Source organism: Bacillus sp. B2-WWTP-C-10-Post-4 (assembly GCF_009183805.1).
In the GTDB taxonomy this organism is placed as follows: domain Bacteria; phylum Bacillota; class Bacilli; order Bacillales; family Bacillaceae_G; genus Bacillus_A; species Bacillus_A cereus.
Genome location: NZ_WEII01000001.1, coordinates 229,285 through 286,955, shown reverse-complemented (window position 1 = coordinate 286,955; position 57,671 = coordinate 229,285). Strand labels below are relative to the sequence as shown.

Here is a 57,671-nt window from a genome sequence, read left to right as displayed (position 1 = left end):
GGGGAATATACAGGAGTAGTTCAGCAAGGGAACGTGGTGATGCCGAGTGAATATGTAGATTCTCTTGTAGGGCGCCTTTCACATATGGAAAAGGGGCTTATTATTTGTGGAGATGATAGTCATTCAGAAATCGCAACGTTTGCAACGCAACTAGCTGAAAAAACGGGATACCCAATATTAGCAGACCCACTTTCTAATATTCGTAGCGGGCACCACGATAAAACGATGGTAATCGACTGTTATGATACATTTTTACGAAATGAATTGTTAAAAGAGACGTGGAAGCCGGACGTTTTAATTCGTTTTGGTGGTATGCCTGTTTCGAAAGCATTAACGCAGTTCATTAAAAAACAAACGAAAGCTGTTCATATCGTTGTTGACGAATCTGGACAATGGAGAGATCCAGCTCTTGTTGCGACAGAAGTTGTACAGGCAAGTGATATTGCATTTTGCAGTACATTAATAGAAAAAATGCCAGTTATGAAAAAAAATGATTGGTCCCAAATGTGGCAACATATAAACGAAAAAACGAAGGAAACGCTTCGTGAAATGGAAACATATGAAACTGCATTTGAAGGAAAAGTCATTACAGATATTGTACGCGTATTACCAGAAGGAGCAACGTTATTTGCGAGTAATAGTATGCCAATTCGTGATACAGATTCATTCTTCTTCACATCAGATAAAAATATTCAAGTGATGGCAAACCGCGGTGTAAATGGGATTGATGGCATCATTTCGACAGCTTTAGGAGCGAGCATGATTTGCGATCCGCTCGTATTAGTCATCGGTGACTTATCATTCTATCACGATTTAAATGGACTATTAGCTGCAAAATTACATGAATTAAATATAACGATTGTCGTTGTAAATAATGATGGTGGGGGTATTTTCTCATTCTTACCACAATATGAGAAAAAGGAACACTTCGAATCGTTATTTGGAACGCCGATTGGGCTTGACTATGAGCATGTTGTTAAAATGTACGGCGGTTCATTTAGCCGTGTAAATGGTTGGGAGCAATTCCGGGAGGAAGTACAAAAGGGAGCAACGACAGAAGGTTTACACGTTGTAGAAATTTGTACGAACCGTGATGAAAACTTAACGTTGCACCGTACGTTATGGGCAAAAACACAGGACGTAATTACTACATCATTGCAAGGTGAATCAAAATGAAAGTAACGCTGCAAGGTGTATCGTATGAATATGAAGTAGTCGGAAGCGGGGAACCACTTCTACTTCTTCATGGTTTTACGGGAAGCATGGAAACGTGGCGTTCTTTTATCTCTTCATGGAGTGGGCAGTTTCAAGTTATTGTAGTGGATCTTGTTGGACACGGAAAGACCGAGAGTCCTGAAGATGTTGCGCATTATGACATTCGAAATGTGGCATTGCAAATGAAAGAACTATTAGATTACCTTCATATTGAAAAAGCACATATACTTGGCTATTCAATGGGCGGTAGACTGGCGATTACGATGGCGTGTCTATATCCAGAATATGTACGTTCTCTTTTATTAGAAAATTGTACAGCTGGACTCAAAAGTGAAGATGAGCGAAAAGAACGCTGTGAAAAAGATGAGCGACTTGCCGATAAAATTGAGCGAGAAGGCATAGAAAGTTTTGTATCGATGTGGGAAAATATTCCGCTGTTTGAAACGCAAAAACGTTTAGCAAAAAACGTACAAGAAGCGGTGCGAAAAGAACGACTTGCTAACAACCCAAAAGGGCTCGCAAATAGCTTGCGCGGCATGGGAACTGGGGCTCAGCCTTCATGGTGGGATGAGCTAAAAAACTTAAAAATACCTGTTCTTTTAATGAACGGAGAGCATGATGAAAAGTTCTTTCGCATATTAAAAAACATCGAAAAATGCGTCTCTGATGCGAAAATTGTCAAAATTGATGGTGCTGGCCATGCAATTCATGTGGAACAACCGGAAAAGTTTGATACAATAGTAAAGGGATTTCTAAAAACTATGCAGTGATGCTTTTTTCAGTTAAGAATGAAGTTACACTTATAGAGGAGATCAGAAATATACAAGGAGGTAGTTGTAATGGCTATTGAATGGGTAAAAGAAGGCAATTACGAAGATATTATTTATTCAACATACAATGGTATCGCAAAAATTTCGATTAACCGTCCTGAAGTACATAACGCATTCCGTCCAAAAACGGTAATGGAGTTAATCGACGCTTTTGCACAAGCTCGTGATGATGCAAATGTTGGCGTTATCATTTTAACAGGTGAAGGTGGACGTGCATTCTGTTCTGGCGGCGACCAAAAAGTTCGTGGTCATGGTGGATATGTAGGTGACGACCAAATCCCTCGTTTAAACGTATTAGACTTACAACGTCTAATTCGCGCAATTCCTAAACCAGTTATCGCAATGGTAGCAGGTTATGCAATCGGTGGAGGACACGTGCTTCATATCGTATGTGACTTAACAATCGCTGCAGACAACGCTGTATTCGGACAAACAGGTCCTAAAGTAGGAAGCTTTGACGGTGGATACGGAGCTGGTTACTTAGCTCGTATGGTAGGCCACAAGAAAGCTCGCGAAATTTGGTACCTATGCCGCCAATACAGTGCTGGGGAAGCGCTTGATATGGGCTTAGTAAATACAGTAGTACCATTAGAACAACTGGAAGCAGAAACAGTACAATGGGCACAAGAGATCTTAGCAAACAGCCCAATGGCACTTCGTTTCCTAAAAGCTGCATTCAACGCAGACACAGACGGTCTAGCTGGTATTCAACAACTAGCTGGAGATGCAACGTTATTGTACTACACAACTGACGAAGCAAAAGAAGGTCGCGACGCATTCAAAGAAAAACGCAGTCCGGACTTCGGTCAATTCCCTCGTTTCCCGTGATGAAAGCGGAGCCGACTGTTTAGCCCCGTTGGCTAAGGTTCTTTCTTGTGCGGAAGGTTCTTAGACGGAAGGGGCTAGGAGGCGCAGCTGGATAAAATCAAAAGCGGAAGCGGCTCGCTTAGAATGTGAGGGGGATGGAGCTTCTGACATAGAGGCGTTTTTTGCCTCGTAGGAAGAAGTGAAGCCACCGAACATTCTAGCCGCTGTAGCTGGATGAAATTAAAAGCGGAAGCGGCTCGCTTAGAACAAGAGGGCGTTGGAACTCCTGACGTAGAGGCGCTTTTTGCCTCGTAGGAAGGCGTGAAACGACCGACTGTTCTAGCCGCTGTAGCTGGATGTGACAAACCGGAAACAAAACAACTAAGAGACTTGATGTCACATCAAGTCTCTTTCTTTCATGAAAGGAGAATGTATGATGGAGACGATGCCAAATTGGTTAAAGCAACGTGCATTTTTAACACCAGATCGTACTGCAATTGAAATAGAGGAAGAGAAAGTTACTTTTATGCAGCTGCATGAAAAGGTAGTATCTGTTTGTGAACACCTCACGCATGTAGGAGTGAAGCGAGGACAAAAGGTGGCTGTTCTGATGAAAAATGGTATGGAGATGATTACAGTTATTCACGCCCTATCGTACGTAGGGGCAGTAGCTGTGCTTTTAAATACGCGTCTTTCAAGAGAAGAGCTACTTTGGCAAATGGATGATGCTGAAGTTATTTGTTTAGTGACCGATCAAGAATTTGATGCTAAAGATGTTCCTGTCTATTCATTCGCCGAAGTGATGAATGGACCAAAAGAGGAAGCCTCTATACAAGAAGAATTCTCTTTAGAAGAAGCGATGACGATTATTTATACGTCAGGGACGACAGGGAAACCGAAAGGTGTTATTTTAACATATGGAAATCACTGGGCCAGCGCGGTTGGCTCTTCGCTTAATTTAGGACTTCGTGATGATGATTGCTGGTTAGCGTGTATGCCGATGTTCCATGTTGGCGGGTTATCTCTTCTAATGAAAAATATTATGTACGGCATGCGCATTTTACTCGTTCCGAAATATGATGCTGATTTTATTCATACAGCACTTCAAACGAGAGGCGTAACGATTATTTCAGTCGTATCAAAAATGTTAACTGATTTATTAGAGAGACTTGGAGAAGAAACATATCCTTCTTCTTTACGATGTATGTTACTTGGCGGAGGACCAGCGCCAAAACCGTTACTCGAAACATGTGTAGATAAAGGAATTCCTGTGTATCAAACGTACGGTATGACAGAAACGTCTTCGCAAATTTGTACGTTGTCCGCAGATTACATGTTAACGAAAGTAGGATCAGCTGGAAAGCCACTATTTCAGTGCCAACTTCGTATTGAAAAAGACGGCGTAGTAGTGCCGCCACATGCGGAAGGTGAAATCGTAGTAAAAGGACCGAACGTAACAGGCGGTTATTTTAACCGTGAAGATGCGACGCGTGAGACTATTCAAAACGGATGGCTTCATACTGGCGACCTCGGTTATTTAGATGAAGAAGGATTTTTATACGTATTAGATCGCCGCAGTGATTTAATTATTTCTGGCGGAGAGAATATATATCCGGCTCAAATTGAAGAAGTGTTGCTGTCCCATCCAGCGATAGCGGAAGCTGGTGTTGTAGGTATGACTGATGATAAATGGGGACAAGTACCCGCTGCTTTTGTTGTGAAAAGCGGGGCGGTAACAGAAGAAGAAATTCTTCACTTTTGCGAGGAGAAATTAGCGAAATATAAAGTGCCGAAGAAAGCATGTTTCTTAGAGGAATTACCACGTAACGCTTCGAAAAAATTGTTAAGACGAGAGTTAAGACAATTAGTGGAGGAGATGTAGGTGGAAATAAAAAAAGCGACACTGTATATAACGGAAATGCCACTCGTAATCCCGTTTGCTGCAAGCTACGGGACTTACGAAAAGCGTGAGAGTATCGTTATTGAATTAGAAGATGAAGACGGGTACATTGGATTTGGCGAAGTCGTTGCGTTCTCTGAACCGTGGTATACGGAAGAAACGGTGAAGACGGCGCTGCATGTACTGCAAGACTTTTTAATACCTGATTTATTAAAGGCTGAAATTTCTCATCCGAATGAGGTACCGGGTCTATTTCAACATATAAAAAGAAACCGAATGGCAAAGGCTGGAATTGAAGGGGCTGTTTGGGATTTATATGCGAAGTGTCAAAAGAAATCGTTAGCGACAGTGCTTGGCGGAACGAAGTCTGAAATTGAAGTCGGCGTTGTAATTGGGATCAATACGATTCCGGTTATGTTAAAACAAATCGAGAAGTACGCAGAAGAAGGATACGAGCGTTTTAAAGTGAAAATAAAGCCAGAGCATGATTACGAATTATTGAAAGAGATTCGAAAAGAGTTTCCGCATATCCCGCTAATGGCAGATGCAAATTCAGCATATACATTAGGGGATACGGAGAGGCTGAAACGACTAGATGAATTCCAATTAATGATGATTGAACAACCGTTAGCCGATTATGATTTTCTTGATCACGCGGAGTTGCAAAAGAAAATTGAAACGCCGATTTGTTTAGATGAAAGTATTCATAGTTTAGAAGATGCACGCGTTGCGATTACCCTTGGTAGCTGCCAAATTGTGAACATTAAACCAGGGCGAGTGGGCGGATTAACAGAATCGGTTCAAATCCATAATTATTGCATGGAGCACAACATACCCGTTTGGTGCGGCGGTATGGTGGAGATGGGGATTTCAAGAGCACAAAATGTTGCGCTTGCCTCATTGCCGAACTTTACGATTCCAGGCGATATATCTGCTTCTAGCAGACATTGGGAGCAGGATATTATTTCGCCGGAAGTGACGCTTAAGGGCGGAAAAGTTATGGTGCCGCAAAGTGTTGAAGCTGAGTATGAAGTAGACCGCGGAAGGTTGGCGGAGATCACGAAACAGCGAATTGTTTTGGAGCGGTAACTTGAGTCTTTAAAGTAGCGGGCGAATTTCGTTGTTAATTGTCGGTAAGTCGATATATTTCAATAATCGCTGATATAATGCGAGTTACGGTCGATATAATTGAGAAATCGCCGATATAATTCAAGTTATGGTCGATATATTTGGAAAATCGCTGATATAATTTTATTTACAAAGGTTACTCTAATGGGTAACCTTTTCGTATTGTACAAATTGGATAGACTAGTTTACAATCGAGCGTATAAAAGGGGGAGTAAAATGAAGCGCATTTCAATTTTAATAGTGGATGATGAGGCAGAAATTGCTGATTTAATTGAGATACATTTAGAAAAAGAAGGGTACCACGTCGTGAAGGCAGCAGACGGGGAAGAGGCTGTTCATATTATTGAAACGCAGCCAATCGACTTAGTGGTTTTAGATATTATGATGCCGAAAATGGATGGGTATGAGGTGACGCGCCAAATTCGCGCGAAGCATCATATGCCAATCATTTTCTTAAGTGCGAAAACATCTGATTTTGATAAGGTGACAGGTTTAGTATTAGGTGCAGATGATTATATGACGAAACCTTTTACACCGATTGAATTAGTTGCGCGTGTAAATGCACAATTACGTAGGTTTCTTACATTAAATCAGCCGAAAGTAGCGGAGAATAAATCTGCTTTAGAGATAGGCGGAGTTATTATTGATCCTGAGCGAAGAACAGTGAACGTCTATGGAGAGCAAATTGAGTTAACACCGAAAGAGTTTGATATTTTATATTTATTAGCGAGCCATCCGAAGAAAGTGTATAATGTGGAAAATATTTTTCAGCAAGTATGGGCAGATGATTATTATGAAGGCGGAAATACAGTTATGGTACATATTCGTACGTTGCGGAAAAAGCTTGGGGAAGATAAAAGAAAGGATAAATTAATAAAAACAGTGTGGGGAGTAGGTTATACTTTCAATGGCTAATATGATGAAAAGTTTTCGATTTAAAATGATTGCCTTATTTGCGTTAAGTATGGTGCTTGCAGCAACTGTAACTTATATAATTTATAAAGGATTGCAGCTGTATTATAAAACGATGGTTCGCTACGAAGAGCCTTTAGCGCAATTTAGGTCAGTGGTAAGGGAAGTTGGAGACATTAACTTCTTTTTAATTTTCTTTATTCCGTTATCTATTATCTTTTTCTTCTTTTTGACAAAACCGTATTTAAAGTATTTTAGTGAGATTTCTAACGGGATTCATCATCTTGCGAACGGTAACTTTACGAATAAAGTTCAAGTTTCATCAAACGATGAGTTTGGAGATATCGCACGTGAAATAAATGTTGCGAGTGAAAAGTTAAAAGAAGCGGTGGAAAGAGGAGACTTTGCTGAAAGTAGTAAAGATCAGCTCGTTGTAAACTTAGCTCATGATTTAAGGACACCATTAACATCCGTGTTAGGGTATTTAGATTTAATTCTTAAAGATGAGAATTTAACAAAAGAACAAATTAAACATTTTTCCACGATTGCATATACGAAATCGCAAAGGCTCGAAAGTTTAATTGATGAGTTATTTGAAATTACACGTATGAATTATGGCATGCTAAAGCTGGATAAAAAGCCGATTGATATAAGTGAACTACTTATACAGTTAGATGAGGAATTGTATCCTTTATTAGAGAAACATCATTTACAAGCTAGGTTGAATATTGATCCTCATTTGCCAATTAACGGTGATGGAAAATTGTTAGCTAGAGTATTTGAAAACTTGTTAACAAATGCCGTTCGATACGGATATGATGGGCAATTTGTTGATCTGAATGGGTATATCGATAATGGAGAAGTTGTCGTACAAGTTATGAATTATGGAGACAGCATTCCAGAAGAAGATTTACCGTATCTTTTTGATATGTTTTATACAGGTGATAAATCGAGAACTGAGAACCGTGGCGGGACAGGCCTTGGACTGTTTATTGCGAAAAATATTGTTGAGCAGCATAACGGTACAATTTCTGCTGAAAGTAATGTAGTTAGAACAATGTTTGAAGTGCGATTGCCAAAAGACGAGAACTTAACAATTTAATAAAAATTTAAACTTTATCCCACTTTTTATTTTAATAGTTTTTTCTATTCTATACGTAAGTTACGTTAAGGAGGAACTAGAAATGAAAAAGTGGGTATTTATTTCTTTTTTTATAGCATGCACAGTAGGTGTAGGCTTTTATATATCACCGTTATTTCAAAAGGAAATCGATGTTAAAATTGTCGGAAAAGATGAGCTAGTAAAGGCGGCAAATACCGAGAGGAAAGAGATTACGAAGGAACAAATTTATAAGGGTGATTTATTATTAGTTAATAGGGATTATCCAGTAAAAAAAGATAGTATTAGGTCTGATATTATAAATGTAAATCATAATAGTGAATTAGTAAGAGGCTACGTAATATTTGATAGAAATCTTCGTTTATCAAAGTATGTTGTAAAAAAGTTTTTGAACGTTGTCGATGCGGCTGGAAAAGATGGCGTACAGCATTTCTTAATGAGTAGTGGGTATCGAGATTTTAAAGAACAAAGTAAATTATATAAAGAAATGGGATCTGATTACGCGCTTCCAGCAGGATATAGTGAACATAATTTAGGATTATCACTAGACGTTGGATCAACGCAAAAGAAGATGGAGAAAGCGCCTGAAGGAAAATGGATCGAAGAGAACGTATGGAAGCATGGCTTTGTATTACGTTATCCGAAAAATAAAAGTAACATTACTGGAATTCAATATGAGCCATGGCATATCCGTTATGTTGGCCTACCTCATAGCGCAATTATGCAAAAAAAGAATTTCACACTAGAGGAATATTTAGAGTTTTTAAAAGAGGAAAAAGAGGTTTCAACTGAAGTAGAAGGTAAGAAATATACTGTTTCTTATTATAAAGTTTCTGAGAATACGAAAGTGAACGTTCCAGCAAACAAGCAGTATGAAATTTCCGGGAATAATATGGATGGGGTTATTGTGACGGTTCAGGAATAGAGAAGAAGGCTGTGCCATTTGGGACAGCCTTTTCTTATATAAGAAAGGAATTGACGTTTCTTGTCGGTAAATCGATATTCCTTGTCGAATCGTTGATATATTATAAGTTATGATAGATATAATTGAAAAATCGTTGATATATTGTAAGTTATGATAGATATATTCAAAAAATCGTTGATATAATTTCCTATACTATTACCATTTTGGAGGAGCATCTTTTTATTCACTTTCAAACATTATAACGTTATATTTACTTCTCCCTTTTTTTGTGTTACGCTAAACGTGTGAAAGACATATAAAATGAAACTTTAATGTAAGCGTATTCTTATGGCTTCTTATAGAAAAGGGTGGAAGTACAATGACAGAACGATTCGTACTACGTAATGTAAAACGTGTGAACGGGGAAGAGATTGACATTGTAATTGAAAATAATAAAATCGCACAGGTGACGAAAGCTGGTGCTGGCGAAGGTGGAAAGGTTCTTGATTACTCAGGTACTTACGTATCGAGTGGCTGGATTGATTTGCACGTTCATGCTTTTCCGGAGTTTGATCCGTATGGCGATGAGGTGGATGAAATTGGCGTTAAGCAAGGGGTAACGACAATTGTTGATGCGGGTAGCTGCGGAGCTGATCGTATTGCAGATTTAGTAAAAAGTAGAGAGCAGGCAAAAACGAATTTATTTGCCTTTTTAAATATTTCTCGCATCGGTTTGAAACGAATTGATGAACTATCCAATATGGAATGGATCGATAAAGAGAAAGTGATAGAAGCAGTAGAAACGTATAAAGATGTAATCGTTGGGTTAAAGGCGAGAATGAGTAAAAGTGTCGTTTGTGATAGCGGAATTGAACCGCTTCATGTTGCACGCTCTTTATCCCGTGAAACATCATTACCAATTATGGTACATATCGGTTCAGCGCCTCCTCACATTGAGGAAGTTGTACCTCTTTTAGAAAAAGATGATGTCATTACACATTACTTAAACGGGAAAGAAAATAATTTATTCGATGAAGAAGGCAAACCGCTACCTGTATTACTAGATGCAGTGAATCGTGGTGTTCATTTAGATGTTGGTCACGGTAATGCTAGTTTTTCTTTTAAAGTAGCAGAGGCGGCGAAGCATCACGGTATTGCTTTTAATACAATTAGTACAGATATTTACCGGAAGAATCGTATACACGGTCCCGTGTATAGTATGGCTCACGTTCTTTCGAAATTCCTTTACTTAGGTTATCCGCTAGAAGAAGTAATTGACGCGGTTACGAAAAATGCAGCAGAGTGGCTGAAAAAACCAGAGCTTGGCCGTATTCAAGAAGGAGATATTGCAAACTTAACTTTATTTACAGTGAAAGATGAGAAGGTTACGTTAATTGATTCAGAAGGGGATCAGCGCATTGCTGAAAGAAGGATTGATACGAAAGGGGTTGTAATCAATGGGTCATTCATTGAATGCTAAGTACGGATTAAAAAGAGTAATTAATGCGAGCGGTAGAATGAGTATTTTAGGTGTATCCGCTCCTACAGATACAGTTATGGATGCGATGAAACATGGTGGACAAAATTATGTGGAAATTGCTGATTTAGTAGATAAAGCGGGAGACCATATTGCGAGAATTCTAGATTCAGAGGCAGCGGTCGTTGTGAACTCAGCATCGAGCGGAATTGCGCTTTCTATCGCTGGTATCGTGACGGAAGGAAATCGCCGTAAAAGTGAAAGACTTCATCAAGAAGTAATCGCGAAAAACGAAGTAATTATGTTAAAAGGTCATAACGTTCAATACGGTGCTCCAGTTGAAACGATGATTTATTTAGGCGGCGGTAAGCTTGTTGAAGTGGGTTACGCAAATGAAGGGAAAGCAGAGCATATTGAAGATGCAATTGGTGAAAATACAGCAGCGATTCTGTATGTGAAATCACATCATGCAGTGCAAAAAAATATGATTTCTGTTGAAGAAGCATGGGAAGTAGCGCAGCGAAATAACGTACCACTTATCGTTGATGCGGCAGCTGAAGAAGACATTCAAAAATATGTGAAGTATTCAGACCTTGCCATTTATAGTGGTTCAAAGGCAATTGAAGGACCTACTTCTGGTATTGTTGGCGGTAAACGAAAATATATCGAATGGCTGAAAGTGCAATTACATTGCATCGGAAGAAGTATGAAAGTCGGGAAAGAAACAACTTTCGGCTTACTTCAAGCGCTTGATGAGTACGGCGTAAAAGAAGATAAAAGTGAGCAAGAAAAAGAATTGCTACAAGTACTTATGCCGCTAAAAGAATTAAAAGGTGTAAATGTAACGATCGTTCAAGATGAAGCTGGAAGAGCAATCTTTAGAGCACGTATTCATATTAGCGAAAAAGAGTTAAATAAATCGGCAAAAGACGTTGTGACAGCATTACGCGAAGGGGAAATCGCAATCTATACACGTGATTACGGAGTAAGACAAGGATTCTTTGATATTGATCCACGTCCACTTCAAGGTGATGACATACATGTAATTGAAGAAAAATTGAGAGAAATTGTAGGGGGAAACTAAAATGACAAATATTCAAAAACGTTTTTATAAAGGCCGCGTAGCATTAAATGTATTAGCGAACAATACCCGAAATGCGAAAGATATTTTTGAAGCAGCAGAAGGGTATGTAGTAGTGGGGGTATTATCAAAAGACTACCCAACAGTAGAAGAAGCCGTTACAGCGATGAAAGCATACGGAAAAGAAATTGATGACGCTGTATCAATCGGACTAGGAGCAGGAGATAATCGCCAAGCGGCAGTTGTAGCTGAGATTGCGAAGCATTATCCTGGCAGCCATATTAACCAAGTGTTCCCTTCAGTTGGAGCTACACGTGCAAATCTTGGCGAAAAAGATAGCTGGATTAATAGTTTAGTATCCCCAACAGGAAAAGTGGGTTACGTAAATATTTCTACTGGTCCAATTAGCGCAGCTGGAGAAGAAAAAGCAATCGTTCCAATTAAAACAGCAATTGCACTTGTACGTGATATGGGCGGAAACTCATTGAAATACTTCCCAATGAAAGGTTTAGCTCATGAGGAAGAATATCGCGCAGTTGCGAAGGCTTGTGCAGAAGAAGGATTTGCATTAGAGCCAACAGGCGGAATTGATAAAGAAAACTTCGAAACAATTGTACGTATTGCGCTTGAAGCAAACGTAGAGCAAGTTATCCCGCACGTGTACTCTTCTATTATTGATAAAGAAACTGGTAACACGAAAGTAGAAGATGTGCGTGAATTATTAGCAGTCGTGAAGAAGTTAGTTGATCAATATGCGTAAGAAAATTGCAGCATTTGGTGAAGTAATGATGCGCCTGCAAGTACCAGGATATGAGTTATTGTCGCAAGCTAACACATTAAATTACTCCTTTTCTGGTACAGGTGTGAACGTGGCAGCGGCACTTTCTCATCTCGGGCATGAAGGCTTTCTTATTTCAACTTTACCAGAAAATTCGGTTGGAGATGCTGCATTATCTTACATTCAAAAATTAGGTGTGCAAACCTCACTTGTTTCAAGAGATGGCAAATATGTCGGCATGTACTTTTTAGAAAATGGATTTGGTGCACGTGCAAGCCGCGTTACATATTCAAATCGATTAGAAAGTAGCTTCAATACGGCATGTGAAGAAATGTATCAATTTGAAGAAATCGCAAAGGAAATTGATATCGTTCATTTTTGCGGGATTACACTTGCGATGAATGATACTGTACGCCATCATATGAAATCTTTAGCGAAAGCAGTGAAAGACAACGGAGGCACTGTCGTTTTTGATTGCAACTATCGTCCATCTCTTTGGGGAGAAGACGGATATGAACAGGCAAAACCGCATTATGAAGAAATGCTGGGGCTTGCTGATATCGTTATGATGAACGAAAAAGATGCGATGTTCGTTCTTGGAATGAAAACAGAAGAGACGGAGCGAGAAGCGCAGCTGCTGGATCTTATTCCAAAGGTAGCTGAAACGTATCATATCGCTACAATCGCTGGTACTCATCGCTCTATTAACAGTGATAATACACATTCGCTTCGCGGGTTTATATGTAAAGATGGTTCGTTAACTTTTGCAAAAACACTTACGTTTTCTGTATATGATAGAATAGGTGCTGGAGATGCTTATACGAGCGGAATTATTCATGGCGAGATAAAAGAGTTTGCACCAGAGAAAGCTGTTTCATTTGCGTCAGCAGCTGGAATGCTAGCACATACAATCGTCGGTGATACGCCAATGTCATCAGAGAAAGATATACTTCGGGCGATGACGGCATCAGTAGGTGATGTAGAAAGGTAGTGGGTGTAACAGTGAACGTAACGAGGAAAAAAGGACCATTATATTTACAAATAAAAAATATTATTCGTGATCGAATATTGCATGGTGTATATGCGATTCATACGAATATTCCTTCCGAACCGCAGTTAGAAGAAGAGTTCAAAGTGAGTAAAATTACAGTGCGAAATGCGATTAAAGAACTCGCTCAAGAAGGATATTTGGAAAAGAAAAGCGGTAAAGGAACGAAAGTCATCCGCAATACTTCTGCGACAAAACTGTCAAAGGGTAAGAAATTTACTGAAGTGTTAGTGGAAGAAGGATATAAAGTACAGAAGAAATTGCTAAAAGCAGAAATCGTTCATAATGAAGAAGGAACGGTGCCATTTCGATTATTCGGCAAGGAGAGTTTTCGTATTGAACGTTTATATACGTTAAATGATGCACCTTACATTCATTATACGCACTATTTCTCAGCAGGAATGGCAAGTACAGATTTATCGGACTTTGACTTGCAATCGCTTTATGATTTAGTTGAAGACCGAGGCATTCACTTAGAAAACTTCAGAGATGAATTCGCTGTTGGACTCGCGCCTAGTTTCGTTGCAGAAGCGCTAGGTGAAAAAGAGGGGACAGCGTTATTAAAACGTATGCGCTATTCTTATGATGAAGTTGGCGAAGTAATTGAATATAGCGAAGGCTACTACAATACAGAAATGCAGCATTATGTAGTGAATTATGACGTATAAAAAGAGGGGATGTTCCCTCTTTTTTTATAAAGTAAAACTTTAATTAGTGGAGGAGAGCATCATCCACTAATTATTAGCTCACACCAATCGGGATAAAAATAAGGGGAATGAGAGATGGATATATACTTATTAATCGTCACGTTACTTGCGATCACAATTGTTATTTTAGGGGTATCATGGTGGAAATGGCATGCATTTATTAGTTTAACAGTTGCGAGTTTATTTTTAGCCATTATGTCTGGACTGAATGTAACGAAAATAGTGACTGCCTATGAAACTGGTGTTGGTAGTGTACTAGGGCATTTAGTTGGTATTTTAGCACTTGGAACAATTTTAGGAAAAATGATGTCCGATTCAGGGGCAGGCATGCAAGTTGCAGATTTCTTTATTCGATTTTTCGGCGTAAAAAAATTACCTTGGGCTATGTTATTTGCAGGGTTTGTTATAGGGATTCCCGTATTTTTTGAAGTGGGGATTGTCATTTTATTACCACTCGTTATTTCAATTCGAAAAACGACGAAGCAAAATATATTATTAATTGCGTTACCTGTCATTGCAGGATTATCTATTGTTCACGGGCTCGTACCACCACATCCAGGGGCGATGACAGCAATCGGTATTTATAACGCGAACTTAGGAAAGGTACTTTTATATTCATTAATTATCGCGTTACCAACAGCCATTATCGCAGGCCCAATATTTGCAAAGTGGGTACATAAGAGGGTTATACCTGAAAATGAACCGGAGCTTGTTCGAGTTACGACAGTATCAACTGATTTGCCAAGTCGTAAAATTTCATTCTTTATTATTTTATTACCAGTTGTATTGATGATTTTATCAGTAGTTGCACCATATATTTCATTACCGAAAAAATTGACTGAATTTTTTGTGTTTATAGGGAGTCCAGTAATCGCCTTACTTATTTCATGTTTCGCAGCATTTTATTTACTTGGTATCAAACAAGGTATTAATAAAAAGATGATTAAAAAATTAACAGATGAAAGTTTATTGCCTGTCGGTTCTATTATTTTAATAATTGGTGCAGGCGGTGGATTTAAACAAATATTAATTGAAAGCGGCGTTGGAACAGCGATTGCGCAAATGGCAGAACATATTTCGTTATCACCAATTGTATTAGCTTTCATGGTAGCTGGTTTAATTCGAATTGCAACAGGTTCAGCTACAGTAGCATTAACGACAGCAGCAGGGATTGTTTCACCAGTTATTCAGCACATGTCTGGTGTGAATTTAGAGTTGCTTGTTATTGCAACCGGTGCGGGATCATTAATGTTTTCTCACGTAAATGATGCAGGATTCTGGCTTGTAAAAGAGTATTTAGGTTTGACGGTGAAGGAAACATTTAAAACGTGGACGGTACTCGAGACATTGTTATCATTTATTGCATTTGGTTTTGCTCTTTTATTAAATATGTTTATTTAGAAGATACCTTAATTGGTATCTTTTTTTGATGAAGCCCATTTCCGAAAACAAGCCCGTTTTTAAGAAAGCCAAGCTTCCTATTCGCCCTGAAAACATACTATAAATGGAATCCCCTCATTTAGAGCAAGGTGAACTTGTTATGAATGATACTAAAGGAGGAATAGAGTAATGAGCGAAAAGTGTGAACACAGACATGATGATTGTAACCGCAGACATGGTTGCGGAGGCGGTTTTGCGCTTCTAATCGTATTGTTTATTTTATTAATTATCATCGGTGCTAGCTGCTTCGGCGGAGGCGGCGGTTGTGGCTATGGTGGTTACGGCGGTTATGCAGGCGGCTACGGCGGATATTGCTGCTAATTATTAAAAACTATTGAAAATGGCCTTGTGCAATATGCACAAGGCCATTTTATTCATATTTTTATATGCTGTGATAATTTATTAATGTACAGAGAACGGATTAAGAAGAAGAAAATAATCTCGATAATCCCGAAAAAGGTGAGTACGATACATGTCTCTTTTAGTAATGAGAAAGAAAACATGCTTTGTAAAAACTTAACCGCAAATAACGTGTGAACACCAGCAACGATGTAAGGAACGAAAAATAAAATTCCTAATTGAATCGTTGCAGAGCGAAACATTTCTGATTCAGTTAAGCCAAGCTTTGTAATCGTAATATACTTTTGTCTTTCAGTTGTTAAGTCATTATACATACGGAAGTATAAAACACTAGCCGCACCGATAAAGAAAATAAAGCCGAGAAATGCCCAAATAAAGAATTGAGCAACTGCATTTCCTTTACCGTAAATGAGTTCATCCGTAGCCGTGTGTATGAAGAAAGGAACTTGAGCGTTCTCTTCTGTATGCTTTTCGTAGAACTCACGCGCATCGCCACTAATAACACGTAATATATTTTTGGTTGGAACTATTGCATTTTCCCAGTTTTCTACGAAGTAGTTATAGATTACAGTTGTTTCAATATGAGGAATCATATTATCAAATACATAATCTTGTACGACAGCTAAATGTGGGAATGCAAAGGATGGTTCGATTCCCTTATTAATAAACCCTTTAATATGAAATTCTTTTTTATTAGACCCGAGTGTAATCGTATTTTGCTTTGCAAATGGATTAGATACGAGATCGAGAAGTTCTGGTGAGTGCCGAGAAATAATATAAACTTCTGTAGAATCGATTGTTATTTCCGGTCTTTTCAATTGTTTAGCAATTGCGTTATAATCACTCATCTTCATAAGCATAATATCTTCTTTGGAAGCTGTATCTTTTAATACTGTAAACTTATATTTTTTGTAAAGAAAATTATTAGTTGTAAGCTCCGTTTCAATTGTAGAAATATGCTTTTGTTCAAGGGAATTGTCACCTTCTGATGTATACGTGAAGGGAACGGGATATCGCTCTAGTACTGATGCCTTCGTATTGTTATTAGCAGCAAATAACCCGATAATAATCGTAAATGCAAGTGCAGATAGCATAGAAACAATAAAGAGTACATTAATATTACTGCGTGTACGAGAAACTAAATCTGAAATCCATAACATATTTATTTGTTTCAAATAAAACTTTCTGCGCTTCTTTAAAATATAGATGAAAAGAAGGAATGTTTGTGAAAAGAATAAATATGTCCCGACTATTACGAGCGGTAAAATAGATAACATAATAAAAAAGACAGATCCATTTTGCACATTTTTTTCCGTTACGTAGCCTCGCGGATAACCAGCGATATAATAGCATAGCCCTAAACAAATTAAAGCGAATAAAGAGATGAGTATAGATGGTCTTTTTTCAGCTGGCATTTTCTTGTTCCCCTTAATGAGGTGGGCTGTTTTTCGAGTACGAATAAACATTGGTGTAAACGTAGAAACGATTAAAAATAAAATGATAAACGTTACGGTTGTAACGATAATCGCTTCTGTTGGCCAATATAAATAGAGACCTTTCGCACTTGTTAATTTCGAAGTGACTAATAAGAAAAAGTTAGAAAATACAAGTCCACCTTGAATGCCGATAAAGATAGACAATATCCCGATTATCATATTTTCAGTAAATAACAATCTTTTTAATTGTCTCTGTGAGATACCAAGAATAGTGAGTATCCCGAATTGCTGCTTCCGAACATTTAAAAATGTTCCAATTGAATATAAGAGAAAGAAGAACGAGAACATAACGATCACAAGCTGTGCTGTACTAGCTAAGTTCATTAGAGGATCACGTTCTTGAAAGCTTTGTACACTCTGTAAGCGCGGATGATACGCGTATACAGTAAATGAAAAGAAAACCATGATAGAAAAAGCACTACTTACAAAGTAGGCGAAATATGCTTTCGAATTACGCGAGACATTTTTAAATGCGAATTGCCAAAATGTCATCCACGTCTTCCTCCTAATAACGCTAGAACATCTAATATTTCTTGATAAAATTTCTCGCGATATAATCCGCGGTGCAGTTCATTGTAAAGCTCGCCATCTTTAATGAAAATAACACGGTTACAATAACTTGCTGCAAACGGATCGTGCGTAACCATTAAAATCGTTGCATCTTCTTCTTTATTTAATTTCGTAAATAACTCCATTACGTCAATTGCCGCTTTTGAATCTAAGTTTCCTGTCGGTTCGTCGGCTAGTAGAAGTGAAGGATGATGAATAACAGCACGTGCTACTGCGGTACGCTGTGCTTGTCCCCCAGAAACTTCAAAAATACGCTTGTCCAAAATATGATCAATTCCAAGCTTTTTTGAAATGTTATCAAGCTTTTCATCCATTTCTTTTAATGGAACATTATCCAATGTTAAAGGTAGTACGATATTTTCACCGATTGTCAGTGTATCTAGTAAGTTAAAGTTTTGGAAAACAAATCCTAACTCTTGTCTTCGGAAAATAGCTAACTTCTCTCTACGAAATGTGTGCGGTTTTTTTCCGTTAATCACGACATCACCAGAAGTCGGAGAATCGATTGTAGAGATAACGTTTAAAAATGTAGATTTTCCGCTACCAGATGGTCCCATAATGGCAACGAATTCCCCTTTATCCACGTGTAAATTTATATTTTTTAAAGCAGTATGAGGGACTTTCCCCTCATATACTTTTGAGACGTTTTTTATGTGTAATACTTCTTCCATAGTAATCACCTTTCTACTTTTTAAAACTTAATGTGTTGTGATAATTTTTGCATATAAAAGGAACGAATTAAAAGGAAAAATAAAATTTCAACTGTTCCAAAAATCAACAGTACGACTGTAATTTCAGCGAAGAACGAGAGATGTAATATTTCTTGTAGCATCTTTGTCGCAAACATCGTATGGATTGATGCCATAATGTAAGGTACGAAGAAAAGAATCGCAAGCTGAATTGTCGCTGAACGTTTCATTTCAGTCTCAGTTAAGCCGATTTTCGTAATCGTTATATATTTTTCTTGCTCATTTGTTAAATCTGTATACATCCGGAAGTAAAGAACACTGCCAGCACCGATAAAGAAAATAACTCCTAGGAAAGTACCAATTAAGAAGAACGAAGCGACATTTAGTTTTGTCTTATATAGAGAATCGCTCGCTTCACTTGCATGGAAAGGTGGATGCTCTGCTTGAATTGCTGCATTATCGTTATGGATTTTTGTTATAAACGATGAACCGATATTATGTGCTTTTTCCCAATCTGTAACTTTGAAGTTATATACACTCATTTGTTTGGAAACTGTGGATAAGGCTTCTACATTTTCATCAGATAGTATGAGTAATTGGTATATTAAGCTGTTTGGGAATGGGCTATAACTTTTATATTCTTTCACTTGTAGTTGTAAATTGTTTTGAGTAAGTGTAAGAGTATTTTTCTGTTCTTTATTGTGAAGTGTTCCAATAACCTGATCATCTAAGTCTTTCATAAGAATATAAGATTCATTCTTATTTACCGTGAATTTTTCCCAATTTAAAGCCTTAGCAAGTACATTATAGTCACTTTGTTTAATGGCATAATAGAGCTGCGTGTTATCTTCAGCCGAAGATACTTCATATATATCCGTTTTAAATTTTGTATAAGTAAAGTGCTCTTCATTAAATTTCTGCTCTAACCAGTTTAAATGTTCATCAGCTAACGTATTTTCAGTATGTGATAAATAAGTAAACGGGAAAGGGTTTTGTCTAATCGCATCAAACTTTGTAAATTTCCCGAATCCATATAAGAATGTAATCATTGTAAAAGCGAGCGTCGATAGCATCGCTACAATAAAGAGCATGTTAATGTTTGTCCGAATACGTGATGCTAGATCGGAAATCCAAAGCATATTAATTCGTTTCATATAAAACTTTCTTCGTGTTTTTAAAATACGAATAAGTAAAAAACTAATTTGTGAAAAGAAAAAGTATGTTCCAGCTGCAATAAGCGATGGGATGACAAATATACTAGAGACGGCATATAAAATTCCAATTATGTCACCTAGCGACATAAAATACAGCGGATTTGCGGCTAACGCATATCCACATATTAAACAGATCGCACCAAATAGAGAGATGAGCACGGATGCTTTTCTTTCTTTTTGTTGTTTTCCTTCTTTTAAAAGACGTACGGCTTTTCTCGTGCGAATGAGCATCGGTGTAAAAGATGATACGAGAATGAAGAGCCCGAGAAAGATGATGATAGTTAAAACGATAGCACTTGTAGGCGGATATAAATATAAACCAGGTACGTGTGTAATTTTGGCGGTAACTAACAAAAAGAACTGTGAAAAGACAAGTCCAAGTTGAATGCCAAAAAATATAGAAAGAGCACCAATTAACATATTTTCTATAAATATGAGTCGCTTTAATTGTTTTTGAGATATGCCAAGTACTGTTAAAATCCCGAACTGTTTTTTTCGTACTTTTAAAAACGTCCCGATTGAATACAGTAAAAAGAAAAATGAAAAGAACACAATGACAACTTCTGAAATTGTCATTAATATGTTCAGAGAAAAATTCACGTCTGTCATATGCAATTTAGGATGAAATAAATAAACTGCAAATGAGAAAAAGATTGCGATGGAGAACGCACTGCTTACAAAATAGGCGAAATAAGCTCTGGCGTTCCGCGTCACGTTTTTAAATGCAAACTGCCAAAATGTCATTCACCTGAACCTCCTGATAGGGTGAAGATGAGAAGAGCATAAGAAATACTCTTTTCATCAAGTTTGTTTTAAATATTTTGTCCACTCGTGTAATGTGATAATTTTTGCATATAAAGTGAACGAATGAATAAGAAAAATACGATTTCAACGAATCCAAAAATAATAAGAACGGCTGAAACTTCTTTGAACAGAGATAAACCAATTACATCTTGTAGCATTTTTGTTGCGAACATTGTATGAATGGATGCCATAATGTACGGAATGAAAAATAAAATACTAAGTTGAATGGTTGCAGATCGTTTCATCTCTGTATCTGTTACACCGATTTTAGAAATCGTTATATATTTCTCTTGTTCGTTCGTCAAATCCGTATACATTCTAAAGTAAAGAACGCTACCAGCTCCAATGAAGAAAATAACTCCTAAAAATGTCCCAATTAGGAAAAATGCAGCACTGCCTGATGTTATTTTGTATAACGATCCTGCTGATTCAAAGGAACGAATAAGAGGTCCTTCATACTGGGATTTATTTCGATCTTTTTGCACTTTTTCTATAAAATTATCAGCAATTTCATATGTCTGTTCCCAGTTTTGAATTTTGTAATTGTATGCTGATATATGTTTTACGGTGTTAGGTAAGTTATTTACGATAATATCAGGCAACACTATCGTTTGATATGAAAAGTCAGATGGGATTGCGTTTACATGCTCATAGCCTTTTACTCGTAATTTCGTATTTGTACTAGAGAGTGTAATGTAATCTCTTTTGTAGCTTTGCTCAAATTCGTTGAATATGGTGATATAAGATGTCCCTGTTAGCACATATGCTTCGTTATCATCCATAAATAGTTGTTTCATTCGTAAAGAATCTGCAAGTTTGTTATAGTCACTTTGCTTAATTGCGTATACGTCATTATAAATAGCTATATCTTTATCTTCTTTTAGTGGTGTTTCATATATATCAGCTTCTATTTTTTGATAAGGGAAATGCTCTTTTTGTAATTGTTGCTCAAGCCAATTTAAATGCTCTGTAACAAAAGGGTTCGCATCATAAGAAAAATAAGAAATTGGAAAAGGAGAAGTTCTATTAACTTCTAGCTTAATAAATTTCCCGAATCCATATAGAAACGTAATCATTGTGAAAGCAATTGTAGATAGCATTGCTACAATAAAAAGCATATTAATATTCGTTCGAATACGGCTCGCTAAATCCGAAATCCAAAGCATATTAATCCGTTTCATATAAAACTTCCTTCTTTTCTTTAAAATATAAATCAGTAAGAAACTAATTTGTGAAAAGAAGAAATATGTTCCGATTGTAACAAGCATTGGGATAACGAAAATACTTGAAACCATATATATAACACCGATTTGCGGGCTTACTGATACGAAATATTTAGGATTTCCAGCTAACGCATAACCACCAAATAAACAAATCGCACCAAATAATGAAACAAGTATGGATGGTTTTCTTTCTTTTTGTTTTCCACCATTTGTTTTTAAAAGGTGTACCGCTTTTTTTGTACGAATAAGCATTGGTGTGAATGCAGATACAATGATAAAAAGACTAAGGAAAACAATGGTTGTTAAAATAAACGCGTTAGTAGGACCGTATAAATATATTCCTGGAACATGCGTAAGTTTGGATGTTACTAATAAGAAAAATTGAGAAAAAACAACTCCAAACTGCATGCCGAAAAATATAGATAAAATCCCGATTAACATATTCTCCATAAAAACAAGACGATGTAATTGTTTTCTCGATATTCCTAAAATGGTCAAAACACCAAATTGTTTTTTTCTAACTTTTAAAAAAGTACCAATGGAATATAGTAAAAAGAAGAAAGAGAAAAATACAATTACTACTTCTGAAAATATCATTAATCCTGAAATTTCAGAAGTCATGTCAAAGTTTTGTAATTTCGGATGGAATAAGTAAACAGCAAACGAAAAGAACACAGCAATGGAAAAGGAGCTACTTACAAAGTAAGCAAAATAAGCTCTTGAGTTGCGCGTGACGTTTTTAAATGCAAATTGCCAAAATGTCATAGATTATACCTCCGGCTAGAAGATATAGAAGTAGTTGTATTGCAAAAAATGTATGAGAGTGAGTTCTCATACATTTTGCTTGCATATGTTACGATCATGCTTCGGTCACCTTCTCCGTATGTTCTGCTTGATTATTTGCAGCGTTGTGGAAGATAATTTTAATCGTCGTTCCTTTACCAACTTCAGAATCTAGTTTGACAGAGTGACCTAAATAATCACAAATTTTACTTACAATATAAAGTCCCATACCAGTAGATTCTCCGAATGCGCGACCGTTTTTCCCAGTGTAAAATGGTTCAAATACTCTTCGAATATCTTCTTGCGGAATACCAACACCTTCATCGCGAACTTCTAAAATAATATCTTTTCCGTTTCGGTAAGCAGATAAGAAAACTTTCTTTCCGCGCTCACCAGAGTAACGAACAGCATTTGTCATTAACTGATAGATGATAAATTTTAGCCATTTTGCATCAGAAGCAACCTTTAAATCAGAATGAACTTCTAAAACAGGAAAGACACCATTACGAATGAATAGTTCTTTTAATCCGTTAATATTTTTTGTTACCGTATCTTTTAATGAAATCGTCTCAACATGGAAATCTTCATGGAAGTTATTTAACCTAGCCATGTATAAAGCCATATCAAGCCCTTGGTTTAGACGCTCTAATTCTTTTTTAAACTTTGGAATTAAATGCTCGTCTTCCATTTCTAGCACCATAAGCTGCATAACAGAAACAGGTGTCTTCATTTGATGTACCCAGTGGTTAATGAATAATTGATGTTCTTGTTGTTTTACTTCATACGATTGTAGTTCTTTTTGGAAGAGGCGGTACTGCGTACGCACGAGTTCATTGACACCGTGAGGCATCGGAGCAGTTGCTCTTTCAATAAACGCATCTTCCATTTTTTCTGGTTGCTCGCTTAATCTATGGTACATTCTACGATTGCGAACGTAACGGTAAGCGAGGAAACAAATAAATAAATATAAACTTAAAACGACGAAATAAAATTTATTGTTTTGAAATCCATCTACTGCATCATAAAGAACGAAAATGATACCGAAGTTTAAAACGTACAGTAGGAAAAATGCAAAATGATCACGTAAAAATAGCTTCATGCTTATTCACTCCAAGTTGCGTTAAAGCGATATCCAAGTCCACGTACTGTTTCAATAGAGTTCTCAATACCAAGCTCATTAAACTTTTTACGAAGACGCGTAATGTTTACGTTTAATGTATTTTCTTCAACGAAGCTTTCATCATCCCAAAGCGCAGCTAATAAATCTTCACGGCTTGCTGTACGAGGGAATTTAGATAATAACATTTCAGCTAAAATAGCTTCTTTTTTCGTTAAAAGAACTTGTTCAGATCCGAAGTGAATTTCAGGACGTTCTGGGAATAGTTTTAAACCTTCTACTTCAACGATACGTTCAGAAATATTTGGTGCATAATCACCGTAAATACGGCGTAATTGTCCTTTAATTTTCGCCATTACAACGTCGTAGTGGAATGGTTTTGTAATGTAATCATCCGCACCGCTTTCAATTGCCATAATTTGTTCCATCTCACCAGCACGCGCTGAAATGAAAATAATTGGACAAGTAGATTCATGACGAATTTGACGGCACCAGTAGAAACCATCGAATTTCGGTAAGTTTACATCAAGTAAAACAAGATGTGGTTTCACAGCGTTAAACGATTCCATAATATCATCGAAATTCTCTGCAACAACAGCTTCATAACCGTACTTCTGAATGTGAGATTGCAGTAATGATGAAATATTTGGATCGTCTTCAACGATTAAAATTTTATACATATGTATATTCCTCCTCAGAAAAACAATTGTAGCTATAGTGTATCATGTGTTTCAAGTCTTTTCATTATGTTGAAAGATAAGCTAGTAAACAGTATAGGTTAAAAGTGAGAAAAGTAAAAAGGGCACTGGATACAATTGACAAATAACAGTAATCGGTTTAACATTTAGATAAATATCTAAATGTCTAATTATCGAAAGGAAGAAAGACATTGAATCAAGCATTCAAAGCATTAGCAGATCCAACAAGGCGAAAAATTTTAGACTTATTAAAAGAAGGTGATTTAACCGCTGGTGAAATCGCTGAACATTTCAATATGACAAAACCAAGTATTTCACACCACTTAAGCGCACTTAAAAATGCTGAACTTATTCAAGATGAAAAGAAAGGGCAATTTGTTGTGTACTCTTTAAACACAACTGTCTTTCAAGATTTATTAACTTGGGTGTTTACATTTACGAATAAGGGGGAAGAGGGGAAATGAAAAAACATCTTTTTGCAATCTTATTAATTGTTATAACTTGTTTAGCTTGGGCGTTTGCTTGGCCACATTTGCCGGATACAATTGCAACGCATTGGAGCGGAGGTAAGGTAGATGGATATTCTTCTAAATTTTACGGAATGATTTCTATGGTCGGAATTATGATTGCATTATATATATTTCTAAATGTGATACCAAAGATTGATCCAAGAAAAGCAAATTACGAGAAATTTTCTAAAGCCTTTATGATGATGAATAATGGTGTACTATTGCTACTATTTGTAGGAAATATAGACATTATTACAAGTGGATTAGGATATAACTTATTCATTAATCGGGTGCCTGAATTATTAGTTGGTGTTTTATTTTTAGTAATGGGTAATTATTTACCACAGTGTAAGCCAAACTTTTTTGTTGGGATGCGTAATCCATGGACGTTAAGTAATGAAGAAGTATGGCGGAAAACACATCGGTTTAGCGGAAAAGTATTTGTGGCGTTAGGAATTATTATGATTATAAGTGTTTTCGCTCCGGCTGATTGGAGAACTTATATGATGCTTGGGATTATAGTAGTTGCTGTCATTATAACGAATTTATATTCTTACGTTTTGTATAAAAAAGAAATACAAATGTGAGCTATATTAGTCAAATTTTATATTTATAGTTTCTATGTGTTAAGAGATTTTAATACTCAGTGGGAATAATGAAAAGCTCACTGAGTAAATTTTTCGTTTTAAGGTCTGAAAATTCAATCGAAAAGGTGATTTGGGGGGATTTACATGTTAGAAATTATAAATTTTAGCAAGACATATAAAGACGGTAAGAAAGCAGTTAATCATTTGAATATTACTGTTAAAGCAGGGGATATCTTTGGATTTATTGGACATAACGGTGCGGGGAAAAGTACAACAATTAAGTCGTTAGTAGGAGTTATAGATTTTGAAGAGGGTGAAATTTTTGTTGATGGACATTCAGTAAAAAAGGATCCGATTGCATGTAAGAGAGTAATGGCGTATATTCCTGATAATCCAGATTTATATGAGCAATTAACAGGAATTCAATATTTGAACTTTGTTGCGGATGTGTTTAAAGTGCCTGCGAGGGATCGGGAAGAACAGATACAGAAGTATGGGGATGCTTTTGAGATTACACCGTACTTAGGGGATTTAATATCTTCTTATTCACACGGTATGAAACAAAAAGTAGCGATTATATCGGCGGTTTTACATAAACCGAAATTATTAGTTTTAGATGAACCTTTCGTTGGTCTTGATCCAAAGGCAGCCGTAGTATTGAAAGGTATTATGAAAGAGCTTTGTGAAAAAGGAAGTGCGATTTTCTTTTCTACGCACGTTTTAGATGTAGCTGAGAAGTTATGTAATAAAGTAGCGATGATTAATAGAGGGAAATTAGCACTTTCAGGAGAAGTAAATTCTTTAATAAAGGAAGGCTCATTGGAAGAGCTCTTTATGAAGGAGCTTGCTAATGAATACTAATAGTTTAGGTCTTTTGAAAATTCGGTTGATAACGCAGCTCGGTTTAAACACCTTTAAATACGAAAAAGATAAGAGAAAGAAGCAGAATAAGATTTTGCTGACAGTATCTATTGCTCTAGTTGGTGTCATGTTAATGTTATATTGCGGAGCTTCAGCATATGGATTGATAAAAATAGGAATTAGTGAAATTATTCCCGTCTATGCACTAGTTATTAGCAGTATATTAACGTTGTTTTTCACTATATTTAAGGCAAATGGAGAAATTTTTGCTTTTAAGGATTACGACTTTTTAATGTCATTGCCGATTCGCGTAAGTACTGTTATTGCAAGTAGGTTTTTGTATTTATACTTGCTGAATACAATCTTTTCAATCATAATCATGCTACCAATGGGAGTTGTGTATTGCATACATGAAAATCCATCAGTTTCTTTTTACTTTATGTGGTTCATCAGTATGTTTATCGCATCTTTAATCCCAACAACAATCGCAGCAATCTTTGGAGCTTCGATTACGGCAATCGCTTCTAAATTTAAAAATACGAATAAAATAACTACGATTTTAAGTTTTATAGTAATTATTACATTCGGTTCCTTTATGCTAAAAAACGGAAATGCTCAATATAGCCTTAATGATATGAACGGAATTGGTGCAATTGTTTCCGAGCAATTAACTAAAGTGTATCCATTAGCTAACATGTTTCAAAAAGCAATTGTTAATGCTGATATGGTAGCTTTCATCTTATTCGTGGGGATATCAGTGATTTGGTATTATCTTTTTGTAAAAATACTTTCGTTAAAATATAAGCAAATAAACACAGGGATCACCACTTATCATATGCTTTCAAATTATGAGATTAATAGCATGAAAAAAGAGAGTGTATTGGTCGCATTGTATAAAAAAGAGCTGAAACGTTTCTTCTCTTCTACAGTGTATGTCATAAATAGTGGAATGGGAGTCGTGATGGCGCTAGCTTTCTCGCTAGCTATAGTTGTAGTAGGACCAAGCCAATTAATAGCGTATCCTGGAATTGAGCCCCTGTTGCAAAAGATTGCTCCATTTGCTATTGCAGCAGCGATTTCGATGACATGTACAACATGTGTTTCATTGTCTTTAGAAGGAAAAAATGTATGGATTATTAAATCATTGCCTATAGCGCCAAAGATGATTTATGATAGTAAAATTCTTATGAATCTTTCATTGAGTATACCTGCATCACTTATTAGTGCTGTATTACTGATAATCGGGTTAAAGCTAGATGTTTGGAGCTCTCTTTTCATCGTAATAACACCGATAACATATTCATTATTTTCAGCAGTATGGGGGATTTTCATTAATAATCGATTTGGTTATTATGATTGGGTATCAGAAACTCAAGTAGTAAAACAAAGTATAGGATCGTTTGTTGGTATGTTTGGTGGCTTAATTGTGGCGGTTATACCTGCCTTGTTAATTGGTACTGCTACTATCTCGAACTACAGAGTATTTACTTTTGCAGTTATTACAGTGCTTACGATTATTACTATTTTCTTGTATAAGAACGAGTCAAGAAGAAGTATAAAATAAAGAAGCTGCTCTTCCTTTAAAAAGGGAGAGCAGCTTCTTTATTTTGAAAAGGTTAGCCTCTTATATTACTTTTTTAAAACAGGTACCCATATTTCGCTTCTGAAATTCGGAGAGGATACGTCTTTACTTTCATTCCACAATATCTCCGGTCCTTCCGCTAGTTCATAGTTCGAAGAAGGGAACCATTCAGAATAAATACGTCCCCATACATTTTGTAATGCATCAGGAAATGGTCCGACAGCTTCGAATATAGCCCATGTTGAAGCAGCAACTTCAAGTTGCGCGAATTGCTCTGGGCAATCTTTCGTTGTGGCTACTCCAATGTAGTGATCGAGTTCCCCCTTTCCCTCCATTCTTCCTTCAGAAAAGTTAGTAGAAGCACTAATGATTCCAGTAGGTTCAATGTTTGAAAGGGACTTTAATGTTTGAATAGAATCTGGGTTTAAACTTTTCCACATAGAAGCAATTTCTTCATTTACACCGTTAAAAACGATTGGTACTCGTTTTGTAATACCTATAATTCGAAATGGCTCTTTTTCTTCAATTCGATAGTTCATTTCATTTCCTCCTTGAATGGATAATTGGAAGGTCATTGGTGAATAAGCCTTCAAAGAATGGCTACTATTTCGGGCCTCTGAAGGTGTTATACCGTGCAAGTTTTGAAATGCACGGGCGAATGAATCTGGTGAGTTGTAGCCATATTTTATAGCGACATCAATGACTTTTGCATCGCTATTTTTTAGTTCAAAGGCAGCGAGAGTAAGACGTCTACAGCGAATATAATCAGATAGTGATATACCTGCTAAAAACGAAAACATTCTTTTAAAGTGATACTCAGAACAGAGAGCTAGCCTCGCAACTTCTTTAAAATCAATTTCATTCGTAAGGTTATCTTCAATATAGCGCATTGCAGTATTCATATTTTTAAGTGAATCCATATTATGACCTCCTCTGTACATAGAATAGCAGGAACGAAATGGCCCCATCCGACATTTCGTGCACAACTTTGTAGGTAACTTTTTCACCTTACAAAATTGTAATGTTCCTGTAAGGAGAATGAATGGATGGTATGATATCCCAATGTTATAGTAACAAAGTACTTTAATTCATTATGTTAACTTTTTGATTTCTTTACTTATGTGCCTTACATAACTGTCATGTTTGTGTAAGAAACATCGATAGTGGCAAGAGTAGAGAGTGTATATAGTTGAAAATAGAGAATAGAAGAAATGAGGGATGTCGAGATGAAAACAGTATTAGAAGCAAAAAATATTGAAAAAGTATATGACACGGGTGGTAATAAATTTGCAGCGTTAAAAGGTATTAACTTACAAGTAAAAGAAGGTGAGTTCGTTGGAATTATGGGACCTTCTGGTTCTGGTAAGACGACTTTACTAAATGTTCTTTCTACAATTGATAATGCGACGAACGGTGAAATTTTAATTGATGGAAAAGATATTGTGAAAATGAATGATGATAAGTTAGCATTATTCCGCCGCGATCATTTAGGTTTCATTTTCCAAGATTATAACTTATTAGATACGTTAACAGTGAAAGAGAATATTGCTTTACCACTTGCGCTATCAAAGGTGAAAGCGAGTGAGATTGATCGCCGCGTTCTTGAAATCTCAAAGAAATTCGGTATTGATCATATTTTAAGTCAGTTCCCATATCAAGTATCTGGTGGGCAGAAGCAGCGCTGTGCAGCATCGCGTGCAATTGTTACGAATCCAAGTATGATTTTCGGAGACGAGCCAACTGGAGCACTTGATTCTAAATCTGCAACAGATTTACTTGAAAGTATGAAGTCGTTAAATGAATATGATAACTCAACAATTTTAATGGTAACGCACGATGCATTTGCAGCAAGTTATTGTAAACGAGTTATTTTCATTAAAGATGGTGAACTATATAAAGAATTACACCGCGGTGAATCGACGCGTAAACAGTTCTTCCAAAAAATTGTTGACGTAATGTCTTCTATTTCTGGAGGTATGGCTGATGACCTTATCTAGCATTGCCCTCCGCAACATACAGCGGAACTTTAAAGACTACTTTGTATATTTTGCATCTATGATTTTTAGTATCGTTATTTATTTTACATTTAAAGCACTGCAATATAATTCACAAATGGAAAAAGCAGCAGAAGCTTCAAAAAAAATTAGCGGAGCGTTCCAAGTTTCAAGTGTGATGCTTATCATTTTCGTAGCAGTGTTCATTATATATTCGAACGGATTCTTTACACGTAAACGTAAAAAAGAAGTTGGCTTATATTCGTTATTAGGTATTCGTAAAAGACAAATTGGTAAAATGCTCTTTTATGAAAATATGTTAATGGGATTAATGTCATTAGTAATTGGGATTGCAATCGGTAGTGTCCTTTCAAAATTATTCCTTGAGTTATTAGTAAATATGATGGGATTAAATTTAAACGTTCATTTTGAAGTACCGATGGCTGCCATTATTGATACAGCAATTATTTTCTTTGTGATTATTTTATATACATCACTTCAAGGATATCGTTTAATTTATCGCTTTAAGTTAATTGAACTTTTCCGTGCAGAACGTGAAGGAGAAGCAATGCCAAAAGGATCTGTCATTATGGCATTAATTTCAGTTTTTTTAATCGGTTCAGGTTATTTTTTAGCATTAATGTACATGAAAGCAGTTATGTATGCAGACTTTATGGTCGTTGCATTATATATTTTATTAGCGACAGTAGCAGGGACTTATTTACTGTTCATGTTCTTCACAGTATTTGTATTGAAACGTGCAAGAAATAATAAGTCAGCATTTTATAATGGTATGAATATGGTAACGACATCACAGTTACTATATCGTATTAAAGGAAATGCGAAATCACTTGCGACAATCGCTATTTTAAGTGCGGTAACATTAACAGCGGTTGGTACGTCAGTTACGATGTATTACAACACATTTACGCAATCAAAAGTTGCTGCGCCGTATAGTTATTCCTATGAGAAAAAAGATGCAGCATTAGATAAAAAAGTAAATGAAATACTTGCTGGAGAGAAGAATAATCACCCAGTCACATATGAATCAGAAGTTGAAATGATTCCTGTGAAGGGAACATTTAAAGGTGAAAGAGCTGATCAAGTTCTGAACACACACTATAATGTTACGAATCAGTACCAGCTTATTTCTCAATCAAGCTTTAATACACTTGTGAAACATTTAGATGTAGAGCCTGTAAATTTAAGTGCGAATGAAGCTTTCGTATATGATAGCCTATATATTGAGAAACTTGATTTTGGTCCTCTTTATACAGGAAATACAGCTGTATTCCCTGTTGGAAACGAGTCAAAAGAATTAAAAATTAAAGGTGTAAATAATAGAAGCCTTACAAATTTAAATGAACTATTTGTAATCGTTCCTGATAAAACATATGAGCAAGTGAAACAAGTAAACGAAACGCGTACTGTAAAAAATATTGATGTAAAAGGTGAGCGAAATAGTAAAGAGTTAACAGCAAAATTAGCAAGCATTATGCCAGCTGGAGAATCAGAAGTTTTAAAACCATTTAACGATTTCTATACAGGATTCCAAATGGGGCTTGAAACAACAGGCTTAATGATGTTTATTGGGTTATTCTTAGGATTAGTATTCCTATTAGCAACAGGCTCAATCATTTACTTTAAACAATTAACAGAAGCAAGTGCTGACCGTGATCGCTACGTTGTTCTTCATAAAATTGGTGTAACGAAGCAAGAGATGAAGAGAGCTATCGCAAAACAAGTGAGCTTTATCTTTGCTATTCCATTAATTATTGGTATTTTACACAGTTTATTTGCACTAAAAGGTTTGTCAAATATATTACCATTTGAAATTATGATTCCGCTTCTCATTAGTATTGGAGTATACGGCGCGATTTATATTGGATATTACTTCTTAACGGTTCGTTCTTATTATAAGATCGTGAGTGCGAAGTAATAAGGGACAGCTATCGCTAGAGACGATAGCTGTTTTTTTATTCTTCATAAAATCTTAAGAAATCTCCTTAATTTTTGTTAAGAAATAATAGTTATACTTAGAAACAAGTTAGAAACTATTGAACGAATGAGGAGAGGTTTATATGCAACTCATAACATTCTTACATGAATTTATTAAACATCCGAAACATACTGGTGCAATTGCGCCAAGTTCAAAAATATTAGCAAAGAAAATGGTAGATGTAATTGATTTTAATAAAGCGAAATGCATTGTAGAGTTAGGTCCTGGTACAGGAGTCTTTACGAAAGAAATTATGAAGAGAAAGAAGAAGGAAACAATATTTCTTCTTATTGAAATTAATGAAGTGTTTTGCAAGGAGCTAAAGAGAAAATTTAAAGATGAGCAGAACGTCATTGTTGTACACGGTTCAGCCGAAAATATAAAAAAGTATATAGAAGATCTCAATATAGAATGCGTGGATTACGTTTTATCGGGATTACCTTTTACCTCTTTACCAGAAGAAGTTTCAAAGCGTATTTTAAACAATGTAATGGAAGGGATACATGAGAATGGTGAATTTATTACATTTCAATATTCACTTGTGAAAAAAGGATTTATACAGCACTTCTTTCCTGAAATTACGCTAGAGAAAGTGTGGCTCAATTTCCCACCAGCGTATGTCTTTAGCTGTAAAAAAGAGCTAAGGAGAGCATATGCATAATGGAATTACATGAATTATTATCTTATATTGAACAATACGGTTATTGGGCATTATTTTTCTGTTTATGGTTAGGTATTATTGGTATGCCAATTCCAGACGAAATGATCGTAATGAGTGGTGGCTTTGTATCTTCACTAGGGATATTAAGTGTCATTCCTGCATTTTTATTAACATATTTAGGTGTTGTATCTGGGCTTTCTTTAGGTTATATATTAGGGAAAATATTTGGTACGAAAGTACTTGATAAGCTAGTGAAAAAGAAAAAGGCGAAATATCTTTTGAAATCTCAACAAATGGTAGAGAAGTATGGTCATTATGCGTTAGTCACAAGTTACTTCATACCAGTTGTAAGACATATCGTACCGTATTTAGTTGGAATGAATAACATGTCATTTAAGACGTATGCTTTGTATTCTTATACGACAGGATTTGTTTGGACACTCGTTTACTTTGTGCTCGGTGCTTTATTTGGAAAGCATATTGAAAGTATTGTAGCGATTGCGATAGAATATGGCGTGTATTTTGGCGTGATTGTTTTTATAGTTACAGGTATTCTTTATTTATATAGACAAAAAAGAATCACGCTGATGAGTAAATAGAAGTAAAGAAAGTTTCTTCCAGTATGAAGGACAAGATAGGATTATAAGTATAAAATTATCTTTATTTAATGGTAAAATATAGGTAAGTAGTTAAGGGAGGAAGAGCGTTGTGCTACTCATTTTTAGCCTTATCTTAATTGGAATTATGTGCAGTATGAAAATAGTATCCTTACACATGATAGAACGACAAAAGGTAGAGGAACGATATGTATATTGTCCAAAATGTGATACGAAAATTAGAAGAGGAAATTCAGCTCCTTTTTGTTCGAAATGTAATTTAATATTTTAAAAATAAAAAGTCCGAAATCACTTTATATAGTTTCGGACTTTTTATTTTTAAGTAAACATTAATCCACCTAGTTCTCTTTCGTTTGTTTATTAGCTAAAATGGATTATGAATAACAATAGTATGTAAACGAAAATAAATATAAATGTACACATGGAGTGTTATATTTGGAGATTTTAATCATAGTAGGATGCCTATTAATAGGAATTATTTTGATTAGTATAAGTATCTATCGATTTGTTAAAGAAATAAAAGAAAAAAATTCAAAGAAAGAGAAATGGAAAGTAGTAGCTGGAAATTTGATAGAGTTATTTAGTGATCCATTGCACGGAGCACCGTTCTATTTTTTAACTGGGGGTCTCTTTTTTGTAATTGGGCTGTTATTTCTTTCTATGGGAATGGGATGGCTTGAAATTGATTAAGGCGTATTAACAAAGATGTTTCATAGTTGTATTGCGAAGAGGAGAGAGCAAATGCCGGTTATAAGAGATATACAATTGAGTTTTCTAAAAGTAAAAGAGCATACTAGAAGCACTGAGACATTACAGTTAGCATCTACAAGCAACTACGATGAAGATATCTCTTTTGGTAAAGAGACGAGCTGTATTACTTCTTTATATTGTCGACATATGCCAAAGTTAAGAATGGAGTATGAGAAAGGTATTTTGATTCATTGTGTGGATGATATTTCATTACTCGATGAGTGGGAGAAGAAATATCGAATTTTCCCTGAATATATGAATGCTTTTGTGAAATATGGGAGTGTGAGGGATTTTCCATATTTATCAGATAGAGAGAAAAAAGAATTAGCCCTTCAAATCGTTCATGGGGAAATGAAGCGTTTAGCTGTGAAATATGATTGGGATATAGAAGAGTTAGAAAAAGTGAAGAATAAGATACTAGAATTGAATTATAGAAACGAGTTCGTATATATAAAAAAGAGTAGTCCGAATAAAAAATACGTATGTAATATAACATGTCAGCATGAAGTGGCTTATGCTGACGTGTACTTAGAAATAAGAGAGTATAGAACGAGGCGGTTAATCAAAAAGGAAAAGCTTATTAGAGAAGAAGATATGTATAAGATGTTTGATCATGTTAGTAAAGTGGCTTGGAAGTTAAACCATAAAGTACTGCTGATGAACGATAAAGGAAAAACTGTATGGATGTTAACCTTCTTAGAGAAAGATATCCCAGCTAATTTAGTTTGGAAGATTGAAAGAATAGATTGAAAATAGATGAGAAGTGGAGTGCATATGATGGAGACACAAATCGTTATTGGAGTACCTGGTTTATGGAAAGATAGAACAGAATTAATACAAGAAGTTGTGAGTAAAAGTAACTATATATTAGCGGGAAATGTTATGCACCATAAGGAGAAAGAGATTGGCTTTGAAATTGATATATATGAACAAGAGGATCCATTTTATAATCCGTGTGGGGTATGGAAGTTAGAGAGTGCTTCGGCAAAGAAATCTATCTTTCAAAAATTGGGGAGTGTGCTAAAAGGGTGGAAAAATACATAAAAGAACAGAAGAGTATATGTGATAAATATAAAGCGGAGTATGTAGAATCTCCGAATGATTTGAAATTAGGAATAGCGCAAAATGTGAAAGATGGTATCGCTCCGATTAATGGGTTACGAATGCCTATAGAAAATGGAACGACAGGTTGGTACATTTGGGCTGGTGAAGAAATGGGGACAGAAGAAGATTTCTTTCTTCCTTTACACGTTCAACATATTGATGAATGGGCACCTGAAATAAAGAAGTATTTAGGGTTACCACCTGGTTGGAGATTTTTAATTGCTGGAGATTACGAGGACGTGTGGTATGATCCGAATTTGTTTGATGAAGATTTAGAAGAGGATGCAGATGAATGGGAAGAAAATATGCTACAAGAGTATGGATGGTACATGCATAGCATATTAGCAGAAGATATTGATGGCATCCATGCTAATTATCATACGCATGGTCTAAGAGATAACTTTAATCATCAAGATTTACAAATAGCATTAAATATGGATCCTGAAGCCGCGCATAGTGTTTTTTGTACCATAATAGAAGAAATAAAGAGCGGAAAAAAGTTTGAACAAGGGATTGAGTATACGAATATTATTGAAGGATATCCCATTATTATGAAGTCTTTCGTAGAGATGGATCGAGAAGTTTTGAGGGTTTTATTACCTGATGAAAGAGGGATTCTTCCTACGAGGCCAGAGTGTGATGAATGTTATAAGACTCAATTGGATGATATTGAGGAGAGTTGATAAAAAAGAGCTTGAAACTATTCAAGCTCTTTTTTTATCACTATTTATGTCCTAAAATATGCTCAATCTCATGCAAACTTAATTTACTTGCCTTAGCCATCGTTTCAAGTGGTATACCAAGATTATACATATTTTTAATTATTTGAATTTTCCCCTGTTGAACTCCTTCTTTTCGACCTTGTTCAATGCCCTGTTCAATGCCCTGTTCAATGCCCTGTTCAATGCCTTTTTCAATGCCTTTTTCAATTCCTTGTTTCATCCCTTGTTCCATTCCTCTTTTTATTCCTTCTGTCTCTGCATGGGCGAATTTTGCTGCTTCATCCATTAAAACTTTCTCCCTTGCGTCATAGGCTTGTCGGAAAGATGAATCTTGACTCATACGTTCCCATTTATTTATCGCTTTTTGTAAAATAGGGTCTTGGTTCATAGCAATATCCTCCAATAGTTTAGTTAAGTGCTCATCCTCATTTGCTGAAAGCAATAAAAGCCAACGAACAAATGGATCTTTCCACGGATTTACTTTTTCTTCATGCCATTGTTCAGTTAACTTTGGAATTTCTATAATGTGGATTTCAATGTCGTCAATCAGGAGTTTTTGTTGTTGTGTATTCCATAATATGCTTGTTGTATGGAAGGCTGGGTGTTCCGAAAACATTACGAAGTTTAGTAAGTTTATGGTGATGGTTTTGTGAAGTGCACTGTAGGGCATCCCTTTTTGTAGTTGAGATGTGTATAGTCTTCCCCAATAATATAAACTGCGTTTAACCATATCGTGATTATTATTGAGTTGTATTTCTACATTGACTTTTGTTCCTGTGTCTAATGTTGCTGAAATGTCTAAAATAGATAACTTATCCTCTTCATATTCCCTGTGTAAATGTGGATCTTCTAGTTGTAGAGAAGCAATGGGCGACTCTAAAGACTCTTGTAACATAGCATTTAAAAATGCAATTAGAATATCTTCGCTACCATTCGTACCAAACAATTGTTTAAATGCAAAATCAATGCGTAAATTAACTAACTGTTGGTTGAACAAAGTGTGCCCTCTCCCTTATATGAAGGTGCTTCTTTCCTTCATTGTACATAAAAAGAACTAGAGTATGCAAACAAGCCATTCTTCTATTTTATTAGAGGATGTTTAGAGATTCCTATAATTGACTACCACGAAAATTTCATATGGACTGTGTGGGTATCACTTAGTAAAGAAAGTTATGATGAAGTATTAGAAAAGTGGGATGAAAGAGGCCGAGAAAATAGTGATCCTTATTTTGGTTGGTTATCTGTAGAAATACCAGTTTATCCAGAAACATTAAATTTAAAAACAAATGTACATATAAGAGAAGTTGGAATGGCACCGTATGTTGAATTAGAGCCAACCGAGCATCCTTTAGCGATCGAACAAAGAAATGGAATTACTTTAGAGAGAGTTAAAGAAATAGAGGAAATGATCCAACAATATAACTAGATTAGAAGAGAAAAAACGAGTGCTAGCACTCGTTTTTTTATTACACAACCGCAGGATTATAAATCATCGTAAAGTGTCCTGGTAATAATTCAATGTGACAAGGTGTATGAAGCGAGCTTTCTCCATCTGTATCTACTTCTTTTTCTTCTTTCGTTTCAATATGAATGGATTTCGCTTTTACGTGGAAGATGTCATTTTCATTTGAGTCTTCAAATAGTTTCTTTCCGATGTAATCTTTAAATGCTTGAATACCTGTTGATTTGACTACGAAAATATCAAGTGTTCCGTCATCACATTTTACGTTCGGAATAAAGGATGGAATACCACCAAGATATTCACCATTTCCAACCATGACAAGGACAGCTTCGTCTTCATATACTTGTCCGTCATAAGTAATTTTTACCGGGAATGTTTCAGCATTCTTTACAGTTCGAATTGTGCTTAAATAGTAACCGATTTTACCAAGCTTTGCTTTTTCTTCTGCATCGATATTGTTTGATACTTCAGATACGAGTCCAATGCCCCAGAAGTTTAAGAAATGTTGTTCATTTGCTTTTGCAACGTCAACTGGTTTTATATGTTCTTTTGTAATAAGTTTTGCCGCTTCTGCAATGTTTTGCGGAACACCAAGTGTGCGAGAGAAGTCGTTGCAAGTTCCGCCTGGAATGATTGCAAGTGTAGGTCTATTTTCGAGAGGTGCTAAGCCATTTGTGCATTCAAATACTGTTCCATCACCACCAAAGACGACAATTAAATCTACTTTACTAGCAAACTCTTGGCAATATTTTGTTGCATCACCTTGTTTTTTCGTGTGAAGGATATGTAGATCAGGAAAAGCTGCGGCAAGAGGTGGTACGATTTTCGTTAAATTTGTATGTAAGTCACCTTGACCAGCTTTCGGATTTACGATGAGGAGTACTTTTTCAAATTTTGTCTTTGTCATATTTCATCTCTCCCTGTAGTTTGTAAATGGAAAGAAAGGAGCTGTTCCCATGTATTTTAGAACAGCTTCTCCCTATTAATTGGGTGCTAAGATTGTCAGTTATTGTCGGTAAGGCGATATATTTAAAAAATCGCCGATATACATTTTATGTACTATCGATTTTTTAAGTTATACGATTATTCCGTTACAACTGAAGCAATGAATGGTAAGTTACGATATTTTTCCGCACAGTCGATACCGTATCCAACGATGAATTCGTCTGGAATTTGGAAGCCAACATATTCAGCTGTTAAGTCTACTTTACGACGTTCTGGTTTATCAAGTAATGTACAGAACTTGAGTGCTTTTGGTTTATGCATAAAGAAGTGATCTTTTAGGAAATGAAGTGTTAAACCAGAATCGATAATATCTTCTACAACAATTACGTTTTTCCCAGTAATGTTTACGTCGATATCTTTTAGTAGTTTCACTTTTCCTGTTGTTTCTGTTTGATTTCCGTAGCTAGATGCAGAAATAAAGTCAATTGTTACATCATTTTTGATGTTACGAATTAAATCAGCAGCAAATACGAATGAACCTTTTAATACTGCGATAACTACAATTTCTTCTCCTTCAAAGTCACGTTCGATTTGAAGTGCTAATTCTTTAACTTTTGCTTGTAATTGTTCTTCAGAAATTAAAGTGTCTTTTATTTCAATATTCATTGTAATCCTCCTACAGTGTAAAACTTACGAACATTTCGACTGTAAAGGATAGAATAGAAAAAGTCAAAGGAGATAGTAATTTTTTACAAAGATAACGACAAAATCATCTGATGATATGATATACTAAGTATATCAAGAAAACGCTTCCATAAAGGGTGAATATGATGAAGAAGAAACAGTACACAAGTGTAACATTTATAAAAGCATTACTTTTAACAATTGTTCTTGGCCTGTTGGCTTACGTAATTGATGTACCTGCGATTCGTATTTCATTAATTGGAATGACTTTAGTGTTAGGAGCAATTTCGCACGGTATGATGTCGCAGCTAAAAGAAGCTGGACTTGATGATATGAGAGATCATATAGATAAAAAGTGAGAAACCTTCATTATATAGAGTGAAGGTTTTTTTTGTTTCTTACAAAAATGTAAGGTAGTTGTAAGGCAAATCGATAGTTGCATAAGAGCATTTTGGATAAACTATGGGTGTAAGGTAAAAGGCAAGCATATTTTAGGTAAATTAAGTTTTAGGCACTCTATATGTGAAAAAGGAGTAGGAGGGCATGGAGAAACGTTGGACGACCTTTTCTTTTTTAGCGACTAGTAACACCGTAATGCTAGATGGAAAAATGGATTTTTTGCACTTGTTTGATCGTGAAAATGATCATTCTTCTTCTAAATTTACAATGAAATGGAATAAATGGAGCGAGAGTTGTAAGATTGAAGAAGAGGCCCCTAACGAAGAGCAAAAGATTATTTTAACAAACCCTATTAAAGCGTGGGTTGTTCAACGTCGTAAGTGTAACGTCAAAAATCACTTCAAGAAAACTGAGCCGAGACAATTAGTTATCGCTCCGGCCCGTTCTACTTCCAAATCACGCGAAAGTAACATGTAAATAATTGAGACACACACCCGAAAAAAACATCGTACATATTGCGATGTTTTTTTCTTTTTCTACAATGAAATCTTTAAATGAAATATATTTCATCTGCATCTTATATTTATATCTCTTGCTTATTCTAGTAATACATCCGATGCGAGTAGATGTGAATAAAATATAAGGAGAGAGTGAAAATGAAAAAGAAACTATTACCAATTTGTGCAATGGCACTTTTAACAGTAGGATATTCTTCAGTAGCGAGTGCGGATACTGGAACAGTAACAAAGGAAGAAGAAGCGCAAGTACAACAGGATAAAGCTAAAAAAGAAGAAGCAATTAAGGAACAGCAAAAAAGTGAAATAGAGAAAAAGCAAGCAGCACAAGTACAAGAAAAAAATGATATGGCTAAAAAAGAGGAAGCAATAAAAGCTGAGAAAAAAAGTGAAGAAGAGAAAAAGAGAATAGCGCAAGAACAGTTAAAAAACGATATGGCCAAAAAAGAAGCAGCGATAAAAGCCGAGCAAAAGAATGAAGTAGCTAAAAAAGAAGAAGCAAAGCCAGTTGTACAAGGTGAAAAATTACCAAATACAGCATCAAATAATGTAGCAATGATGGGATTAAGTGCATGTCTTGTAGCGGTAGGTACATTATTTGGTTTGAATCGTCGCAATAAGATTAAAGCGTAAATAAAATATTTTCCTATAAAGAATGGGATAATTTCATATATTAAAAATGGTAGGTTACTCCTACCATTTTTGGCATGGAGGAATGAAGAATGAAGTTACTCAATTATATCGGTATCATATTGATGGCTATAGGGCTATTCATGGGATCCTATTATGCTGTGGAATGGTATAAAGGAAGAAGCTCTGCCGGGCAATTAACGGCAGAAGAAATAAAGAGCCTTAAAAATATACAAGATACTCAACTTTCTCATGAAACACCTGTAACTTCTCAAGTGCCTTCTTCTCAAACAGAACATAAAGAGGGAGAAAAGGTAGCGATGTTAAACATACCGAAAATAAAGAAGAAGTTTTCCATATATTGGGGAGCAGATGATACGACTTTGAAAAAAGGAGTGGGTATGTTCGTTAGTGATTTAACGACAACTCCATCTGGAGGGGGACATACTGTACTGAGTGGACATCGAGATACTGTATTTACAGATTTAGAAGAGTTGAAAGAAAAGGATACCCTTGTTTTAGAGTATGATAATAAAACGTACACATATGAAATTCAAAAGACATGGATTACTCATGCGGATGATCGTACTGTTATTATAAAAAAAGAAGAACCGATATTAACACTGACAACTTGTTACCCATTTGATTATATAGGGGATGCACCAGATAGATATATTATCGAGGCGAAGTTAACTGGCAGTTATTCAAAGTGAAATTATAGTTTCTGAAAGTGAGAGGGGGATATATAAGTTATGTCAAAAAACATTTTAATTGTTGAAGATGAAGACATATTACGTGAAATATTAAAAGATTATTTTTTGAGTGAACAATATGTAGTGTTTGAAGCGAGGGACGGGAAAGAGGCTTTAGTTGTATTTGAAGAAGAAGAGGTTGATTTAGTTATTTTAGATATTATGTTGCCAGAACTCGATGGATGGTCTGTTTGCCGAAGGATTAGGAAGACGTCCGAGGTGCCTATTATTATGCTGACGGCGCGCGTAGATGAAGACGATACGTTACTTGGTTTTGAACTTGGAGCAGATGACTATGTGACGAAGCCGTATAGTCCTCCAATTTTATTAGCAAGAGCGAAACGATTATTAGAAAGTAGAAAAGCATCGAAGAAACCTTTAGAGAACGAAGATGATACGTTATCGATTCATGGCATCCATGTCCATTTTCCGTCGCGTACTGTTACTGTTGATGAGGCAGATGTTAGTTTAACGCATACGGAGTTTGAAATATTGGTGTATTTCATGAAAAATCAAGGAATCGTTTTAACGCGAGAGCAACTCATTTCAAGAATTTGGGGATATGAATTTGCTGGCGATGATCGAACGGTGAATAGCCATATTCGTAATTTAAGAAATAAATTAGGAGAGAAAGCAAAGTATATTACAACTGTAGTACGAACTGGTTATAAATTTGAGGGGAATGTATGAAGAAAGGAATTGTACTAAAATTATTTACTCTTACAACAGCATTATGTATGTTGATTTTAGCGACGATATTTATTGGACAAACGATATTTTTTAAACAATATTATGCGAATCGAAAAGTGGAAGATATTAAAGTAAATTTAAATTCCTTTGAGAAGAATTATTTAAATTATGCAGGAAATGCAGAAGAAATTCAGAAACTAGAGCAAGACTTTTTAAGAGAAAATAATACGTGGATTACGACATTAGATAAGAACGGGAATTTAAAACATGCAGATGATTTTTATTTTGAAGTAACGATAGATCGTAGGCAACAAAAGAGCTTTGGACAACAAATATTCAAAATTCCCTTAGGTAATCTCGTCAATATAGAGGAAATTGATAATAAATTATCAGAGCAGTTTTTAGGACAAGAAATTTATTTTTCTGGAGTGAGAAAAGAAGATAGTTTTATTCCATTCTCTTTTTCTTTATCTAAGCAGAATTTAAGCGGATCTAATAAACCGCTAGAAAAAGCGTTTAATGAGAAAATGAGTAAATTAGATCAAGAGAAAAAGAAAGCAGCTATGGAACAAGTTAGTAAGGAAAAGAAGCCAGCCGTTCAGGAGCAAGTTATCCAAGAACGAGATGCTTACATAGGGGGGCGTGTTACAAAAGTACAGTTACCAGATGTAAAAGGTCCTGTGAATCCAATTTATAAAAATGGCATCTTCTTAGATAGCATAAAAGAATTTCAAACTAATTTATTATTAAAAGAGAGCAAGCCCATACAATATACAACACAAACAATGGACTATGAAAAAAATGATATTAAATATAAATTATTAATCAAGCCAATAGAAAAAGACGGATCAGTAACATATATTTATGCGATGGCTTCTTTACAGCCCGTAGATGAAGCTGTACAAATGGTGCAAGATTACTATATCTATATCATTGCATTTGTAGTTGTTCTTATTTTTTTAGCTTCGTTCTATTACTCAAAACAAATTGCCAAACCGTTATTAAAAATAAATGATACGACGAAGAAAATAGCACAATTAGATTTTACAGAAAAAATACCGATTACTTCAAAAGATGAAATTGGAGATTTATCGAAAAATATTAATGTGCTATCAAATAAACTCCATTCCCATATTGGACAGTTAGAAGAAGATATTGAAAAGGAAAGAAAGTTAGAAAGGACGCGAAAAGAATTCATTTCTGGTGTTTCACATGAATTAAAAACACCGCTAAGTATTATGAAAAGTTGTATTTCCATTTTAAAAGACGGGGTAGCTGAGCATAAAAAAGAGTATTATTTTCAAGCGATGGAGAGAGAAGTAGACAAAATGGATACTTTAATTTTGGATATGCTTGAGTTAGCTAAATTTGAATCTGGTACATATAAAATGAAAAAGGATTCGTTTTATATTGATACAGTAATTGAAGATATATGTGAACATCTATCTGTGGAAATAGAGAAAAAAGAACTTCATGTTCATAAAAATATATGTTCATTTGAAGTGATTGCAAATCAAGGCCGGATTGAACAAGTCATCGTGAATTTCATTACGAATGCCATACGTTATACACCAAATAAAGAAGATATTATTATTTCTACAATAGATGAGAAGGATCGTATAAAAGTTTGTATTGAAAATAAAGGTACTCACATTGAAGAAGAACAATTAGATAAAATTTGGGATCGTTTTTATCGAGTGGATACAGCTCGTCAGCGTTCACAAGGTGGGACGGGACTTGGGCTTGCTATTTCTAAAAATATTTTAGAATTACACGATGCTGAATATGGAGTGAAAAATACAGAAGACGGTGTATTATTTTACTTTTACTTACCGAAAAAAGCGTAGATAATGCATGCTACGCTTTTTTAATTTATTTTCATATTATCTTTACCTAATCTTTATTTTTAATCAGTATAATTTGTTTAGAATATGAGGTTATGTAAGGAGTCGATGAACCGTGCATAGCAATTGGCTAAGTATAATGGTATTTATTTTCTTTTGCGCATTTATTGTATTTTTAATTAATATTACGATATGAAAAAAGAGCGCTCATTAAGCGCCCTTTTTTTGTGTATTCATTTGATAAGCACTGATGCTTTTGAATAAGCGTGGTGAAGTGATAAATAAAAATATAAGTAAAACGGTACATAGAATATAGGAACCAATCATTGTACTACCGTTAAATATTAAAGAATATAGGAAAGCCGATTGGCCTTTTGGTGCATATTGTCCCCAGAAAATGATACCAGCGATAAAGTGACAGAAGTAACGAGCTAAACTACCGATAAAAGTAGCGACGATAATGTATCCAATTACTTTCTTTCCTTGGTTTGGTTTTGATGAAGGTTTGTCTTTACGGTTACCTAAATTTGATTGCTCTTCGCTATTATCATTGGAAGTTAAAAGTGCTTTTTGAATTGGACGATAGAATAAACCAGCAAATCCAATGAATGCGAAAGCAACAAAGTATTCAATTAGTACTTGAATTGGTGTGACGATAATGGCATCGCCTACGACAATTTGTAATAATCCCCAAATTAGGCCCCCTAAGAAAGCCATTTTGAAGCCCCAGCGGTATGCGATAATAAAAATAGGAATCATAGCAAATGAAATGGAACCGCCTGTTGCTGATATTTTTATTGAAAGTGGTAAAATGTCGATGACCAAGGCGAAGGCTGCAAGAATAGCAGATTCGATCATCGCTTGTAAATTAGTGTTACGCATGTTGTCTCCCCCTAAATCCAAGTTGTACAAAAAAGAATAGATATCATAGGAGGATACGAAATACGTAAATAAAAATGAGGTATGTATTTCGGACGTTTGCACAATCCCTGCGTTAGCATTAACTAACAGGTTCGAAGGGTCGGAACGAAGTGTTCCCTCTCAGCGACATGGCTCCCCCAGTGATAACGAGATTCTTTATTTGCTATTGTTTATTGTAAGCGAAATGGATGAGAATGGCAAACGAATACAGTATGACAATAATTGAAATAGAATTGTAGCGAAATGTTAATAAATATGAAGCAAAAGGGTATAGTACAAGAGAAATTGGGTGTGGTATAATTTTTTTGAAAATAATTATCATTCTCTTCTGAGGGGGAAGGTTATGAGCTTAGTAGATATTAAAATTGGAGAGAAAGTGTTAGTAAAAAGTATTCAGTCTTTAGATCAGCTATTAAAGCGTAGACTAGCTGCTTTCGGTCTTGCTGAAGGAAGCGAACTTCGCCTGAAACAGAAAGCGATGTTTAAAGGTCCTTGTACATTGGAGTGTCGTGGACAGTTAATTAGTATTCGTCATTGTGACGCGAAAATGATAAAGGTGGAATTAGCGTGAATAAGGTAGCTTTGCTAGGGAATCCGAATACAGGGAAGACATCATTATTTAATGCACTTACTGGTTCTTATGAATATGTAGGAAACTGGAGCGGTGTAACAGTAGAAAAGAAGGTTGGTAAATTAAAAGATAGACAAGGAACATTAATTGATTTACCAGGTGTTTATGATTTAAATCCAGTTTCACGTGATGAAGGTGTTGTAACAAACTTTCTATTAACAGAAGAATTTAATCATATGTTAAATATCGTAGATTCCTCGCAGTTTGAAAGAAATATGCATTTAACGTTGCAGTTACTTGAATTTGGTAAGCCAGTCTCAATTGGTTTAAACATGGTTGATGTGGCGAAGCAAAGAGGAATTGTCATTGATGTAAAACGATTATCAGAACTATTAGGTGTAACAGTCGTTCCTGTTGTTGCAAGGAGTGGAAAAGGCTGTGAAGAACTGCTTACGACTCTTAAAGAAAATGACAAAAAAGAGAAAAAGCCATTCCTTATTTCATATGGTGTACAAATGGATGAAGGAATTGGAGAAGTAATTGCTCTTTTAGAGACAGTGAATTACGAGCAGCCGAGATGGTTAGCACTTCAATTTTTAAGCAATAACGAAGTAGTAGAAAAAGAAATGAAAGCATTACCAATTTATAAGGAACTCATAGCCATTCGATCTCGCTTAGAAGGAAAACTTGATTGTACGTTAGAAGAGCACATTTACAAAACTCGTGAAGCGTATATTGAAAAGTTAAAAACAAATGTTATGAAGCATGAGAAAGAAGGGAAAATTCCTTTTTCAGAAAAAATTGATAGATTAATTACACATAAAATTTTAGGACTTCCAATCTTTTTAGCAGTTATGTTTTTTATTTTTCAGGTTACGTTTACGTGGATTGGTACACCTTTATCTGATATGTTAGATGAGTTTTTTGGTGGCCAGCTTACGGATTGGGTGACGGCTGGACTTACAAGTATTGGAGCTTCTCAGTTTATTCAAGCACTCGTTACAGAAGGTATTATTGCCGGTGTTGGTGCTGTATTAGTATTCGTACCACAAATCTTTGCACTATTCTTTTTCATTTCATTATTAGAAGACTCAGGGTATATGGCGCGAATTGCGGTTGTTATGGATAGAATTATGGAGTTTTTCGGCTTAAACGGAAAAGCTTTTATTCCGATGATTATCGGTTTTGGATGTAACGTTCCAGGTATTATGGCTGCGAGAACGATTGAACAGGAGAAAGAACGTTTACTTACCATTTTAGTAACACCATTTATGTCTTGTTCAGCACGATTACCTGTATATGCATTATTTGCGGGCGTATTCTTCCCGCATAGTCAGGCGACTGTTGTATTTTCTTTATATGTTGCAGGGATTGTTCTTGCGTTATTAGTTACAAAAATTATGTCTCTTACGATTTTGAAAGCGGAAAAGTCTATTTTCGTAATTGAATTACCGCCTTACCGTGTGCCACAAGCGAAAACATTATGGCTGAGCACGTGGGAGAAAGGAAAAGGATTTGTTCGTAAAGCTGGTACATTCATCTTTGGTGGTTCGGTTGTCATTTGGTTATTAAACTATGCAGGTCCATCAGGATTTGGTGTTGATATGGGAGACAGTTACTTAGCGATGATTGGTGGATTTATCGCACCACTATTTGCACCGCTCGGCTTCGGAACGTGGCAAGCTGCAGCATCCCTTTTAACAGGATTTTTAGCGAAGGAAGTTGTCGTTTCAACAATGGCAATTATTTATGCAGTTAAAGAAGATGTGCTTGGAAACGTAATGGGAGCACATTATACAGCATTATCAGCTTATGCATTTATGTTCTTTATTTTATTATACGTTCCATGTTTAGCGACGGTGGCTGTTATTAAACGGGAAACAGGATCAGTGAAATGGACGATTTTCTCAGTCGTTTACCCGCTTGTTGTTGCTTATGTATTAACGCTTATTATATACCAAGTTGGATCTTTACTAGGATTCTAAAAGGAGATGTATAATGATGGTCAATATTATAATTGGAGCTATCATTTTTGGTTATGCAGCATACACGTTAGTTAATTTTGTAAAGAGAAGTAAAAAAGGAAAATGCGCAGCATGTTCTTTAAATAAGTCATGTCAGTCGAAAACTTGTAGTCCAGATATGGAACAAGTTGCTCATAATAAATAGAAAAAAGCTTTGCGAATGTCGCAAAGCTTTTTTGTTTTACTTTTTAATTTTTACAAGTTGAGAAGCTTCGACGCCGTTGTAACCAGGGAATTCTTTACTTGGGTCTTTATCAAATTTTAATACACCTACAGATTTTTCATCACCTTTTACATTGTTGTAAGTTGCGTCATCGACAATCGCATACATATCTGTATATGCACGGCCACTTCCGATAATTGTGTTGCCTTCATATTTTAATTTCGCTCCATCAAGTGTAGCATTTTCTACTTTTTCTTTTGCAAATAATACACCTTGTTCTGTTGTTACAGCTGGTAATTTATCAAGTGGTTTCGTGTTGTCTTTTTCATCAACTTTGCTCAGTAACTCTTTTTTCACTAGTTCCTCACCAGTTTTCTTATCCATTACAAGAACTTTTTTACCATCTAATGTTGTCATTTTCATTTTATAGAAGTCTTTTTCTTTCACTTCTTTTTTGTTTTTATCTGTAATTTGCTGAACTTGTTCTTCTGAGCCGTACAGTACAAAACCGTTCGCTTTCTCTCCTAATAAAGAACAACCTGATAATGCTCCAAGTGAAATTGCTGCTGCTAATCCGATTCCTACTAATTTTTTCATGATGATTTCTCCTTTTATATGTTTTATATTAAATACAATTTTTGTATTATTGCTTACAAGTGAAGAAGCTTGTTTGTTGCTTCTGGTATTAGTGTATAAGAAATATTAGAATGCAACTATCGAGTTAGCTTACAGTAACATTACACTTATGTAATTTAGTGAAATTGCATAAAAGTAAGTTAATTTCAAAAAGGGATAATGAGAATATATTAGAAATACAATATTGTATATAGAATGTCATATTATAATGGATGTATTTTGGAAATAACATGTAAGGACATATTAGTTTTGTTATAATAAACACATAGGCTGTAAAAATGAATATTCTTTACTGTAAAGGGAGATTTTTCAGTTTTCCAAGTAGTGAATTTGAAATATGAGGTATATCATAGGAGGAATTTAGATGTCTGTATTCAAACGATTAAGAGATTTAACAATGTCGAATGTATATTCATTAATTGAAAAAGCGGAAGATCCAGTTAAGATGACTGATCAATATTTACGCGATATGCAAGCGGATGTACAAGAAGCTGAGAAAAGTGTAGCAGCTCAAATCGCGCTTGAGAAGAAATTCAAAATATTATTTGAAGAGCAAGAAGCACTTGTGAAAAAACGTGAAGAGCAAGCTCATATGGCTGTTCAAGCTAATAACTTAGATCTTGCGCGCCGTGCACTAGAAGAGAAACAAAATGCAGAACAAAAAATGAATGAGTATAAAGCAAGCTACGAGCAAAATAAAGCTGCTGCTGATAACCTGCGCCTAAAGCTAGAAGAAATGCGCAAGCAATTAAATGAGCTGAAAAATAAACGTGAAACACTTGTAGCACGTGTAAATGCGGCGAAAGCACAAAAGAATATTAATCAGGCAATGTCTGGATTTGATTCAAACTCAGCAAAAGCTGGTTTAAGCCGTATGGAAGAGAAAGCTCTTCAATTAGAGGCTGAAGCAGAAGCAAGCGGTGAAGTTTATAAGAAAGAAAAATCATTAGATGATGAATTCGCAAGCTTAAACAAAAATTCTGCTGTTGACGATGAATTAGCTCGTATTATGAAGCAGTATGAGAAATAATATAGAATAGAGACAAATGAACCGACATGTCTAAATATATTCATGTCGGTTTTCTATTATATTTAGAGGAGGTTTTGCAATGACATGGATGAATGTAGTTGCCATGCTTGTATGGACTGGAGCGAGTGCAGTACTTTTATTTGCAATTATGTGGGTTGATTCAATTTTTACAAAATACAATGATTTAAAAGAAATTAAAAATGGAAATACAGCTGTAACAACTCGTTTTATTATGAAATTATTTGCACAAGGGTACATTTTATCCCAATCAATTACGAAAGCAAATGACTTATGGCAGGCACTTCTTGCTTCAGCAGTTTCTTTCGTTATTTTATTAGTGGTAGAAATGTTTATCGAATTTGTATTAAAGAAAATGTCTGGTCTTGATTTAGAAGAAGGTACGAAAGAAGGTAGCGTTGCACATGCGATGTTAGCCGGATCATTACATATTGTTGGTGCACTAATTTTAGGTGCTTGTTTATAAAGAGAAAAGGAGGGGTAGAGTATGAGTTTATTTAAACGAATAAAAAATATAATGAAAAGCCCAGAGCCACTGAAGCCGGAAAAAAGTCTTTTAACGTTAGCTCCTGGCGATATGATTGAAGTTTCATTAGTTATGTATGAATTAATTGGGAAAACGAGTATGCATTCGCGTAAGGAAATTGTTTTGACATTGCAAGATGGAAAAGATATTCATTATTTAAAAATTGAAGATCGTGAAAATACGTATTACAAATTATATACACCAATTGATGGTCGCTTAGATTCAATTGATGAAATTCCCACGACAATTGAAATGGATGATACCGAGTACCATATGGAAGAACAATATAACGGACGTGTTGTTGTGATGGGAAAAACTCCATTCTCAGCTTCAGAAGAACAGTACGTATGGGAATTCCAATCAGACAATCGAAAATTATTGCGTATTGAATGGCAAAATGGTCGCACAATGATGTATGAGGGAGAAGCAATCATTCCTGCTGATGTACAAATTATAAGAGCAACGTAAGGGGGCGTAATCATGTCAAACCGATTGTTTACCATGATTAAATCGTTTGTAATCCCTATACTTGCTATCGTTATATTACTTGTTGTTGCTGGTTATGCCTTATCAGGTTGTCAAGGCGGGCAGACAAAGTCGATTCAAGACCGTTATCCACTTGAATCTGTTGCCAAGGAAGGTAAACAAGAATCTTACGTGTATAGGGCCGCCAATCGGTCAGTTCCTGAAGTAGCGAAGGAACTCATTAACGAAAGAGAACCGAAGCAAGCATCTAAAGAAGACGAAAATCAAATGTTCCTCGTTTATTCTGATAAGATTTATAACCTGCAAAAGGATAAAGAGAAACCATCTGATACGTTAATTGAAATAAGTAATAAAGAATTTGTCCGTCAAAATTACCAACCGTCCTTTTTGCAAGGATATATTATGGGTAGCATATTAAACGATATATTCGGTTCACGAAAATCATCATACGGTGATTATCGAGGATATAACGATAGACAAAATCATAAACCAGTTATTCCAGAGAGACCACCTACAAAAGAAGAAAAGAAAACCCCACCTCCAATTACGAAGGAAGGGAAAGGGTCTATCATTAAGCGAGGCGATAATGTAGATTCGAAACCATCAGTAGGTGATAAGGGAAGTATTACTGAAAAAGGAAGTAATACGACGCCCCCACCTTCTACTGGAAGCAAGGGTAAAATTACAAAAACACCAGGCGGTTCAAGCGGATCAGATGTGAAGCCAAAATCATCTATTAAAACGCCGCCAAGGAACACATCTCCTCCGAAAACAAGGGTCGGTGGTTCAGGAAAAATTACAAAGAGAAGATAGTATAGAGACCGAAAAGTGTAAATTGCTTTTTGGTCTTTTTTTGTTATGGGAATTAATCCCTTTCAGTTGGTACGATTTATGCATAAGGGGGGAAGTAAAAATATATCAGCGATTATTAGAATATATCGACCGCAATTTAAAATATATCAGCGATTATTGGAATATATCGACCACAACTTAAAATATATCAGCGATTATTGGAATATATCGACTTACCGACAAAAACTGACAACGATAGCAACTTAATAATAAAAAGAGGGTGTGCCAAAATTTTGGCACACCCTCTTTTATATAACGATTAATGAATATCACGTTTCTTGAAATTACCGCCTTTTACTTCTGCTACGTCATAAACTGTAATAAAGGCGTGTGGATCGATTTCATTAATAAGTTCTTTCATTTTACTTTCTTCTAAACGGTTAATTACGCAAGAAATTTCTTTGAATTTCTCTCTTGAATAACCACCGTATACTTCGTTATATGTTGCACTTCGGCCTAAACGATCGCGAATTGTTTCTACCATTAATTCAGGCTCTTTTGTAATAATTTTAAATGCTTTTGAACCACTTAAACCAACTTCAACGATATGAATCACTTTCGAAGCGATAAAGTAAGCAATTGCCGAAAGGATAGCTCCTTGAAGACCGAATACCGTTGATACGAAAATAAATACGAACATGTTTAAGAATAAAATAAGGTCACTCGTTCCAAATGGTAACTTACGAGAAAGCAATACAGCAAGCATATCGATTCCATCTAATGCCCCACCGTTACGTAATGCTAGTCCCATACCAAAACCGATGATAATACCACCAACAACTGTAACTAATAATGTATCGCCTTCAATAATAGCTGGTATTCCGTGCATGACAACGGTACCTACTGCTAATGAAGCAATTCCGATAATAGAATAAATCGCAAAGCTTTTACCGATTTGCTTATACCCTAACCAAACGAAAGGAATGTTAATAACTGCGATTAGAGCTCCTAATGGCAATCCAAATAATCTTGAACTAACGATACTTAAACCAGTCACACCACCGTCTGATACGTTATTTGGAATTAATACTGCTTCTAATCCGTACGCTGTGATAAATGCCCCAATAATAATCATCAAAGCTTTTGAAGCAATTTTTAGCTTATTGGGCTTGTTTTTGATAATTTTCTCCATATAATTTCCTCGTTTCAAACTAGTTTCTTATTTGTTACGTCATTCACACCTAAATTTTATTTTAACATTTAATTTGAAAAAATTCTCCTTTAATGGATGTATGCAGGGAATATTATCACCATATTATCTTTAAAATATTTTTGAAATTAGTATAAGAAATCCCATCCTTTCAAAGGATGGGATGCTATTAAGAAAATATAAAACTAAGTATTGATACGAATAGAGCGAAACCTAAAATAGTTCCACATATTTTCATATGGCGCTTACGTCCCATTACGACAATCGCAACATATTCGCGAATCATTGCGTTAGGCCAGTAATAAAATGCAGTTTTTGACCCGATTCCTTGGCTATTAAGACCAGCTTGTCTAGCGTATATGCCAGCGCGGAAAAGGTGGAAATTATTTGTGGTAAAAATACTTTTATATTTACCTTCAGGTTTTAAAGAATCCATAATTTCTTTAGAGAACAACATATTTTGATATGTGTTTACAGAGCGATTTTCTTGCACTGTATGTTCAAGAGGAATTCCTTTTTCAACAGCATAATTTTGCATTGCTTCTGCCTCTGGAAGACCTTCATCTGGACCTTGACCACCAGAGAAAATAATTGTTGGTGGTGTATTTACAGCTGCTTGTTTCCAATAGAAGTCGATAGCTTTATTAATGCGGCTTGCAAGTAATGGTGGTACTTTATCATTAATTAAGCCGCTACCAAGAACGATGATGAAATCTTGATTACGTCTTGGTCTGTTGAATTGGTATAAAAAATATGCACTTAAGAAGTTAGATAAGTGTATAAAGAAATATATGGTTATAAGAGAAATTCCACCAAAAATAGGTTGCAAATGTGATGAGAAGAAACTTGCTGGACTTATGAAAAGGAATAATATAGAGAATAAAATACCTAAAGCAGCAATAAGTGTTAAACAGTTAGTAAAACGTCGTCCTTCTCGTTTCATTAAAATTCTCGCATTCAGAAATAGCCCAAACATTAAAGCAACAACACCGAAAGGAATCATAACGATCACTGCTAAAATAGGTAAGACTATTATGTAGCCTAGGATAGTATTACTTGAGTCCCAAGAGACAAGTATACAAAACAGAAGGAAAAAACAGAAAAAGGCATTAAATAAAAAGCCGTTTATTATTTTTCGTGGATCTTTTAAATAGGAGATAAGAAAAATAATAAACAATATAAGAGGAATAATTCCAAAATACATAAATATAGTACACCTCAATTTGTATAATAATTTGACATATCCTTTATATTACATGATTTTATAATTGAAAATGAAAGAAAAAATGATTTAGAATTTTCTCAATAAAATATATAGATACATATGTTACAATGTATGTAAAGCGATATATTAAAAGTAAAATGGTTGAAAAGGCACTCAGTAGAGTGCTTTTTCTTTTTGTATGCAATTGTGCATATTATATTTTTTTTCAAATGAAGAGGATTACAATATAATTTGTAGACAGACTTTATAAAGCAGAATTTAATACAAACATTTCCCTCTACTTTTTGTATCTAACAATCGTATAACAATAAATAATTCTGTTTTATAGTGTCTGTTTTTGAAATGTGTCTTTTTTGAAGGCACCTTTTTTATTAGTATAGATAGTTTTCACTGTTAGCGTAGTGTAAACTATCTATACTAAACATTAGCAATCTTCCGTATAAATATTATCAATTTACTATATATTCCAGTGGTGTTAACCTACATATGAAAGGCTTTCTTTTTCAAAATATTACCCCTAATAAAATTTTGAAGAAGTCAACTGTCTCCAAACTTGTCTTTATGCTTAAAGAAAAAGCACTCAAATTGAGTGCTTTTTCTTATTGAAACATGCTATTTTTCTAGGCGATTTTCATAAAATAAAAGTAAAGAAATGAAAGTGGGTGACAAAATGCCGGCAGTTGTGGAAGGTGTTATTATTGAAAATTGCAATGGAACAATTAATGTAGGGGATAAATATAACGTACAGCCGATTGAAAAGACGAAGGCTTATAATGGATCGGGGTCATCAAATACAGGAATGAAAGTACAAACGTTTAGCGGGATTAGTACAGCTGATGTATGGGATAATGATGTAAATGATCAGGGGATACAGTTTACTTTATAGCACAATATGTAAAATTGCATAAAATGATGAAGTTGCCCTATGATACAATCTAGCTGTGAGCTGTTAATGATTCTTCTATAGTGTAGTTGTTAGATTAGAAATATAACATCTTATCGAAAATCATACGTACAAAAAAAGACACTTCAAACGAAGTGTCTTTTTTATTTTAGTGATATCCTTTAGCAGAGTCTTTATGAATTTTATTTTTAAAGATACTGTAGCTCCAAAGCTGATATCCAATAACGATTGGTACCATGATCATTGCAACGAAGAACATAATTTTTAAGTTTAATTGACTACCAGCTGCGTTGTATAACGTTGTACTGTATGCATCGTTAATACGAGATGGTAACATTCTTGGGAACATACCTGCAAAGCCAGTTGTCATAAACATTGCGATTGTTAGGCAAATGAATGTGAATGCAAGGCCAATTTTATGTTTGTACACCATAATAAGTGCGAGTACACTCATTAGCATTGCAAGTACTGGAAGAATGAATAGTACCGGATATTCCGTAAAGTTTTGGAATAAGTTTGTCCGATTAGCAGTTGCTACATAGAAGATAGCTAAAATAATAGCTGCTGCCATTGAAAATGGTCTTGCGATTTTATAAGCACGGTCGGATACTTCACCAGTCGTTTTAATCATGACCCAAAGGGCACCGGATACGACAAATATAGCAGTGAAGAAAAGACCACCTAATATACCGTAATGGTTTAGTAAGCTAAGTAAATTTCCTTCATAGCCATTTTTTCCGATTTGTAGTCCGTAATAAAGATTAGCGAATGTAACACCGAATAAGAAGGCGATTAGGAAACTGCCAATTGCAAATGCCCATTTACAAGTTTTTTGCCAAATTGGTGAATCATCTTTATGCATGAATTCCAGTCCAGCGGCACGAGCAAATAGTGCAAGTAATACTAAGAATAACGGTGTATATAAATAACTAAACATATTAGCATATGTGACTGGGAAGGCAGCAAATGTTGCGCCACCAGCTGTAATTAACCATACTTCATTACCGCCCCAGAACGGGCCAATTGCTTCTTGTAATTGATTTCGTTCTTGTCGGTCTTTCGTAACGAAAGGAAAAATCATTCCGTTACCAAGTGCATACCCGTCAAGAATGAAGTAAACTGTCCAAATCACGCCCCATAAACCGAACCAGATGATTGCAAGCATATCATGAGACATGAGCCACACCTCCCTCAGTAGCAGGTTCTTCTAATGCGGCAGGTCCTTTTTTCGCGAACTTCAGCATTAAGTATACGTCTGCGATTAAAAGTAAAGTGTAGAATAAAATTAAACTAATTAATGAGAACCAAATTTGCGGGACAGATATAGGTGATACAGATTCTGCTGTACGCATTAGTTTATATACTGTCCATGGTTGACGACCTACTTCAGCGACAATCCATCCTGCGTTAATTGCGATATAAGGAAGTAAGACAGACCATATTGTAATTTTTAAATAACGTTTTGAGTTTTCTAGTTTTCCTTTTCGGTTTAAATAGAAGCCATACCAAGTTAATGCCATAAAGAACATACCGAGTGCAACCATTAAGCGGAAGCTATAATACACAAGGTTAACATTTGGACGTTCATCTTTCGGAATATCTTTTAAACCAACAATTTCGCCATCAAATGAATTTGTGTAGAAGAAGCTTCCGAGTTTTGGAATCGTAAGGAATTCAAAGTTCTTCTCATTTTTTACATCAGGAATTTGAACAATTGAGAAGCCTTGTCCTTTTCCAGTTTCCCAAACTGCTTCCATCGCAGCTCCTTTTGCGGGTTGATATTTAGCTGCTGATACACCAGATTGATGTCCCATAAACGGTGTAATTGTTGCGGCGAATAAGCCTAACATTAAACCAAACTTAAATGATTTTTTGAAGAATTCTACTTCATTTTTACGTAATAAGTGATAGGCACTAATTGCCATAACGAAGAAAGCACCTACGATATAACAACCAACTACAGTATGGAAGAACATATTCCAAGCGTATGGATTCGTAACGAGTGCCCAGAAATCATTTAATTCAGCGCGGCCGTTACGTACTACGTAGCCAACAGGATTTTGCATAAAGCCGTTTGCTGTAATAATCCAAAGTGCGGAAATGTTTGTTCCAAGTGCAACCATCCACATACAGAAGGCACGGAACTTTGGTGAAATTTTGTCTTTACCGAATAACCATATTCCCATGAAAGTAGATTCTAAGAAGAAGGCAACGAGTGCTTCGATTGCGAGAGGTGATCCGAAAATGTCTCCCATATATTTGGAGTACTCAGACCAGTTTGTTCCAAATTGGAATTCCATCGTAATCCCGGTTATAATCCCCATTACGAAGTTAATTGTAAATAATTTACCCCAGAAATTTGCCATTTTACGGTATGTTGGATTCAATGTGCGGGCGTATTGAGTTTCCATACATGCTACTAAAATGACAAGTCCGATTGTCAAAGGTACAAATAAAAAGTGATAAAAAATAGTAATTGCAAATTGAAAACGACTTAGTAACAGAACGTCGGACATAATAAATATTCACTCCTTTTTTACATTATCTACAATCAGTTTATAGTGAAAATACGTTTAAAGTATGTGAAACTTGTTACAAAGATGTGTGTATATTTTGAAAGAATTATGTCGATTATCTGAAAATATCTTATTTTTACTATAAAGCGATATCCTTTTTGAGTTTTTCATATTTTGGTACACTATTTATGTAGTGTAAACGAGAGAAAAGAGGGTCCTTTACTATGAAGTCATTAGAAGAGATTTTGCAGTACAATGAGAAATTTGTTGAAGAGAAAAAATATGAAGAGTTTGTAGCGGGGAAATTTCCAAACAAAAAGATGGTAATTATTTCTTGTATGGATACACGACTTGTTGAACTATTACCAAAAGCGATGAATATGCGTAACGGTGATGTGAAAATTATTAAAGTAGCAGGCGCTGTTATTTCACATCCATTTGGAAGTATTATGCGTAGTATTTTAGTCGCTGTATACGAACTTGGCGCTGATGAAGTATGTGTAGTTGGTCACCATGATTGTGGTATGGCAAAAATTCAAGCAAGCAGTACGATTGAGAGAATGAAAGAACGCGGTATAACAGAAGAGAAATTAGATATGCTTCGTTATTCTGGAATCGATTTAGAACAATTCTTGCGTGGTTTCTCTAGTGTGGAAGAAAGTGTAGAACATAGCGTATCAGTACTTCGCAACCACCCATTACTTCCGGAAGAAGTACCTGTTCACGGTCTTGTTATAGATCCTGATACAGGAAAATTAGATTTAGTTGTGAATGGTTACGACAATTAAGAATTTACTTTGTCATCCTTTTTATCTGGGACAGGATCAAATCCTCCCGGGTGGAAAGGGTGACATTTTAATATACGCTTACAAGTAAGCCAAAAGCCTTTGAGTGCACCATGTTTTTGAAACGCCTCTAATCCATAATGAGAACAAGTTGGATAAAAGCGGCATGTTGGTGGTGTCATCGGAGAAATGAACTTTTGATAAAAGCGTATAATCCCAATAAAAATCTGTTTCATAACGGTCTCCTTTTCAGCAT

The 57,671-nt window shown here is 35.5% G+C and carries 60 protein-coding genes, 1 pseudogene and 1 riboswitch (1 of these 62 running past the window's edge); of the genes and pseudogenes, 44 read left to right on the top strand and 17 right to left on the bottom strand.

Features of this window, described 5'->3' with window-relative positions:
- From menD to GBN78_RS01490, 15 genes are all read left to right on the top strand, one after another.
- A protein-coding gene (menD, locus tag GBN78_RS01560; protein WP_001059220.1) for a 2-succinyl-5-enolpyruvyl-6-hydroxy-3-cyclohexene-1-carboxylic-acid synthase crosses the window boundary here: on the top strand, positions 1-1,176 show its 3' portion. The gene continues 579 nt to the left of window position 1, outside the view; only the last 1,176 of its 1,755 coding nucleotides appear in the window; the start codon falls outside the window, past its left edge; its stop codon occupies positions 1,174-1,176.
- Positions 1,173-1,985: a 2-succinyl-6-hydroxy-2,4-cyclohexadiene-1-carboxylate synthase gene (menH, locus tag GBN78_RS01555; RefSeq protein ID WP_000869216.1), complete on the top strand. Its 813-nt coding sequence runs from the start codon at positions 1,173-1,175 to the stop codon at positions 1,983-1,985. The genes menD and menH overlap by 4 nt, the downstream gene beginning before the upstream one ends.
- A 69-nt stretch (positions 1,986-2,054) precedes the next feature.
- A complete protein-coding gene (gene menB, locus GBN78_RS01550; protein WP_000963884.1) occupies positions 2,055-2,873 on the top strand; it encodes a 1,4-dihydroxy-2-naphthoyl-CoA synthase in 819 nt (272 codons plus the stop codon).
- 415 nt (positions 2,874-3,288) lie between these two features.
- Positions 3,289-4,734, top strand: a complete 1,446-nt coding sequence (locus GBN78_RS01545; RefSeq protein WP_044584944.1) for an o-succinylbenzoate--CoA ligase — start codon at positions 3,289-3,291, stop codon at positions 4,732-4,734.
- Entirely contained in the window at positions 4,735-5,841 is a 1,107-nt protein-coding gene (gene menC / locus GBN78_RS01540) for an o-succinylbenzoate synthase (RefSeq protein ID WP_000403299.1), read from the top strand.
- Positions 5,842-6,096: 255 nt separating this feature from the next.
- Positions 6,097-6,795 (top strand): response regulator transcription factor, encoded by a 699-nt coding sequence (locus GBN78_RS01535; protein ID WP_000822516.1) that lies wholly within the window; start codon positions 6,097-6,099, stop codon positions 6,793-6,795.
- Complete coding sequence (locus GBN78_RS01530; protein WP_000002610.1) at positions 6,788-7,894, top strand: HAMP domain-containing sensor histidine kinase; 1,107 nt, start codon at positions 6,788-6,790, stop codon at positions 7,892-7,894. Before GBN78_RS01535 ends, GBN78_RS01530 begins: the two co-directional genes overlap by 8 nt.
- 82 nt (positions 7,895-7,976) lie before the next feature.
- Positions 7,977-8,837, top strand: a complete 861-nt coding sequence (locus tag GBN78_RS01525) for a M15 family metallopeptidase (RefSeq protein ID WP_070184443.1) — start codon at positions 7,977-7,979, stop codon at positions 8,835-8,837.
- Positions 8,838-9,195: 358 nt separating this feature from the next.
- Positions 9,196-10,296: an amidohydrolase/deacetylase family metallohydrolase gene (locus GBN78_RS01520; protein WP_000139957.1), complete on the top strand. Its 1,101-nt coding sequence runs from the start codon at positions 9,196-9,198 to the stop codon at positions 10,294-10,296.
- A complete protein-coding gene (locus GBN78_RS01515; protein ID WP_000510107.1) occupies positions 10,274-11,377 on the top strand; it encodes a DgaE family pyridoxal phosphate-dependent ammonia lyase in 1,104 nt (367 codons plus the stop codon). The genes GBN78_RS01520 and GBN78_RS01515 overlap by 23 nt, the downstream gene beginning before the upstream one ends.
- 1 nt (position 11,378) lies before the next feature.
- Positions 11,379-12,134 carry a 2-dehydro-3-deoxy-phosphogluconate aldolase gene (dagF, locus tag GBN78_RS01510; RefSeq protein ID WP_000181937.1) on the top strand — a complete coding sequence of 252 codons (756 nt, stop codon included), beginning with the start codon at positions 11,379-11,381 and terminating at the stop codon, positions 12,132-12,134.
- Complete coding sequence (locus GBN78_RS01505; protein WP_070184442.1) at positions 12,127-13,143, top strand: sugar kinase; 1,017 nt, start codon at positions 12,127-12,129, stop codon at positions 13,141-13,143. The genes dagF and GBN78_RS01505 overlap by 8 nt, the downstream gene beginning before the upstream one ends.
- Positions 13,143-13,868, top strand: a complete 726-nt coding sequence (locus GBN78_RS01500) for a GntR family transcriptional regulator (RefSeq protein WP_000539261.1) — start codon at positions 13,143-13,145, stop codon at positions 13,866-13,868. Before GBN78_RS01505 ends, GBN78_RS01500 begins: the two co-directional genes overlap by 1 nt.
- Before the next feature lie 114 nt (positions 13,869-13,982).
- Positions 13,983-15,308: a gluconate permease GntP gene (gene gntP, locus GBN78_RS01495; protein ID WP_044584943.1), complete on the top strand. Its 1,326-nt coding sequence runs from the start codon at positions 13,983-13,985 to the stop codon at positions 15,306-15,308.
- A 168-nt stretch (positions 15,309-15,476) separates the two neighbouring features.
- Positions 15,477-15,668, top strand: a complete 192-nt coding sequence (locus GBN78_RS01490) for a YjcZ family sporulation protein (RefSeq protein ID WP_001290392.1) — start codon at positions 15,477-15,479, stop codon at positions 15,666-15,668.
- A gap of 53 nt (positions 15,669-15,721) precedes the next feature.
- Here the strand turns inward: GBN78_RS01490 and GBN78_RS01485 are convergent, their stop codons facing one another.
- The 6 genes from GBN78_RS01485 to GBN78_RS01460 all read right to left on the bottom strand — a co-directional run bounded on the left by GBN78_RS01485 (position 15,722) and on the right by GBN78_RS01460 (position 24,283).
- On the bottom strand, positions 15,722-17,695 hold the full coding sequence (locus tag GBN78_RS01485; RefSeq protein WP_044584942.1) for an FtsX-like permease family protein: 1,974 nt from the start codon (positions 17,693-17,695) through the stop codon (positions 15,722-15,724).
- Complete coding sequence (locus GBN78_RS01480; RefSeq protein WP_000393250.1) at positions 17,692-18,444, bottom strand: ABC transporter ATP-binding protein; 753 nt, start codon at positions 18,442-18,444, stop codon at positions 17,692-17,694. Before GBN78_RS01480 ends, GBN78_RS01485 begins: the two co-directional genes overlap by 4 nt.
- Positions 18,445-18,464: 20 nt before the next feature.
- Positions 18,465-20,420 carry an ABC transporter permease gene (locus GBN78_RS01475; protein WP_070184440.1) on the bottom strand — a complete coding sequence of 652 codons (1,956 nt, stop codon included), beginning with the start codon at positions 20,418-20,420 and terminating at the stop codon, positions 18,465-18,467.
- A gap of 68 nt (positions 20,421-20,488) precedes the next feature.
- Positions 20,489-22,468, bottom strand: a complete 1,980-nt coding sequence (locus tag GBN78_RS01470; protein ID WP_000145058.1) for an ABC transporter permease — start codon at positions 22,466-22,468, stop codon at positions 20,489-20,491.
- A 94-nt stretch (positions 22,469-22,562) separates the two neighbouring features.
- Positions 22,563-23,585 carry a sensor histidine kinase gene (locus GBN78_RS01465; RefSeq protein WP_000765341.1) on the bottom strand — a complete coding sequence of 341 codons (1,023 nt, stop codon included), beginning with the start codon at positions 23,583-23,585 and terminating at the stop codon, positions 22,563-22,565.
- 2 nt (positions 23,586-23,587) lie between these two features.
- Positions 23,588-24,283 carry a response regulator transcription factor gene (locus GBN78_RS01460; RefSeq protein ID WP_000276738.1) on the bottom strand — a complete coding sequence of 232 codons (696 nt, stop codon included), beginning with the start codon at positions 24,281-24,283 and terminating at the stop codon, positions 23,588-23,590.
- Between the two features lie 209 nt (positions 24,284-24,492).
- Between GBN78_RS01460 and GBN78_RS01455 the strand changes: the two genes are divergently transcribed.
- The 4 genes from GBN78_RS01455 to GBN78_RS01440 all read left to right on the top strand — a co-directional run bounded on the left by GBN78_RS01455 (position 24,493) and on the right by GBN78_RS01440 (position 27,822).
- A complete protein-coding gene (locus GBN78_RS01455; RefSeq protein WP_001070531.1) occupies positions 24,493-24,765 on the top strand; it encodes an autorepressor SdpR family transcription factor in 273 nt (90 codons plus the stop codon).
- A complete protein-coding gene (locus tag GBN78_RS01450; protein ID WP_000716347.1) occupies positions 24,762-25,397 on the top strand; it encodes an SdpI family protein in 636 nt (211 codons plus the stop codon). The genes GBN78_RS01455 and GBN78_RS01450 overlap by 4 nt, the downstream gene beginning before the upstream one ends.
- Before the next feature lie 144 nt (positions 25,398-25,541).
- Positions 25,542-26,258: an ABC transporter ATP-binding protein gene (locus GBN78_RS01445; protein WP_044584940.1), complete on the top strand. Its 717-nt coding sequence runs from the start codon at positions 25,542-25,544 to the stop codon at positions 26,256-26,258.
- Entirely contained in the window at positions 26,248-27,822 is a 1,575-nt protein-coding gene (locus tag GBN78_RS01440) for a hypothetical protein (protein WP_044584939.1), read from the top strand. Before GBN78_RS01445 ends, GBN78_RS01440 begins: the two co-directional genes overlap by 11 nt.
- Before the next feature lie 65 nt (positions 27,823-27,887).
- Here the strand turns inward: GBN78_RS01440 and GBN78_RS01435 are convergent, their stop codons facing one another.
- On the bottom strand, positions 27,888-28,760 hold the full coding sequence (locus GBN78_RS01435) for an AraC family transcriptional regulator (RefSeq protein WP_070184439.1): 873 nt from the start codon (positions 28,758-28,760) through the stop codon (positions 27,888-27,890).
- A gap of 306 nt (positions 28,761-29,066) precedes the next feature.
- Between GBN78_RS01435 and GBN78_RS01430 the strand changes: the two genes are divergently transcribed.
- From GBN78_RS01430 to GBN78_RS01390, 9 genes are all read left to right on the top strand, one after another.
- Positions 29,067-29,837 (top strand): ABC transporter ATP-binding protein, encoded by a 771-nt coding sequence (locus GBN78_RS01430; RefSeq protein WP_000859655.1) that lies wholly within the window; start codon positions 29,067-29,069, stop codon positions 29,835-29,837.
- A complete protein-coding gene (locus GBN78_RS01425; RefSeq protein WP_000176153.1) occupies positions 29,824-31,773 on the top strand; it encodes an ABC transporter permease in 1,950 nt (649 codons plus the stop codon). Before GBN78_RS01430 ends, GBN78_RS01425 begins: the two co-directional genes overlap by 14 nt.
- A 142-nt stretch (positions 31,774-31,915) precedes the next feature.
- Positions 31,916-32,494, top strand: coding sequence for a class I SAM-dependent methyltransferase (locus GBN78_RS01420; protein WP_001176053.1), 579 nt, complete (start codon positions 31,916-31,918; stop codon positions 32,492-32,494).
- Positions 32,494-33,093 (top strand): DedA family protein, encoded by a 600-nt coding sequence (locus GBN78_RS01415; RefSeq protein ID WP_044584935.1) that lies wholly within the window; start codon positions 32,494-32,496, stop codon positions 33,091-33,093. Before GBN78_RS01420 ends, GBN78_RS01415 begins: the two co-directional genes overlap by 1 nt.
- 109 nt (positions 33,094-33,202) lie before the next feature.
- Positions 33,203-33,382, top strand: coding sequence for a hypothetical protein (locus GBN78_RS01410; protein ID WP_001986677.1), 180 nt, complete (start codon positions 33,203-33,205; stop codon positions 33,380-33,382).
- Between the two features lie 164 nt (positions 33,383-33,546).
- Entirely contained in the window at positions 33,547-33,801 is a 255-nt protein-coding gene (locus GBN78_RS01405; RefSeq protein ID WP_000404319.1) for a hypothetical protein, read from the top strand.
- Positions 33,802-33,852: 51 nt separating this feature from the next.
- Complete coding sequence (locus GBN78_RS01400) at positions 33,853-34,611, top strand: hypothetical protein (protein WP_050822142.1); 759 nt, start codon at positions 33,853-33,855, stop codon at positions 34,609-34,611.
- Positions 34,612-34,635: 24 nt separating this feature from the next.
- Complete coding sequence (locus tag GBN78_RS01395; RefSeq protein ID WP_000970753.1) at positions 34,636-34,905, top strand: hypothetical protein; 270 nt, start codon at positions 34,636-34,638, stop codon at positions 34,903-34,905.
- Positions 34,890-35,648, top strand: coding sequence for a DUF4262 domain-containing protein (locus tag GBN78_RS01390; RefSeq protein ID WP_070184438.1), 759 nt, complete (start codon positions 34,890-34,892; stop codon positions 35,646-35,648). The genes GBN78_RS01395 and GBN78_RS01390 overlap by 16 nt, the downstream gene beginning before the upstream one ends.
- Positions 35,649-35,688: 40 nt before the next feature.
- Here GBN78_RS01390 and GBN78_RS01385 read toward each other — a convergent pair whose 3' ends face one another.
- Positions 35,689-36,684: an Rpn family recombination-promoting nuclease/putative transposase gene (locus GBN78_RS01385; RefSeq protein WP_070184437.1), complete on the bottom strand. Its 996-nt coding sequence runs from the start codon at positions 36,682-36,684 to the stop codon at positions 35,689-35,691.
- An 84-nt stretch (positions 36,685-36,768) separates the two neighbouring features.
- Here GBN78_RS01385 and GBN78_RS01380 point away from each other — a divergent pair.
- Positions 36,769-37,113: pseudogene (locus GBN78_RS01380) on the top strand (DUF2199 domain-containing protein); the annotation flags it as partial.
- 40 nt (positions 37,114-37,153) lie between these two features.
- On the opposite strand, the gene GBN78_RS01375 reads toward GBN78_RS01380, so the two are convergent.
- Both GBN78_RS01375 and hpt read right to left on the bottom strand, forming a co-directional pair.
- The gene (locus tag GBN78_RS01375) at positions 37,154-38,056 is read right to left on the bottom strand and encodes a diacylglycerol/lipid kinase family protein (RefSeq protein ID WP_070184436.1); all 903 of its coding nucleotides are present in this window, start codon (positions 38,054-38,056) and stop codon (positions 37,154-37,156) included.
- Positions 38,057-38,232: 176 nt separating this feature from the next.
- A complete protein-coding gene (gene hpt / locus GBN78_RS01370; RefSeq protein ID WP_001019298.1) occupies positions 38,233-38,760 on the bottom strand; it encodes a hypoxanthine phosphoribosyltransferase in 528 nt (175 codons plus the stop codon).
- Positions 38,761-38,921: 161 nt separating this feature from the next.
- Between hpt and GBN78_RS01365 the strand changes: the two genes are divergently transcribed.
- From GBN78_RS01365 to GBN78_RS01340, 6 genes are all read left to right on the top strand, one after another.
- Complete coding sequence (locus tag GBN78_RS01365; RefSeq protein WP_002001286.1) at positions 38,922-39,137, top strand: hypothetical protein; 216 nt, start codon at positions 38,922-38,924, stop codon at positions 39,135-39,137.
- Between the two features lie 184 nt (positions 39,138-39,321).
- Entirely contained in the window at positions 39,322-39,654 is a 333-nt protein-coding gene (locus GBN78_RS01360; RefSeq protein ID WP_000415619.1) for a hypothetical protein, read from the top strand.
- Between the two features lie 179 nt (positions 39,655-39,833).
- Entirely contained in the window at positions 39,834-40,325 is a 492-nt protein-coding gene (locus tag GBN78_RS01355; RefSeq protein ID WP_030028875.1) for an LPXTG cell wall anchor domain-containing protein, read from the top strand.
- A gap of 89 nt (positions 40,326-40,414) precedes the next feature.
- Positions 40,415-41,035, top strand: coding sequence for a class D sortase (locus tag GBN78_RS01350; RefSeq protein ID WP_000771590.1), 621 nt, complete (start codon positions 40,415-40,417; stop codon positions 41,033-41,035).
- A gap of 39 nt (positions 41,036-41,074) precedes the next feature.
- On the top strand, positions 41,075-41,764 hold the full coding sequence (locus GBN78_RS01345; RefSeq protein WP_000041848.1) for a response regulator transcription factor: 690 nt from the start codon (positions 41,075-41,077) through the stop codon (positions 41,762-41,764).
- Positions 41,761-43,611: a sensor histidine kinase gene (locus GBN78_RS01340; RefSeq protein ID WP_070184435.1), complete on the top strand. Its 1,851-nt coding sequence runs from the start codon at positions 41,761-41,763 to the stop codon at positions 43,609-43,611. Before GBN78_RS01345 ends, GBN78_RS01340 begins: the two co-directional genes overlap by 4 nt.
- 207 nt (positions 43,612-43,818) lie before the next feature.
- Here the strand turns inward: GBN78_RS01340 and GBN78_RS01335 are convergent, their stop codons facing one another.
- Positions 43,819-44,490 carry an energy-coupled thiamine transporter ThiT gene (locus GBN78_RS01335; protein ID WP_001246570.1) on the bottom strand — a complete coding sequence of 224 codons (672 nt, stop codon included), beginning with the start codon at positions 44,488-44,490 and terminating at the stop codon, positions 43,819-43,821.
- A gap of 86 nt (positions 44,491-44,576) precedes the next feature.
- Positions 44,577-44,678: riboswitch (TPP riboswitch) on the bottom strand.
- Between the two features lie 194 nt (positions 44,679-44,872).
- Here GBN78_RS01335 and GBN78_RS01330 point away from each other — a divergent pair.
- The 3 genes from GBN78_RS01330 to GBN78_RS01320 are packed head-to-tail and all read left to right on the top strand — an operon-like array spanning position 44,873 to position 47,269.
- Complete coding sequence (locus GBN78_RS01330; protein ID WP_000060512.1) at positions 44,873-45,100, top strand: FeoA family protein; 228 nt, start codon at positions 44,873-44,875, stop codon at positions 45,098-45,100.
- A complete protein-coding gene (gene feoB / locus GBN78_RS01325; RefSeq protein WP_070184434.1) occupies positions 45,097-47,085 on the top strand; it encodes a ferrous iron transport protein B in 1,989 nt (662 codons plus the stop codon). Before GBN78_RS01330 ends, feoB begins: the two co-directional genes overlap by 4 nt.
- Before the next feature lie 13 nt (positions 47,086-47,098).
- Positions 47,099-47,269: a FeoB-associated Cys-rich membrane protein gene (locus tag GBN78_RS01320; protein ID WP_000989593.1), complete on the top strand. Its 171-nt coding sequence runs from the start codon at positions 47,099-47,101 to the stop codon at positions 47,267-47,269.
- 36 nt (positions 47,270-47,305) lie between these two features.
- Here GBN78_RS01320 and GBN78_RS01315 read toward each other — a convergent pair whose 3' ends face one another.
- Positions 47,306-47,884 (bottom strand): lipoprotein BA_5634 family protein, encoded by a 579-nt coding sequence (locus GBN78_RS01315; RefSeq protein WP_000737502.1) that lies wholly within the window; start codon positions 47,882-47,884, stop codon positions 47,306-47,308.
- Between the two features lie 403 nt (positions 47,885-48,287).
- Between GBN78_RS01315 and GBN78_RS01310 the strand changes: the two genes are divergently transcribed.
- From GBN78_RS01310 to GBN78_RS01295, 4 genes are all read left to right on the top strand, one after another.
- Positions 48,288-48,953, top strand: a complete 666-nt coding sequence (locus GBN78_RS01310; RefSeq protein WP_000110280.1) for a PspA/IM30 family protein — start codon at positions 48,288-48,290, stop codon at positions 48,951-48,953.
- Between the two features lie 79 nt (positions 48,954-49,032).
- Entirely contained in the window at positions 49,033-49,437 is a 405-nt protein-coding gene (locus GBN78_RS01305) for a DUF350 domain-containing protein (protein WP_000220087.1), read from the top strand.
- A gap of 21 nt (positions 49,438-49,458) precedes the next feature.
- A complete protein-coding gene (locus GBN78_RS01300) occupies positions 49,459-49,965 on the top strand; it encodes a DUF4178 domain-containing protein (RefSeq protein WP_070184432.1) in 507 nt (168 codons plus the stop codon).
- A gap of 12 nt (positions 49,966-49,977) precedes the next feature.
- Positions 49,978-50,796, top strand: a complete 819-nt coding sequence (locus GBN78_RS01295) for a DUF4247 domain-containing protein (protein ID WP_000071190.1) — start codon at positions 49,978-49,980, stop codon at positions 50,794-50,796.
- 298 nt (positions 50,797-51,094) lie between these two features.
- Here the strand turns inward: GBN78_RS01295 and GBN78_RS01290 are convergent, their stop codons facing one another.
- Positions 51,095-51,967, bottom strand: coding sequence for a YitT family protein (locus tag GBN78_RS01290; protein WP_000411244.1), 873 nt, complete (start codon positions 51,965-51,967; stop codon positions 51,095-51,097).
- A gap of 187 nt (positions 51,968-52,154) precedes the next feature.
- Positions 52,155-53,189, bottom strand: coding sequence for a YdcF family protein (locus GBN78_RS01285; protein WP_002098000.1), 1,035 nt, complete (start codon positions 53,187-53,189; stop codon positions 52,155-52,157).
- Between the two features lie 673 nt (positions 53,190-53,862).
- On the opposite strand from GBN78_RS01285, the gene GBN78_RS01280 reads away from it, so the two are divergent.
- Positions 53,863-54,096: a spore germination protein gene (locus GBN78_RS01280; protein ID WP_002005871.1), complete on the top strand. Its 234-nt coding sequence runs from the start codon at positions 53,863-53,865 to the stop codon at positions 54,094-54,096.
- Positions 54,097-54,262: 166 nt separating this feature from the next.
- Here GBN78_RS01280 and cydB read toward each other — a convergent pair whose 3' ends face one another.
- Both cydB and cydA read right to left on the bottom strand, forming a co-directional pair.
- Entirely contained in the window at positions 54,263-55,291 is a 1,029-nt protein-coding gene (gene cydB, locus GBN78_RS01275) for a cytochrome d ubiquinol oxidase subunit II (RefSeq protein WP_000017658.1), read from the bottom strand.
- On the bottom strand, positions 55,281-56,630 hold the full coding sequence (gene cydA / locus GBN78_RS01270; protein ID WP_001286188.1) for a cytochrome ubiquinol oxidase subunit I: 1,350 nt from the start codon (positions 56,628-56,630) through the stop codon (positions 55,281-55,283). The genes cydB and cydA overlap by 11 nt, the downstream gene beginning before the upstream one ends.
- 224 nt (positions 56,631-56,854) lie before the next feature.
- Between cydA and GBN78_RS01265 the strand changes: the two genes are divergently transcribed.
- On the top strand, positions 56,855-57,418 hold the full coding sequence (locus GBN78_RS01265) for a beta-class carbonic anhydrase (protein ID WP_000838164.1): 564 nt from the start codon (positions 56,855-56,857) through the stop codon (positions 57,416-57,418).
- Here GBN78_RS01265 and yidD read toward each other — a convergent pair.
- Positions 57,415-57,651 carry a membrane protein insertion efficiency factor YidD gene (gene yidD / locus GBN78_RS01260; RefSeq protein ID WP_000809334.1) on the bottom strand — a complete coding sequence of 79 codons (237 nt, stop codon included), beginning with the start codon at positions 57,649-57,651 and terminating at the stop codon, positions 57,415-57,417. The two genes, GBN78_RS01265 and yidD, sit on opposite strands and share 4 nt — an antisense overlap.
- Positions 57,652-57,671 lie beyond the last annotated feature (20 nt).

Excerpts from the sequence above, each read along its gene's own strand:
- menH (WP_000869216.1), top strand. The coding sequence starts at position 1,173 with ATGAAAGTAACGCTGCAAGGTGTATCGTATGAATATGAAGTAGTCGGA.
- menB (WP_000963884.1), top strand. The coding sequence starts at position 2,055 with ATGGCTATTGAATGGGTAAAAGAAGGCAATTACGAAGATATTATTTAT.
- GBN78_RS01545 (WP_044584944.1), top strand. The coding sequence starts at position 3,289 with ATGGAGACGATGCCAAATTGGTTAAAGCAACGTGCATTTTTAACACCA.
- GBN78_RS01535 (WP_000822516.1), top strand. The coding sequence starts at position 6,097 with ATGAAGCGCATTTCAATTTTAATAGTGGATGATGAGGCAGAAATTGCT.
- GBN78_RS01530 (WP_000002610.1), top strand. The coding sequence starts at position 6,788 with ATGGCTAATATGATGAAAAGTTTTCGATTTAAAATGATTGCCTTATTT.
- GBN78_RS01525 (WP_070184443.1), top strand. The coding sequence starts at position 7,977 with ATGAAAAAGTGGGTATTTATTTCTTTTTTTATAGCATGCACAGTAGGT.
- GBN78_RS01520 (WP_000139957.1), top strand. The coding sequence starts at position 9,196 with ATGACAGAACGATTCGTACTACGTAATGTAAAACGTGTGAACGGGGAA.
- GBN78_RS01515 (WP_000510107.1), top strand. The coding sequence starts at position 10,274 with ATGGGTCATTCATTGAATGCTAAGTACGGATTAAAAAGAGTAATTAAT.
- dagF (WP_000181937.1), top strand. The coding sequence starts at position 11,379 with ATGACAAATATTCAAAAACGTTTTTATAAAGGCCGCGTAGCATTAAAT.
- GBN78_RS01505 (WP_070184442.1), top strand. The coding sequence starts at position 12,127 with ATGCGTAAGAAAATTGCAGCATTTGGTGAAGTAATGATGCGCCTGCAA.
- gntP (WP_044584943.1), top strand. The coding sequence starts at position 13,983 with ATGGATATATACTTATTAATCGTCACGTTACTTGCGATCACAATTGTT.
- GBN78_RS01490 (WP_001290392.1), top strand. The coding sequence starts at position 15,477 with ATGAGCGAAAAGTGTGAACACAGACATGATGATTGTAACCGCAGACAT.
- GBN78_RS01485 (WP_044584942.1), bottom strand. The coding sequence starts at position 17,695 with ATGACATTTTGGCAATTCGCATTTAAAAATGTCTCGCGTAATTCGAAA.
- GBN78_RS01480 (WP_000393250.1), bottom strand. The coding sequence starts at position 18,444 with ATGGAAGAAGTATTACACATAAAAAACGTCTCAAAAGTATATGAGGGG.
- GBN78_RS01475 (WP_070184440.1), bottom strand. The coding sequence starts at position 20,420 with ATGACATTTTGGCAGTTTGCATTTAAAAACGTGACGCGGAACGCCAGA.
- GBN78_RS01470 (WP_000145058.1), bottom strand. The coding sequence starts at position 22,468 with ATGACATTTTGGCAATTTGCATTTAAAAACGTCACGCGCAACTCAAGA.
- GBN78_RS01465 (WP_000765341.1), bottom strand. The coding sequence starts at position 23,585 with ATGAAGCTATTTTTACGTGATCATTTTGCATTTTTCCTACTGTACGTT.
- GBN78_RS01460 (WP_000276738.1), bottom strand. The coding sequence starts at position 24,283 with ATGTATAAAATTTTAATCGTTGAAGACGATCCAAATATTTCATCATTA.
- GBN78_RS01450 (WP_000716347.1), top strand. The coding sequence starts at position 24,762 with ATGAAAAAACATCTTTTTGCAATCTTATTAATTGTTATAACTTGTTTA.
- GBN78_RS01445 (WP_044584940.1), top strand. The coding sequence starts at position 25,542 with ATGTTAGAAATTATAAATTTTAGCAAGACATATAAAGACGGTAAGAAA.
- GBN78_RS01440 (WP_044584939.1), top strand. The coding sequence starts at position 26,248 with ATGAATACTAATAGTTTAGGTCTTTTGAAAATTCGGTTGATAACGCAG.
- GBN78_RS01435 (WP_070184439.1), bottom strand. The coding sequence starts at position 28,760 with ATGGATTCACTTAAAAATATGAATACTGCAATGCGCTATATTGAAGAT.
- GBN78_RS01430 (WP_000859655.1), top strand. The coding sequence starts at position 29,067 with ATGAAAACAGTATTAGAAGCAAAAAATATTGAAAAAGTATATGACACG.
- GBN78_RS01425 (WP_000176153.1), top strand. The coding sequence starts at position 29,824 with ATGACCTTATCTAGCATTGCCCTCCGCAACATACAGCGGAACTTTAAA.
- GBN78_RS01420 (WP_001176053.1), top strand. The coding sequence starts at position 31,916 with ATGCAACTCATAACATTCTTACATGAATTTATTAAACATCCGAAACAT.
- GBN78_RS01415 (WP_044584935.1), top strand. The coding sequence starts at position 32,494 with ATGGAATTACATGAATTATTATCTTATATTGAACAATACGGTTATTGG.
- GBN78_RS01400 (WP_050822142.1), top strand. The coding sequence starts at position 33,853 with ATGCCGGTTATAAGAGATATACAATTGAGTTTTCTAAAAGTAAAAGAG.
- GBN78_RS01395 (WP_000970753.1), top strand. The coding sequence starts at position 34,636 with ATGATGGAGACACAAATCGTTATTGGAGTACCTGGTTTATGGAAAGAT.
- GBN78_RS01375 (WP_070184436.1), bottom strand. The coding sequence starts at position 38,056 with ATGACAAAGACAAAATTTGAAAAAGTACTCCTCATCGTAAATCCGAAA.
- hpt (WP_001019298.1), bottom strand. The coding sequence starts at position 38,760 with ATGAATATTGAAATAAAAGACACTTTAATTTCTGAAGAACAATTACAA.
- GBN78_RS01365 (WP_002001286.1), top strand. The coding sequence starts at position 38,922 with ATGATGAAGAAGAAACAGTACACAAGTGTAACATTTATAAAAGCATTA.
- GBN78_RS01360 (WP_000415619.1), top strand. The coding sequence starts at position 39,322 with ATGGAGAAACGTTGGACGACCTTTTCTTTTTTAGCGACTAGTAACACC.
- GBN78_RS01355 (WP_030028875.1), top strand. The coding sequence starts at position 39,834 with ATGAAAAAGAAACTATTACCAATTTGTGCAATGGCACTTTTAACAGTA.
- GBN78_RS01350 (WP_000771590.1), top strand. The coding sequence starts at position 40,415 with ATGAAGTTACTCAATTATATCGGTATCATATTGATGGCTATAGGGCTA.
- GBN78_RS01345 (WP_000041848.1), top strand. The coding sequence starts at position 41,075 with ATGTCAAAAAACATTTTAATTGTTGAAGATGAAGACATATTACGTGAA.
- GBN78_RS01340 (WP_070184435.1), top strand. The coding sequence starts at position 41,761 with ATGAAGAAAGGAATTGTACTAAAATTATTTACTCTTACAACAGCATTA.
- GBN78_RS01335 (WP_001246570.1), bottom strand. The coding sequence starts at position 44,490 with ATGCGTAACACTAATTTACAAGCGATGATCGAATCTGCTATTCTTGCA.
- GBN78_RS01330 (WP_000060512.1), top strand. The coding sequence starts at position 44,873 with ATGAGCTTAGTAGATATTAAAATTGGAGAGAAAGTGTTAGTAAAAAGT.
- GBN78_RS01320 (WP_000989593.1), top strand. The coding sequence starts at position 47,099 with ATGATGGTCAATATTATAATTGGAGCTATCATTTTTGGTTATGCAGCA.
- GBN78_RS01315 (WP_000737502.1), bottom strand. The coding sequence starts at position 47,884 with ATGAAAAAATTAGTAGGAATCGGATTAGCAGCAGCAATTTCACTTGGA.
- GBN78_RS01310 (WP_000110280.1), top strand. The coding sequence starts at position 48,288 with ATGTCTGTATTCAAACGATTAAGAGATTTAACAATGTCGAATGTATAT.
- GBN78_RS01305 (WP_000220087.1), top strand. The coding sequence starts at position 49,033 with ATGACATGGATGAATGTAGTTGCCATGCTTGTATGGACTGGAGCGAGT.
- GBN78_RS01300 (WP_070184432.1), top strand. The coding sequence starts at position 49,459 with ATGAGTTTATTTAAACGAATAAAAAATATAATGAAAAGCCCAGAGCCA.
- GBN78_RS01295 (WP_000071190.1), top strand. The coding sequence starts at position 49,978 with ATGTCAAACCGATTGTTTACCATGATTAAATCGTTTGTAATCCCTATA.
- GBN78_RS01290 (WP_000411244.1), bottom strand. The coding sequence starts at position 51,967 with ATGGAGAAAATTATCAAAAACAAGCCCAATAAGCTAAAAATTGCTTCA.
- GBN78_RS01285 (WP_002098000.1), bottom strand. The coding sequence starts at position 53,189 with ATGTATTTTGGAATTATTCCTCTTATATTGTTTATTATTTTTCTTATC.
- GBN78_RS01280 (WP_002005871.1), top strand. The coding sequence starts at position 53,863 with ATGAAAGTGGGTGACAAAATGCCGGCAGTTGTGGAAGGTGTTATTATT.
- cydB (WP_000017658.1), bottom strand. The coding sequence starts at position 55,291 with ATGTCTCATGATATGCTTGCAATCATCTGGTTCGGTTTATGGGGCGTG.
- cydA (WP_001286188.1), bottom strand. The coding sequence starts at position 56,630 with ATGTCCGACGTTCTGTTACTAAGTCGTTTTCAATTTGCAATTACTATT.
- GBN78_RS01265 (WP_000838164.1), top strand. The coding sequence starts at position 56,855 with ATGAAGTCATTAGAAGAGATTTTGCAGTACAATGAGAAATTTGTTGAA.
- yidD (WP_000809334.1), bottom strand. The coding sequence starts at position 57,651 with ATGAAACAGATTTTTATTGGGATTATACGCTTTTATCAAAAGTTCATT.